The organism is Roseibium salinum (genome assembly GCF_026240905.1).
In the GTDB taxonomy this organism is placed as follows: domain Bacteria; phylum Pseudomonadota; class Alphaproteobacteria; order Rhizobiales; family Stappiaceae; genus Roseibium; species Roseibium salinum.
The window spans coordinates 3,205,566-3,263,082 of record NZ_JAPEVI010000003.1 but is presented as its reverse complement, the minus strand read 5'-3'; the positions used below and the strand labels follow the sequence as shown (position 1 = coordinate 3,263,082).

General features: G+C 58.6%; 54 protein-coding genes (2 of these 54 only partly in view). 31 read left to right on the top strand and 23 right to left on the bottom strand.

Going from position 1 to position 57,517, the window contains the following annotated elements; translation table 11 throughout:
- A protein-coding gene (pap, locus tag ON753_RS19645) for a polyphosphate:AMP phosphotransferase (RefSeq protein ID WP_265964659.1) crosses the window boundary here: on the top strand, positions 1–226 show its final stretch. It extends 1,241 nt beyond the left edge of the window; 226 of the gene's 1,467 nt are visible here — the last part of the coding sequence; the start codon falls outside the window, past its left edge; the stop codon is at positions 224–226.
- A gap of 18 nt (positions 227–244) precedes the next feature.
- Here pap and ON753_RS19640 read toward each other — a convergent pair whose 3' ends face one another.
- Positions 245–1,423, bottom strand: coding sequence for a pyridoxal-phosphate-dependent aminotransferase family protein (locus ON753_RS19640; RefSeq protein ID WP_265964656.1), 1,179 nt, complete (start codon positions 1,421–1,423; stop codon positions 245–247).
- Between the two features lie 440 nt (positions 1,424–1,863).
- Here ON753_RS19640 and ON753_RS19635 point away from each other — a divergent pair, with 440 nt between their 5' ends.
- The gene (locus ON753_RS19635; protein ID WP_265964654.1) at positions 1,864–2,895 is read left to right on the top strand and encodes an N-formylglutamate amidohydrolase; all 1,032 of its coding nucleotides are present in this window, start codon (positions 1,864–1,866) and stop codon (positions 2,893–2,895) included.
- A gap of 109 nt (positions 2,896–3,004) precedes the next feature.
- On the opposite strand, the gene ON753_RS19630 is transcribed toward ON753_RS19635, so the two are convergent.
- Both ON753_RS19630 and ON753_RS19625 read right to left on the bottom strand, forming a co-directional pair.
- The gene (locus ON753_RS19630) at positions 3,005–4,186 is read right to left on the bottom strand and encodes an NAD(P)/FAD-dependent oxidoreductase (RefSeq protein WP_265964651.1); all 1,182 of its coding nucleotides are present in this window, start codon (positions 4,184–4,186) and stop codon (positions 3,005–3,007) included.
- Between the two features lie 74 nt (positions 4,187–4,260).
- Positions 4,261–5,478, bottom strand: coding sequence for an acyl-CoA dehydrogenase (locus ON753_RS19625; protein WP_265964649.1), 1,218 nt, complete (start codon positions 5,476–5,478; stop codon positions 4,261–4,263).
- 151 nt (positions 5,479–5,629) lie between these two features.
- On the opposite strand from ON753_RS19625, the gene gcvA reads away from it, so the two are divergent.
- From gcvA to ON753_RS19610, 3 genes are all read left to right on the top strand, one after another.
- Positions 5,630–6,553: a transcriptional regulator GcvA gene (gene gcvA, locus ON753_RS19620; RefSeq protein WP_265964648.1), complete on the top strand. Its 924-nt coding sequence runs from the start codon at positions 5,630–5,632 to the stop codon at positions 6,551–6,553.
- A gap of 28 nt (positions 6,554–6,581) precedes the next feature.
- On the top strand, positions 6,582–7,490 hold the full coding sequence (gene yegS / locus ON753_RS19615; RefSeq protein WP_418068001.1) for a lipid kinase YegS: 909 nt from the start codon (positions 6,582–6,584) through the stop codon (positions 7,488–7,490).
- A 75-nt stretch (positions 7,491–7,565) separates the two neighbouring features.
- Positions 7,566–8,300, top strand: coding sequence for a hypothetical protein (locus tag ON753_RS19610; RefSeq protein ID WP_265964643.1), 735 nt, complete (start codon positions 7,566–7,568; stop codon positions 8,298–8,300).
- 43 nt (positions 8,301–8,343) lie between these two features.
- On the opposite strand, the gene ON753_RS19605 is transcribed toward ON753_RS19610, so the two are convergent.
- On the bottom strand, positions 8,344–9,090 hold the full coding sequence (locus ON753_RS19605; protein WP_265964642.1) for a hypothetical protein: 747 nt from the start codon (positions 9,088–9,090) through the stop codon (positions 8,344–8,346).
- 258 nt (positions 9,091–9,348) lie between these two features.
- Here ON753_RS19605 and gmd point away from each other — a divergent pair, with 258 nt between their 5' ends.
- From gmd to ON753_RS19575, 6 genes are read left to right on the top strand one after another with little or no spacing between them, the layout of a single operon-like run.
- Entirely contained in the window at positions 9,349–10,404 is a 1,056-nt protein-coding gene (gene gmd, locus ON753_RS19600; RefSeq protein WP_265964640.1) for a GDP-mannose 4,6-dehydratase, read from the top strand.
- Positions 10,405–10,445: 41 nt separating this feature from the next.
- On the top strand, positions 10,446–11,366 hold the full coding sequence (locus ON753_RS19595) for a GDP-L-fucose synthase family protein (RefSeq protein WP_265964639.1): 921 nt from the start codon (positions 10,446–10,448) through the stop codon (positions 11,364–11,366).
- A gap of 1 nt (position 11,367) precedes the next feature.
- The gene (locus ON753_RS19590) at positions 11,368–12,543 is read left to right on the top strand and encodes a DegT/DnrJ/EryC1/StrS family aminotransferase (protein WP_265964637.1); all 1,176 of its coding nucleotides are present in this window, start codon (positions 11,368–11,370) and stop codon (positions 12,541–12,543) included.
- 56 nt (positions 12,544–12,599) lie between these two features.
- Positions 12,600–13,469: an alpha-1,2-fucosyltransferase gene (locus ON753_RS19585; RefSeq protein ID WP_265964635.1), complete on the top strand. Its 870-nt coding sequence runs from the start codon at positions 12,600–12,602 to the stop codon at positions 13,467–13,469.
- On the top strand, positions 13,466–14,470 hold the full coding sequence (locus tag ON753_RS19580) for a glycosyltransferase family 2 protein (protein ID WP_265964633.1): 1,005 nt from the start codon (positions 13,466–13,468) through the stop codon (positions 14,468–14,470). The genes ON753_RS19585 and ON753_RS19580 overlap by 4 nt, the downstream gene beginning before the upstream one ends.
- A gap of 31 nt (positions 14,471–14,501) precedes the next feature.
- A complete protein-coding gene (locus tag ON753_RS19575) occupies positions 14,502–15,776 on the top strand; it encodes a glycosyltransferase family 4 protein (protein WP_265964632.1) in 1,275 nt (424 codons plus the stop codon).
- Between the two features lie 242 nt (positions 15,777–16,018).
- On the opposite strand, the gene ON753_RS26855 is transcribed toward ON753_RS19575, so the two are convergent.
- Both ON753_RS26855 and ON753_RS26850 read right to left on the bottom strand, forming a co-directional pair.
- Entirely contained in the window at positions 16,019–16,381 is a 363-nt protein-coding gene (locus ON753_RS26855) for an FkbM family methyltransferase (RefSeq protein ID WP_377047125.1), read from the bottom strand.
- Positions 16,382–16,405: 24 nt separating this feature from the next.
- Entirely contained in the window at positions 16,406–16,606 is a 201-nt protein-coding gene (locus ON753_RS26850; RefSeq protein ID WP_418068010.1) for a class I SAM-dependent methyltransferase, read from the bottom strand.
- 497 nt (positions 16,607–17,103) lie between these two features.
- On the opposite strand from ON753_RS26850, the gene ON753_RS19570 reads away from it, so the two are divergent.
- From ON753_RS19570 to ON753_RS19560, 3 genes are all read left to right on the top strand, one after another.
- Complete coding sequence (locus ON753_RS19570) at positions 17,104–17,865, top strand: glycosyltransferase family 25 protein (protein ID WP_265964631.1); 762 nt, start codon at positions 17,104–17,106, stop codon at positions 17,863–17,865.
- A 261-nt stretch (positions 17,866–18,126) separates the two neighbouring features.
- Positions 18,127–19,209 (top strand): glycosyltransferase family 2 protein, encoded by a 1,083-nt coding sequence (locus ON753_RS19565; protein ID WP_265964630.1) that lies wholly within the window; start codon positions 18,127–18,129, stop codon positions 19,207–19,209.
- A gap of 38 nt (positions 19,210–19,247) precedes the next feature.
- On the top strand, positions 19,248–19,958 hold the full coding sequence (locus ON753_RS19560) for an FkbM family methyltransferase (protein WP_265964628.1): 711 nt from the start codon (positions 19,248–19,250) through the stop codon (positions 19,956–19,958).
- A gap of 158 nt (positions 19,959–20,116) precedes the next feature.
- On the opposite strand, the gene ON753_RS19555 is transcribed toward ON753_RS19560, so the two are convergent.
- Both ON753_RS19555 and ON753_RS19550 read right to left on the bottom strand, forming a co-directional pair.
- Positions 20,117–21,166: a glycosyltransferase gene (locus ON753_RS19555; protein WP_265964627.1), complete on the bottom strand. Its 1,050-nt coding sequence runs from the start codon at positions 21,164–21,166 to the stop codon at positions 20,117–20,119.
- Entirely contained in the window at positions 21,156–22,103 is a 948-nt protein-coding gene (locus ON753_RS19550) for a glycosyltransferase family 2 protein (RefSeq protein ID WP_265964626.1), read from the bottom strand. The genes ON753_RS19555 and ON753_RS19550 overlap by 11 nt, the downstream gene beginning before the upstream one ends.
- A gap of 178 nt (positions 22,104–22,281) precedes the next feature.
- On the opposite strand from ON753_RS19550, the gene ON753_RS19545 reads away from it, so the two are divergent.
- The 6 genes from ON753_RS19545 to ON753_RS19520 are packed head-to-tail and all read left to right on the top strand — an operon-like array spanning position 22,282 to position 28,484.
- Positions 22,282–23,904, top strand: coding sequence for a long-chain fatty acid--CoA ligase (locus tag ON753_RS19545; RefSeq protein WP_265964624.1), 1,623 nt, complete (start codon positions 22,282–22,284; stop codon positions 23,902–23,904).
- Complete coding sequence (locus ON753_RS19540; RefSeq protein ID WP_265964622.1) at positions 23,901–24,722, top strand: SDR family oxidoreductase; 822 nt, start codon at positions 23,901–23,903, stop codon at positions 24,720–24,722. Before ON753_RS19545 ends, ON753_RS19540 begins: the two co-directional genes overlap by 4 nt.
- Positions 24,723–24,760: 38 nt before the next feature.
- Positions 24,761–25,201, top strand: coding sequence for a MaoC family dehydratase (locus ON753_RS19535; protein ID WP_323054811.1), 441 nt, complete (start codon positions 24,761–24,763; stop codon positions 25,199–25,201).
- Positions 25,202–25,205: 4 nt separating this feature from the next.
- Positions 25,206–26,192 carry an NAD(P)H-dependent flavin oxidoreductase gene (locus tag ON753_RS19530; RefSeq protein WP_265964620.1) on the top strand — a complete coding sequence of 329 codons (987 nt, stop codon included), beginning with the start codon at positions 25,206–25,208 and terminating at the stop codon, positions 26,190–26,192.
- A gap of 25 nt (positions 26,193–26,217) precedes the next feature.
- Positions 26,218–27,453 carry an acyl-CoA dehydrogenase family protein gene (locus tag ON753_RS19525; RefSeq protein ID WP_265967211.1) on the top strand — a complete coding sequence of 412 codons (1,236 nt, stop codon included), beginning with the start codon at positions 26,218–26,220 and terminating at the stop codon, positions 27,451–27,453.
- Positions 27,454–27,455: 2 nt separating this feature from the next.
- On the top strand, positions 27,456–28,484 hold the full coding sequence (locus ON753_RS19520) for a phosphotransferase family protein (protein ID WP_265964617.1): 1,029 nt from the start codon (positions 27,456–27,458) through the stop codon (positions 28,482–28,484).
- A 27-nt stretch (positions 28,485–28,511) separates the two neighbouring features.
- Here the strand turns inward: ON753_RS19520 and tsaA are convergent, their stop codons facing one another.
- Positions 28,512–28,976 carry a tRNA (N6-threonylcarbamoyladenosine(37)-N6)-methyltransferase TrmO gene (gene tsaA, locus ON753_RS19515; RefSeq protein WP_265964615.1) on the bottom strand — a complete coding sequence of 155 codons (465 nt, stop codon included), beginning with the start codon at positions 28,974–28,976 and terminating at the stop codon, positions 28,512–28,514.
- A gap of 35 nt (positions 28,977–29,011) precedes the next feature.
- The gene (locus ON753_RS19510; RefSeq protein WP_265964613.1) at positions 29,012–29,893 is read right to left on the bottom strand and encodes a helix-turn-helix transcriptional regulator; all 882 of its coding nucleotides are present in this window, start codon (positions 29,891–29,893) and stop codon (positions 29,012–29,014) included.
- On the opposite strand from ON753_RS19510, the gene ON753_RS19505 reads away from it, so the two are divergent.
- The 7 genes from ON753_RS19505 to ON753_RS19475 all read left to right on the top strand — a co-directional run bounded on the left by ON753_RS19505 (position 29,872) and on the right by ON753_RS19475 (position 36,301).
- Positions 29,872–30,276, top strand: a complete 405-nt coding sequence (locus ON753_RS19505) for a hypothetical protein (RefSeq protein ID WP_265964611.1) — start codon at positions 29,872–29,874, stop codon at positions 30,274–30,276. The two genes, ON753_RS19510 and ON753_RS19505, sit on opposite strands and share 22 nt — an antisense overlap.
- Positions 30,277–30,311: 35 nt before the next feature.
- Positions 30,312–31,406, top strand: coding sequence for an ABC transporter ATP-binding protein (locus ON753_RS19500; protein ID WP_265964609.1), 1,095 nt, complete (start codon positions 30,312–30,314; stop codon positions 31,404–31,406).
- Positions 31,407–31,490: 84 nt separating this feature from the next.
- The gene (locus ON753_RS26885) at positions 31,491–31,739 is read left to right on the top strand and encodes a type 2 periplasmic-binding domain-containing protein (RefSeq protein ID WP_265964607.1); all 249 of its coding nucleotides are present in this window, start codon (positions 31,491–31,493) and stop codon (positions 31,737–31,739) included.
- Positions 31,702–32,592, top strand: coding sequence for an extracellular solute-binding protein (locus tag ON753_RS19490; protein WP_265964605.1), 891 nt, complete (start codon positions 31,702–31,704; stop codon positions 32,590–32,592). The genes ON753_RS26885 and ON753_RS19490 overlap by 38 nt, the downstream gene beginning before the upstream one ends.
- 128 nt (positions 32,593–32,720) lie before the next feature.
- On the top strand, positions 32,721–33,989 hold the full coding sequence (locus ON753_RS19485; RefSeq protein WP_265964603.1) for an ABC transporter permease: 1,269 nt from the start codon (positions 32,721–32,723) through the stop codon (positions 33,987–33,989).
- Positions 33,990–33,999: 10 nt separating this feature from the next.
- Complete coding sequence (locus ON753_RS19480; protein ID WP_265964601.1) at positions 34,000–34,854, top strand: ABC transporter permease; 855 nt, start codon at positions 34,000–34,002, stop codon at positions 34,852–34,854.
- Between the two features lie 217 nt (positions 34,855–35,071).
- Positions 35,072–36,301, top strand: coding sequence for a M24 family metallopeptidase (locus ON753_RS19475; protein ID WP_265964599.1), 1,230 nt, complete (start codon positions 35,072–35,074; stop codon positions 36,299–36,301).
- A gap of 91 nt (positions 36,302–36,392) precedes the next feature.
- On the opposite strand, the gene ON753_RS19470 is transcribed toward ON753_RS19475, so the two are convergent.
- From ON753_RS19470 to ON753_RS19440, 7 genes are all read right to left on the bottom strand, one after another.
- Positions 36,393–36,953, bottom strand: coding sequence for a type 1 glutamine amidotransferase domain-containing protein (locus ON753_RS19470; RefSeq protein WP_265964597.1), 561 nt, complete (start codon positions 36,951–36,953; stop codon positions 36,393–36,395).
- Between the two features lie 177 nt (positions 36,954–37,130).
- Positions 37,131–38,744: an FGGY-family carbohydrate kinase gene (locus tag ON753_RS19465; RefSeq protein ID WP_265964595.1), complete on the bottom strand. Its 1,614-nt coding sequence runs from the start codon at positions 38,742–38,744 to the stop codon at positions 37,131–37,133.
- A gap of 3 nt (positions 38,745–38,747) precedes the next feature.
- The gene (locus ON753_RS19460) at positions 38,748–39,476 is read right to left on the bottom strand and encodes an SDR family oxidoreductase (RefSeq protein ID WP_265964593.1); all 729 of its coding nucleotides are present in this window, start codon (positions 39,474–39,476) and stop codon (positions 38,748–38,750) included.
- Between the two features lie 28 nt (positions 39,477–39,504).
- Positions 39,505–40,752 carry a sugar ABC transporter permease gene (locus tag ON753_RS19455; protein WP_265964592.1) on the bottom strand — a complete coding sequence of 416 codons (1,248 nt, stop codon included), beginning with the start codon at positions 40,750–40,752 and terminating at the stop codon, positions 39,505–39,507.
- A gap of 22 nt (positions 40,753–40,774) precedes the next feature.
- The gene (locus tag ON753_RS19450) at positions 40,775–41,584 is read right to left on the bottom strand and encodes an ATP-binding cassette domain-containing protein (RefSeq protein WP_265964591.1); all 810 of its coding nucleotides are present in this window, start codon (positions 41,582–41,584) and stop codon (positions 40,775–40,777) included.
- Between the two features lie 110 nt (positions 41,585–41,694).
- Positions 41,695–42,741, bottom strand: a complete 1,047-nt coding sequence (locus tag ON753_RS19445) for an ABC transporter substrate-binding protein (RefSeq protein WP_377047174.1) — start codon at positions 42,739–42,741, stop codon at positions 41,695–41,697.
- 457 nt (positions 42,742–43,198) lie between these two features.
- Positions 43,199–44,296, bottom strand: coding sequence for a LacI family DNA-binding transcriptional regulator (locus ON753_RS19440; RefSeq protein ID WP_265964587.1), 1,098 nt, complete (start codon positions 44,294–44,296; stop codon positions 43,199–43,201).
- A 192-nt stretch (positions 44,297–44,488) separates the two neighbouring features.
- Here ON753_RS19440 and ON753_RS19435 point away from each other — a divergent pair, with 192 nt between their 5' ends.
- The 3 genes from ON753_RS19435 (at position 44,489) to ON753_RS19425 (ending at position 48,179) form a co-directional block, all read left to right on the top strand.
- Complete coding sequence (locus ON753_RS19435; protein ID WP_265964586.1) at positions 44,489–45,487, top strand: glycerophosphodiester phosphodiesterase family protein; 999 nt, start codon at positions 44,489–44,491, stop codon at positions 45,485–45,487.
- Positions 45,488–45,779: 292 nt separating this feature from the next.
- Entirely contained in the window at positions 45,780–46,379 is a 600-nt protein-coding gene (locus tag ON753_RS19430; protein ID WP_265964585.1) for a hypothetical protein, read from the top strand.
- Positions 46,380–46,493: 114 nt separating this feature from the next.
- Positions 46,494–48,179, top strand: coding sequence for a methyl-accepting chemotaxis protein (locus ON753_RS19425; RefSeq protein ID WP_265964583.1), 1,686 nt, complete (start codon positions 46,494–46,496; stop codon positions 48,177–48,179).
- Between the two features lie 123 nt (positions 48,180–48,302).
- On the opposite strand, the gene ON753_RS19420 is transcribed toward ON753_RS19425, so the two are convergent.
- Positions 48,303–48,674, bottom strand: a complete 372-nt coding sequence (locus tag ON753_RS19420; protein ID WP_265964582.1) for a hypothetical protein — start codon at positions 48,672–48,674, stop codon at positions 48,303–48,305.
- Between the two features lie 176 nt (positions 48,675–48,850).
- Between ON753_RS19420 and ON753_RS19415 the strand changes: the two genes are divergently transcribed.
- Positions 48,851–49,183 (top strand): ArsR/SmtB family transcription factor, encoded by a 333-nt coding sequence (locus ON753_RS19415; RefSeq protein ID WP_265964580.1) that lies wholly within the window; start codon positions 48,851–48,853, stop codon positions 49,181–49,183.
- A gap of 519 nt (positions 49,184–49,702) precedes the next feature.
- On the opposite strand, the gene ON753_RS19410 is transcribed toward ON753_RS19415, so the two are convergent.
- The 5 genes from ON753_RS19410 to ON753_RS19390 all read right to left on the bottom strand — a co-directional run.
- Positions 49,703–50,614, bottom strand: coding sequence for a phospholipase D family protein (locus ON753_RS19410; RefSeq protein ID WP_265964578.1), 912 nt, complete (start codon positions 50,612–50,614; stop codon positions 49,703–49,705).
- Entirely contained in the window at positions 50,611–52,446 is a 1,836-nt protein-coding gene (locus ON753_RS19405; protein ID WP_265964576.1) for an ATP-binding protein, read from the bottom strand. Before ON753_RS19405 ends, ON753_RS19410 begins: the two co-directional genes overlap by 4 nt.
- Positions 52,427–54,061, bottom strand: a complete 1,635-nt coding sequence (locus ON753_RS19400; RefSeq protein WP_265964574.1) for a DEAD/DEAH box helicase — start codon at positions 54,059–54,061, stop codon at positions 52,427–52,429. Before ON753_RS19400 ends, ON753_RS19405 begins: the two co-directional genes overlap by 20 nt.
- A gap of 87 nt (positions 54,062–54,148) precedes the next feature.
- Positions 54,149–56,065: a hypothetical protein gene (locus ON753_RS19395; protein WP_265964572.1), complete on the bottom strand. Its 1,917-nt coding sequence runs from the start codon at positions 56,063–56,065 to the stop codon at positions 54,149–54,151.
- Positions 56,066–56,076: 11 nt separating this feature from the next.
- Positions 56,077–57,517, bottom strand: the 3' portion of a protein-coding gene (locus tag ON753_RS19390; protein ID WP_265964570.1) for a sensor histidine kinase. Its footprint extends 902 nt past the window's final position; only the last 1,441 of its 2,343 coding nucleotides appear in the window; its start codon lies beyond the right edge, outside the window — the gene reads right to left on this strand; the stop codon is at positions 56,077–56,079.

The following is a 57,517-nucleotide window of genomic DNA, read 5'->3' as shown; positions in this document are numbered from 1 at the left end:
CCGCTTCAAGGCGCGTGAGGACACCAGCTACAAGCAGCACAAGATCACCGACGATGACTGGCGCAATCGCCTGAAATGGGACCAGTACGCGGTTGCGGCCGGCGACATGATCGACCGCACGTCCACCCCTCATGCGCCCTGGACGCCGGTTTCCTCCGAAAACAAGCGCCATGCGCGCATCGAGGTGCTGAAGACGATCTGCGCGCGCCTGGAGGAGAAGCTTTGACGGCCGGTCGGCCGTCCCTCAAAGGGCTTCGGCGAGATAGTCCATGGCTGCCTGGACGCCGCCTTTGCCATGGCGAATGTTCAACCTGGCAAGCCCGAGCTCTATGGCCGAGAGCGTTCCCAGCAGCATGACCGCATTGACGTGGCCCATATGGGCGATGCGGATGCCCTTACCGGAAAGCGCACCGATCGTTCCGCCGACGGTTACGCCGCAGACCTCCCTGGTGAACGCCCGCAAGGCGGCGGCATCTCCCTCGCTGAACCGCATCACGCTTACGCTGTCGGCACGGGCCGCCGGGTCGGTGATGTTGAATTGAACCGCACCGCCCTTGGACCATTCGGCAATGGCGCGCCGCGTTGCCTCACCGAGCAGCGCATGCCGGCGCCAGACATTCTCAAGGCCTTCCTCGAACAGCAGTTCCAGCGCCTTGCGAAAGGCGAACAGGAGATGCTCCGGCGGCGTGCCGCAATACTTCTGGTAATGCTCCGCGCCCTGCCGGAATGTCCAGTCGGTGTAGTTGGTCCTGAGATCAGCCGTTTCGTGGGCCTTGTCGGCTTTCGGGCCCGCGGCCACAAAGGAAAGGCCGGGCGGACACATCAGGCCCTTTTGCGATCCCGTCAGGGCGACGTCGACGCCCCAGGCGTCCATTTCAAACGGCACGCAGCCGAGAGATGCAATCGTGTCGACCATGAACAGGGCCGGGTGATTGGCCGCATCGATGGCCTTTCTCAACGCGGCGACGTCGTTCCAGACGCCGGAAGCCGTGTCGACCTGGACGACCAGGATCGCGGCGATCTCATGTGCCGCGTCCTGCCGGAGCCGCTCTTCCAGCCGATCAGGTTCGACGCCCTTCTCCCAGTTCCCGGGCAGGACTTCGACGTCCAGCCCGGTGACGCTGGCCGCTTCCCCCCAGCCGATCGCGAAGCGGCCGGACTCCAGGACAAGGATCCGGTCGCCGCGTTTCAGCGTGTTGCACAGCGCCGCATCCCAGGCGCCGTGGCCATTGGCGGCATAGATGTAGGTCTTGCCTTCCGTCCGGAACAGGCGCTTGAGGCCATCCATGCAGAATTCGGTGGTTTCTACGAGCGGGCCTTCGTAGATGTCCACCGCCGGCCGGTGCATGGCCCTGAGTACCTCGTCGGGAACGTTTGTCGGTCCCGGAATCATCAAAAACTCTTTGCCGTTGCGAAGCGACATGGCGATTTCCCTGTGATGCAGATCCAAGACTGGAAGCGGCGCGGCAATGACTGCCATGAGGAGGGTTTGTCCGGAGCATCGCCCGCACCGCAGTTTCCGTCAAGAGAGACAGGCGGGGCGGCCGCTGTTGTGAGGCTCAAGTGATGACGTGCATCCGGACCGGCGGCCGAGCGGCATTGCAGCCCGGCAGCTCGTTCGCCATCCTTGATTGTGCGGCGCGGAGGCGGTAGCCTAAGAATGTGAATCGGGGTCCGGATTTCTTGCGAGGGTCTCGAAACGAACACCGGCCGGTAACGCATTGAATTGTCGAGGGGAACTGGTTCACACCGGCCCTGCGATCGCGGTTGGTGTCTCGAGACTGTCAAGAAAAATTCTTGTTTCCGTTACGTGAATTCTTCAAGCTGGGAATCCGGACGGCCGTATCGTTTAGGCATTGCAGCATGATCCTGATTGACGAAGGACAAAGCCCGCTTGTTCTGTGCCTGCCTCACAGCGGCACCGATGTGCCGAAGGCTGTCTACAATCGGCTCAACGCGACGGGCAAGCTGCAGGCCGATCTGGCTTGGCGCCTGGAGCGCGTCTTCGACTTTCACAAGGAGCTGGACGCGACGGTTCTGCGCTCCAACGTTTCCCGCTTCGTCATCGACCTGGACCGGGACCCGAAAACCCCGGTGAGTGCGGCCATGGATCCCGCGCGTGCTCTGTGCCCGGCGACGACCCTGGACGGCAAGCGTGTCTACCAGGAGGGCGAGGAGCCGGGTCCGACCGAGGCGGAGCAGCGTTTCCTGTTGTTTTACGCACCCTTTCACAAGGCGCTGCACCAGCAGATCGACCGGCTGCTCCGCAAGCACCGCAAGGTGATCCTCGTCAACTGCCAGTCCATGCGCTCGCATATCAAGGGCGTGACGGATGAGGATCTGCCGCTGGTCAATATCGGCAGCGAGGAGGGCAGGTCCTGCGATCCGGATCTGCGCAACGTGCTCGTCGGTTCCTTCAGGGGACAGGAAGGCTATACGGTCAGTGTGGACCGATACACCAAGGGCGGCTTCATCACCCACAGCTTCGCGCGCCCGGCCCTCGGCGTCCACGCCGTAACGCTGCTGCTGGCGCAGCGCGCCTATCTGAGGCACGAATCGCCGCCCTTCGAACCCGACAAGAGCCGGATGGCCGCGCTGAAGGCGGTGCTGCTGGACTCCCTGTCGAGGCTCGTCGACTGGACCGGCGTTTCGGAATCGGCCAATGGCCGGGGCGAGGCCGCCGCGCCGGACGGCCAGCCCGGGACCGGTGAGGACACCGAAACGGCAGAGGCAGCCCTGACGGCAACAGGCGGGGAAGACGAAGAGGCCTCGACGCCCGCTGAAGAAGAGGTGGAACCGGCCGAAACCGGTGCCCCGCATTTGCCGAAAGACCCCGACTCTGCGTCCGATGACACAGACGAGGAGCCGGCCAGGCCGCTTCTCGTCGCCGAATAGGCCGGCGGGCAAACGGCTTCCGCGATTTTCAGAACATCAGCCTGGCGCCGGTTCCGACCGGAGCCGATGACACCGGAGATCGCCGCGCATCAGTCCTGTCGACGCGCGCTCACACCACGTTTCTTTCGACGATCGGCTTGTTCGCCGCCAGCCTTTCGATCGACAGGGGCGACAGGTCAAGCGACTGATAGGCTCCGGTTGCAATGAGTTCCGCCAGTCCCCGGCCGACGGCCGGCGCCTGCTGCAGCCCGTGGCCGGAAAAGCCCAGGGCCAGGAAGAACCCGTCAAGACCGGGAACGGCCCCGATGAAGGCGTTGTGGTCGAAGAGGTTCATGTCGTAAGTGCCGGCCCAGGCGGCTCCGGGTTTGATGGCCTCAAAGGCCGGAACCCTGGCGGCCAGCACCGGCCAGATATACTCTTCGAAGAGCGCGTGGTCGACGTCGAAATCCGAGCAGTCCGGATCCCGGTCGGCCGGCGGGGCAGACCCGCAGATATAGCCGGTGCCTTCCGGGCGCACATAGGTTCCGCTCGGGTCGATCAGGAGCGGAAATTTTTCCAGCTTCTCGCGGCATTCGAAGGTGAACACGCAGCGTTTGCGGGGAACGATCGGAACGTCCAGTCCCGCCTGGCGGCAGATTTCCGTTCCGCCGGCCGCCCCCGCGCAATTGACCACCACCGGCGCCGACAGTGTCTCGCCGCTGGAGAGGCTTATGCGCCATGCGCCCGTCCCGTCCGGCTCCACTTCCGCCCTCGCCGCCAGATAATCGACACCCAAGGCGCGTGCCTTCCTGCGGAACGCCTGCATCAGGCCGTAACCGTCGAACCAGCCTTCCCCGCTGAGCCCGTGGCAGCCGGCGGCAAGATCGGACACCTCCAGCCACGGGAATTTCGCCTTGAGGCCCGCCGGGTCATAAAAGCCGATATCGGCGCCGAGCTGCTGTTGAAGCGTGTGGTTCTCTTCGAGAATGCCGACCTTGTCCGGCGTCGCCAGAAACAGATAGCCGCCTTCATGCAAATCGATCGTCGGCCGCTCGCCGTTGACCTCGAGCGCGATGCCGATCTCTCTCAGAAACCGGATGCCGTAGAGCGAAATCTCGATATTGATGGCACTGGAGAATTGCTGGCGCACGGAAGCCGCCGAGCGGGCCGAGGCGCAGGTCTCGTAGGCCGGGTCGGCCTCGACGACGACGATGCGCCCGGAAAAATCCCCGCGCTGGGCGAGATGACAGGCGGTGGAAGAGCCCATGACGGCCCCGCCAATGATGACGACATCCGCAGTCCGGTCCACCATGAAGTCTCCTCCGATCAACCTGCATTCAGGTTTGTTCGCCGCAATGCAGGAAGGCTGATCGCCTCCAATGGGCTCTAGAAGAACGCCTGCAGGCCGGTCTGCGCACGGCCGAGGATCAGCGCATGAACGTCATGCGTGCCCTCGTATGTGTTGACGGTTTCCAGGTTCTGGGCGTGACGCATGACGTGGTATTCCTCCTGAATGCCGTTGCCGCCATGCATGTCGCGGGCCTGGCGGGCGATGTCCAGCGCCTTGCCGCAATTGTTGCGCTTGATCAGCGAGATCATTTCCGGGGAGACCTGGCCGGCGTCGAAGAGCCGGCCGACCCGGAGCGCGGCCTGCAGGCCCAGCGTGATTTCGGTCTGCATATCGGCCAGCTTCTTCTGGAAAAGCTGCGTCTGCGCCAGCGGCCGGCCGAACTGCTCGCGGTCGAGCCCGTATTGGCGCGCCCGGGTCCAGCAGTCTTCCGCCGCGCCCATGGACCCCCAGGAAATGCCGTACCGGGCCCGGTTGAGGCAGCCGAACGGGCCCTTGAGGCCGGAAACATTCGGCAGGAGCGCGTCTTCGCCGACTTCGACCCCGTCCATGACGACTTCGCCGGTGATGGAGGCGCGCAGGGACAGCTTGCCGCCGATCTTCGGTGCGCTGAGCCCCTTCATGCCCTTTTCGAGTACGAAGCCGCGTATGGCACCGTCATGGGCTTCCGACTTCGCCCAGATCACGAAGACATCGGCGATCGGCGAATTGGATATCCAGGTCTTGGTGCCGGTAAGTCTGTAGCCGCCGTCGACCTTGTCGGCGCGGGTGCGCATGCCGGCGGGATCGGATCCCGCATCCGGCTCCGTCAGGCCGAAGCAGCCGACGAATTCCCCGCTGGCGAGCTTGGGAAGATATTTCTGCCGCTGCTCTTCTGAGCCGTAGGCATGGATCGGATACATGACCAGGGACGATTGCACGCTCATCATGGACCGGTAGCCGGAATCGATCCGCTCGATCTCCCTTGCGACGACGCCGTAGGCCACATAGGACGCGCCGGCGCAGCCATAGTCTTCCGGCAGGGTGATGCCCAGCAGGCCGAGTTCGCCCATCTCGTTGAAGATGGAGCGGTCGGTCTTTTCCTCCCGGTAGGCTTCGATCACTCGCGGCAGGAGCTTTTCCCTGGCGTAGGCGCGGGCCGTGTCCTGGATGAGCTGCTCGTCCTCGTTGAGCTGTTCGCGCAGGCGGAACGGATCCTGCCAGTCGAAGGTACCGCCGCCCGACGGCGAGGACTTGGTCTGTGCCGGTGCATCCATGGTGTCTCTCCCGGGCCATCCGGCCCTTGATTTGCAGCCGCTTGCGGCCAGGGTCATTCTGTTTTCTCTAGTCTTGTCCCAATTTCGTTTGCGCAAAAGCGAAAGCTTCTCCATCATTCATGCCAAATTGGAATGAAGTGGAGCAATTCTCATGCGGCGCGCCTTCGTCCCGCCGGCGGATACCCTGATCGCTTTCGAATGTGCCGCCCGCCATTTGAGCTTCACCCGCGCCGCCGAGGAACTGCATCTGACCCAAGGGGCGATTTCCAAGCAGGTCCGCCAGCTGGAGGACCGGCTCGGGGTGGAACTGTTCCGGCGGGTGCGCCAGCGGATCGTGCTGACCGACGCCGGCCGCATCTATCTGCACGACATCCGCGGCGCGCTGGAGCAGATGACGGCCGCCACCCGTCAGGTGATGTCCTATGCGGGCAGCGCCGACGTCCTGAACCTGGCCGTCCTGCCGACCTTCGGCACCCGCTGGCTGGCGCCGCGGATCGCCGACTTCAGCCGCCGCTATCCCGACGCCGGGCTGAACCTGAGCGTGCGCCTGCAGCCGTTCGATTTCGAGGAAGAACCGTTTGACGGCGCGATCCATCACGGCGATCCGGTCTGGGCCGGGGCGATCGCCGAAAGACTGTTTGACGAAGAGGTCGTCCCCGTCGCCTCACGTGCCTTTCGCGACAGGCATCAGATCCGCAAACCGGCCGATCTTGCCCGCGTGCCGCGCCTGCAACTGGCGACCCGTCCGCTCGCCTGGCGGCAATGGTTCGACCTTGCCGGCGTGGAAACCGACACGGCGTTTCAGGGGGCACGATTCGAACAATTTGTGATGATATCGGAAGCGGCGATCCACCACGCGGGCGCAGCGCTCATCCCAAGGTTTTTTGTGGAAGCGGAGCTTGCCTCCGGCCGCCTGGTGCGACTGTTCGATCTGTCCCTGGATCAGCAGACAGCGTATTATTTCGTCTATCCGGAAGGCCGGACCATGCGCCCCGTCGTGGCGGCGTTCCGCCAATGGCTGATGGAAGAGGCCAGGGCCGCCCGGACAAAGCGCGAATCCATGTTGCCGGGCTGACGGTCCGGCTGCCTTTTGGGAGATGCATTTGGACACACAGCATCTGCGCCTGATCCTGAATGGCAAATCCGCCGACCGCATCGATGTGCGTGCCGCCGTCGATGCCGTCCGCTCCATGGGGCACAAGGTGTCCGTCCGGGTCACCTATGAGGCGGACGATACCGCCCGCCTTGTCAGGGAAGCCTTGCATGATCATGAAAGCGACCGGATCGACACGCTGGTCAGCGGCGGCGGCGACGGCACCTTGCAGGAAATCGTCGATGCGGCGCTGCACGAAATTCCCAGCGGCGAGAAACCGCCCTTTGCCTTTGCGGTGCTGCCGCTCGGCACCGCAAACGACTTCGCCTCTCATATCCAGCTGGACCCCGCAGACATTCCCTCCTGCCTGCGCTTTGCCGCCCGCGCCCAACCCAAGCCGACAGACCTGGGGGACGTCAATGGCCGTATTTTCGTCAACATGGCGACCGGCGGCTTCGGAGCGCAGGTGACCGCGCAGACCGACCCCAACCTCAAGCGTATCCTCGGTGGAGCAGCCTATCTTTTTACCGGCCTGCAGCACTTCTCGGAACTGGTGGCGTGCGAGGGCCGGATCGAGTCGGAGGGCTTCGCCTGGGAAGGGGCGTTCCTGGCGCTGGCCATCGGCAACGGCCGCCGCGCCGGCGGCGGTATCAATCTCTGTCCCCGCGCCAAACTGGATGACGGTTTCCTCGACCTGACAATCCTGCCCTTTCCGAGCTCGGGAAGGGCGATCGATCTTCTGGCAACCCTGCTCGACAGCGGCGTCGACGGCGTCAACAACGGCCTTATCCAGACAAAGGCCCGGAACATCTCCATCGAGACCCGCGAACCCGTCCAGTTCAATCTGGACGGCGAGCCGATGAATGGACAGTCCTGGCGGATTGGGATAAGGCACCACCAGATTCAATTCAGGCGGTGACGTGCAGCATAACACACCTTTGCCGGTGGCCGCCGAAGAGTGCGCCCGACGCGTGCGCCGGACGAGTGCGAGAGAATGGACGAATACCAGATCAAGAACTTTCTGAAATTCGCACCGGCCCGTCTGGGTCTTGGCCCGAAGAAGCACTTGTTCGTTCACATCCCCAAGAACGGCGGCATGGCCCTGCGCGACGCACCGGGGCTTCAGGGGAAACTGGTGCTTGCCAACCGGCGCAGGCTGAAGAGCAGGGCCTATGCCGACGGATTGATGAATTACATGCGCTCAAGAGGCCTGCATCCGGGTTACGAACATGCCCGCCTGCGCGACATTGACCGCTCGGTACGTGCCGGCACCGTGCCTTTCGCGGTGGTCCGCAATCCCTGGGCAAGAACCTTTTCCAGGTTCAAGTTCTACCTGCAGACCAGCGGTGATCACGAGGCGGCGTTCGATCTCACCCTGAAGGGCTTCGAAGAGTTTCTCGAAACCCGCCATGAATGGGGCCGCAAGGACTATTTCTGGCACCGCGCCTCCCTGGGCTGGTACCCGCAGGTCGATTATGTGATCGACGAGGCGGGCAAGGTCGCGGTCAACATCCTGCGGCAGGAGCGGCTCGGGCAGGAACTCGCTGCCTACCTTGGGGCGGAAGATACCCTTGAAAGAAAGAATATCTCTCGGCATTCCGGCGTAGGGTTCAAGGAGTTTTACAGCGACCGCAATATCGAGATCGTGGCCGACTGGTACAAATCCGACGTGGAAGCTTTCGGCTTCGACTTTGATACCGAAGCAACGAGAAACGTCTATTTCAGCTGATCAGCCGGATGGTTGCGCCATGGCGCATCGGCCCGGACGGCGGCTACGGCTCTGACCGGCTCCAGACGCTGTTGCCATCGACCACCGCCTTGACGATGCCGAGATCGTCCCTGTGCTGGCGGCCGATATCGACGGCGACATGTTCGCGGCGGGCGCCGATGAAGTGGTTCCTGAAACCGGCGGTGAAGTCGTTCAGTGCCGGATTGAGATAGTTGAGCTGTTTCTCCGGATCGAGCTTGTCGTCCATCAGCTCTGAACAGCGCGCCGCGAAATCGCTGCGGATGAAACTCGGGCTTGTCGTGAAGATCGGCCGCTTCCTGTTGAGGCTTTTTCCGAAGTCCCTGCCGAGAATCTTAAGGCGGCTGGGTTCATAATGATAGGGGGATCTGTATCCCCAGTTCTTCTCTTTCGTCATCAGGCTCACCTGCCTGACGTTTGTCTTCATCGACTGACGGAACTCTTCCGCACGGACCTCGCGGTTCAAGATCCAGTCGTCCTCGAGATGAAAGCACCATTCCGCCCTCGGCTGGCGCCAAAGCCACCGGACGGCCTTGGTGAAATGAGGCGTTTCCGGTTTCCGCGCCACGACATTGGGAAAGTGATCCCTGCAGATCGTCTCGCAGGCGGAAACCTCCTCCGGTCCGCCTTCGAAGGGATCGATGTTGACATAGAGCGTCCCGACTTCGAAATTCCTGAAAAGACCGGCCGAAAAACTCTCGAGAGTTTTGCCGAGCAGGGCCGGCCGGGCCCCGGAAACAAGCAGGACGTCTATTGTCGGGGAGGTCGTCATAAAGGCTTTCGCGGGCGGTTAGTGGGATTATCGTTCCGGCAAGGCGAGACCCGCCGTTTATGCCAAGACAATGGCGATAAATCCAGTGTGGTATCGGAGTGGCCGGGCCGGCGGATGCGTTCAGAGGTTTATTTTGCCGCAGACTTCGGATATCGCAGGGCAAGCCTGATTTTTGCGGGCGGGGAAGCCTGTCGGGTGGTTGGCGCAGGACCGCCCGGTATAATGGCGCGATACAAGACAAAGCGGAAACTGGATTGAATGTCGGACAGAGCCAAAGTTGCACTCATCACAGGCGTTACCGGACAGGACGGCGCCTATCTGGCACAGCTTCTCCTTGACAAGGGCTATATCGTCCATGGCATCAAGCGGCGTTCCTCCTCGTTCAATACCGGACGTATCGAAAACATCTACCAGGACCCGCACGAGGAGAACGCCCGTTTCTTCCTTCACTACGGTGACATGACCGATGCGACCAATCTGATCCGGATCGTCCAGGAAACCCAGCCGGACGAGATCTACAACCTTGCCGCCCAAAGCCATGTCCAGGTATCGTTCGAGACGCCGGAATATACCGCCAATGCCGATGGTGTCGGCACCTTGCGGCTGCTCGAGGCGATCCGCATCCTTGGCATGGAAAAGAAGACCCGCTTCTACCAGGCCTCCACGTCCGAGCTTTACGGCCTCGTGCAGGAGGTGCCGCAGCGCGAGACGACGCCGTTCTATCCGCGCAGCCCTTACGCCGCCGCAAAGCTCTATGCATTCTGGATCGTGGTCAACTACCGCGAGGCCTATGGCATGCATGCCTCGAACGGCATCCTGTTCAACCACGAAAGCCCGCTGAGGGGCGAGACCTTCGTCACCCGCAAGATCACCCGCGCGGCAGCGGCCATCAAGCTCGGCAAACAGAAGAACCTCTATCTCGGAAATCTCGATGCCAAGCGCGACTGGGGCCACGCCCGCGAATATGTGCGCGGCATGTGGATGATGCTCCAGCAGGACGAGCCGGACGACTATGTGCTGGCGACCGGAGAGACGACGCCCGTGCGCACTTTCGTCGAATGGGCCTTCGCCGATGCGGGTTTTACGCTGGAATGGCAAGGCGAGGGCGTTGACGAGAAGGGCATCGACACGGCAACCGGCAAGGTTCTCGTCGAGGTCGACCCGCGCTATTTCCGCCCGACGGAAGTCGACCTACTGATCGGCGATCCGAGCAAGGCACACCAGAAGCTCGGCTGGCGGCACGAGACCGCAGTCCGGGACCTGGCGAGGGAAATGGTTGAGAGTGATCTCCTTGTCATGAGCAGGGGGAACTGAGGTGCGCCGCGATCAGAAACGCCAGCTTGGATGACCGTCAGATGAAAATTTTTCTCACCGGTGGCAGCGGCATGGTAGGCCGGAATATTGTGTCTCTTGCAAAGAAGTTTGAGATGGATGTGGTCGCTCCAAGAAGTAAAGAGGTCGATCTTCTGGACTTCGAACAAATATGTCATTTTATTGAGCGGTCAAAGCCCGATATCATCATCCATGCGGCCGGTCGAGTCGGGGGGATACAAGCCAATATAAGCTCCCCAGTACAGTTCCTGTCGGACAACTGGACAATGGGGCAAAACGTCGTTCTGGCCGGTCGGAAGGCCGGCGTGCAGCGCCTGCTCAATCTCGGCAGTTCCTGCATGTATCCGCGGGGTCAGGAAGAGCCGCTGCGCGAGGAGCAGGTACTTAGCGGAGCCTTGGAGCCGACAAATGAAGGCTATGCGATAGCTAAATGCGCTGTAGCTCGGCTCTGCGAGTACGTCACGCGGGAAGACCCGCAACTTCAATACAAAACGGTGATTCCCTGCAATCTCTATGGCCGTTTCGACAAATTTGAGCCGTCTGTTTCACATATGGTTCCAGCAATCATCCGCAAATTGTACCTCGCTCGCAAAGACGGTGAACGCATTGTAGAAATTTGGGGAGACGGTACAGCGCGGCGCGAGTTCATGCTGGCAGAAGATCTTGCCGATGCGATATTTTTTGCAATCGAACGTTTCGACGATATGCCTTCACTCCTGAACATGGGAGTCGGCACCGATTATACTGTCGATGAATACTATAGTATAGCGGCTGAGGTGATTGGATATAATGGTGAATTTCGCCATGACCTTTCCAAGCCGGTTGGAATGAAGCGGAAGTTGCTCGACGTTACACGTCAAAAGGCGTTCGGTTGGGGCCCTCGTACCAGCTTGCGCGACGGCATCCGCGCTACTTACGAATACTACTTATCAATGGAAGCATGAGATGTCTTATCCGCTAGCCAATTCTGCGTGGAATGAAGAAGAGTACGAGGCAATCCAGTCCGTAGTCCAGTCAGGCGAGTTCACCATGGGCCAGAAAGTCTCGGAGTTCGAACGAGCTTTTGCAGACTATATGGGAAGCAAATATTGCGTAATGGTGAATTCGGGTTCATCAGCCAACTTGCTCATGATCGCGGCGTTGAGATATCGTTCGGAGTCGCCGTTGATGCCCGGTGCGGAAGTAATTGTGCCTGCCGTGTCCTGGAGCACGACATATTACCCACTCTATCAGTATGGCCTTAAGCTTCGCTTTGTGGACGTTGATAAAGACACTCTCAACTACGATCTGGAGAGACTTGGAGCCGCAATTACTTCGGACACGCGGGCCATCATGGCTGTAAATCTTTTGGGAAATCCCAACGATTTTGGCCGCATAGCGGAGATCATTGGCGATCGGGACATTCTTCTTCTTGAGGACAACTGCGAGTCCATGGGAGCCGTATACGAGGGCAGGCAAACGGGGACATTTGGCTTAATGGGGACTTTTTCGTCTTTCTTCAGTCACCACATCTCAACGATGGAAGGCGGTATGGTGGTAACAGATGACGAAGAGCTTTGGCATGTTCTTCTTGCACTCCGTGCGCACGGCTGGACTAGAAATCTCCCTAAAGTAAATCGCGTGACCACCGAGAAGAGCGATGATGCATTCGCAGAGTCATTTCGCTTCATATTGCCGGGATACAATGTAAGGCCGCTTGAAATGAGCGGCGCATTGGGGCTCGCTCAAATTCGTAAGCTGCCCACAATTGTTAGCGAACGCCGGCAGAATGCCGACCGGTTTCTGCAGCTTATTAGGAAATATCCCTACCTCCGGGTTCAGAAAGAGATTGGCGAGAGTAGTTGGTTCGGTTTCAGTTTGATTGTCGAACCTGATGCCGGCGTGAGGCGTGAGCAACTGGTTGCGGCGTTTGGTGACGCACAGATTGACACACGCCCGATAGTCGCTGGCAACTTTACTAAGAATGAGGTGCTGAAGTGGTTCGATTATTCGATTCACGGAAATTTGGCCAACGCGGAGGTTGTAGACCAGGCCGGCCTTTTCATCGGCAATCACCACTACCCCCTCGTGCAGGAATTCGAACTCTTGGCCTCGGTGTTGGAACGAATTCGAATTACGTGATGCAATCCCCGAGTAAATAACGATTTATGTCAACTTGCTAAATAGCGGATTAGCGCGTGATCATTACACATATCATTGGCGGTCTCGGGAATCAGATGTTCCAGTATGCCGTGGGAAGAAGTCTGGCACTTGCCTCAGGGCAAACTTTGAGGCTCGATCTATATTCCATGGAGGAATACTCTACGCATGCATATTGTCTCGACCAATTGCGTATTTCGGCCGAGGTTGCGTCCAAGCGCGATATACCGACCAAACGGCGCAAGGGTGGATTTTTTGCCAAAGTGCAGCGGGTTCTGAGGACAAGCGGGAATCCCGTTGCGACGGTCAAGGAAAAGGGTTTTGCGTTCGATCCTTCTATTCTGAGCTTAAGGGGATCTGTATATCTGTTTGGATACTGGCAGAGCGAGAAATACTTCTCAGATATCGCCGACGCCATACGAAATGATTTTGCTCTGGCAACGCCTCTAACGGAGTCGCGTGAACAGATTCTAACAAGCATTCGGGGAAGCGAACGAGCGATTTCCGTTCATGTACGCCGTGGAGACTACCTTACCAATCCGACAGCCAATGCCTATCATGGAATCTGCGAAACAGACTGGTACCGGACTGCGATGAGGAAGATGGAGGATCGTTTCGGACGTGTGACCTTCTTTCTTTTTTCCGATGATCCCAAATGGGCACGAGAAAACATAAAGTCATCCAGTCCGATAGTTTTTGTCGAACCTAGATCCGACGGAAAAGACGCTCAGGATATGCATCTTATGGCAGCCTGCCATTCACACATCATAGCAAACAGCACATTCAGTTGGTGGGGCGCCTGGTTGAATCCTCGCAAAGAGAAACACGTCATTGCACCAATGCGTTGGTTCAAGACAGATAAGCATGATACCAAAGATTTGATACCATTGACTTGGGAACTCTTGTGATTGTTCCGCTGATCAGCGTGGTTGTTCCCGTCTACAATGGCGCCGAGACAATACGAGCGGGAATCGAGTCCCTTCTTTCTCAGTCGTTCCAAGACTTTGAAATAGTAGTAGTCGATGATGGTTCGACAGATGGAACCGCAGAAGTCGTAGGGGGCATTAATGATTCGCGAATCAAGCTTTTGCGGCAACAAAACAGGGGTGCAGCAGCAGCTCGCAACACGGCAATAAAGCAAAGCAGGGGAGAGTTCATCGCCTTTCAAGATCATGACGATTCATCTACGTCTCATCGGCTTGAAAAGCAGCTGTCCTTTCTCAGAACTCATACCGAGGTTGGAATTCTTGGCAGCAGATCGGTCATCATCGATCGGAATGGCCTGAGCCGTGGTGGTCACAATCATCCTTTAGCAGATGAACATTTACGATTCGAATTGATGTTCGATAATCCCTTTGTGACCAGTTCGGTCATGCTGCCTAGCAGGGTGCTCAAGGAAGTTGGCCTGTTTACTCTCGATTCCAAGCGTTTTCCCGAAGACTATGAACTTTGGTCAAGAATCTCTCGTCGCTTTAAGCTCGCCAATCTGCCCGACCGGATGATTTTGTATCGGAAATCTGAGGGAAGCTTGTCCAGTACTCATGTTGCGAAGCAAATCGCTCAAATCGCAAGTGAGAACATCGCATTTGCTTTGGGCCAATCCTCCCCTTCAACGGAAATAACTGATTTGGCGCTCTGGTATCATAAGCAATACCAATTATTATCACCGCGTCCGAATTTTTCCAAGATGTTTGAAATTATTCGGGACGTAGCTGCATTGCTGAGCGACGGTGGTTCAAGCAACCAAGACCTAAGCGCAATATCTGAGGACTTGATAAGAAAATTCATCGTGGAACGGCCTGCGCAATACATGCCGTTTGCACTTCGGTTGAGACGGCACTTGATGCGCCGCCACAAAAAGATCGTAGAATTGACCAAGAAACATCGTTCTCCCACAGAACGAAAATAGAAAACACCCTGTTTAGACTTTAGGATGCATCATGAAATGCCTCTTTTGTTGTGAGTTCTATTACCCCAGTGTCGGTGGTGTTCAGATGGTGATGCAACAGATTGCCGAACGTCTTGTCGAAAAGGGACACGAGGTGACTGTGGCGACAACCAAACTCGCAGAGCGTGAGGAAAGGTCGATAAATGGAGTGGAGATTGTCGAGTTCAATGTCACCGGCAATCTTGCCAAGGGTTTGGATGGCGAAGTTCAAGAATATCAATCTTTCCTAAAGAATTTTGACGCGGATGTACTCTTGATAAAGGCCGCCCAGCAGTGGACCTTTGATGCTGCCTGTGGGGTTCTCGATGAAATAAGAATGAAAACCGTATTCATTCCTTGTGGTTTTTCTGGGTTGCGCCGAGGGCTTTATCAGAAATATTACGAGGAAATGCCAAATATACTCAAAAAGATTGACCACCTTATCTTCTACTCAAGCGATTACCAGGACATCGATTTTGCGCGAAAGGAAGGCTTGGAAAACTATTCCGTTGTGCCGAACGGAGCCAGTGAAAGTGAGTTCGGCAGATATCCGGCGGATAATGATATCCGCGAGAAACTAGACATTTCTCCCGAGGCATTTGTATTTCTGACCGTGGGTGCGAGAAACGGTCAAAAAGGGCATGCTGAGGTCGCAGAAGCCTTTAGCAGAATGCAGAACACAACTGAGGCCCAGATAACACTAATTCTGAACGGTAATATTGTCACAAAGAAGAAGAATGAAAGAAAAAAGGGTTTAATGCGAAAGCTTAGAAGGAGTGTAAAGATCCTCTTGAACTTGCTTCTGCCTAATAAAATTGTTTTGAGAAACCAGGAGGACCGGATTTTTGTAAGCAAAATCAGGTGTAAGCTGAGGCGAAAGTTTCAATTGATAGAAACTGATCTCAAGAGACGCGATCTCGTAAAATTACTTTTTACATCCAATCTCTTTGTATTTGCATCGAAGACAGAATACTCACCATTGGTGCTCTTTGAAAGCGCAGCAGCAGGAACACCGATTTTGACGGTTCCAGTCGGAAATGCCGAGGAAATTTTGAGTTGGACCAAAGGGGGATATCTGTGTCCATGTGAAAAAGATGAAGTAGGCAACACGAATGTTGATTCCGCAATACTGGCGGAACATATGACATACGCACTTTCACATCAGCACGAAATGTGCCAAATGGGGGTGATGGGGCGGGAAGCGTGGGCAAAAGAATTTACCTGGGAAACCATAACCGAACGATATGAAGCAATTTTGCAGGCGACCTTGAACTCTGAAGCGGCATAGAAGAGATGCACTGCATACCGATCATGTCAATCTTGATCCGTGAATTCGAACGGCTGTGCTGCCAGAATTATAGTAAGTAATATGGTGAAACCAAGTAGCCCAACTCACCAACTACCACATAGTTTTCTCAGATAGCAGATTATGCGTTTGCATTTTTTGCCGTGGATTGGACATGTAAAGAAATCGCGGAGGCAGTTGATACTTACTGTTCCACTGCAACACTAGGCGATATTTCATTATTATTAGATCTTCTTCGCTATGAAATTGGTTGTATTAAAAAACTCGAGCTCTTCTGTGTATTTCTTGATCTTTGTAGGCCCAAACGGGGTTATTCGATAAATTTCGAAGTCGTACTCCTTAAAGAAGTACCAGAAATCTTGAAAAAAGGTTCGAGTATCAATGTTACAGCCACCAAATTCAAATTGTATTACATCTATGTGATGTATTGCTTCTCCAAATCCAGACAGAACGTCCAGTTCGTGTCCTTCCACGTCCATTTTGCAAATATCAATATGGGCCTTTTGAAGTTTTTCTATCCAATAATTTTCAAATCTTAATGTCCTCACTTGCTCGCTTACGTTAAATTCCAGTTTGTGATGTTTCACTCTGCGTTTTGTAAGGCTTGCTAATCAAGATCCAGGTTTATCCGAAAATAAAACTGCCGATCCTGTAGATGAAGATAGAGCAAATGGCTCGATTCGCACGTTAGATGCTTCTAGTTTCTTTCTAAGTATATCAATATTCGTGGATGAGGGTTCAAATAGAAATACTGTTAATTCCGGATAAGTCTTGAGTAATTCTAGTGTGTACGTTCCTTTGTTGGCGCCTATATCGATGGCTATGTTGGGCTCTTTCGTTGGGCAAATATCTCGTATTTGTTGGACCTCATAATTTACAGTGCTGCCGCCCCATCCTTTTCCGCGATAATGTGCGCAAGCGTTTTCAATTCTAGACAGATATTTTTCTGCAAGTTTATTTTTTTTCTACTCACGAATGACATGGCACTCTCATAGCTGGGTTCGCGGTGATCACATCGCGTTTAATTTTTACGGCCTTTCCGCATTGATTACACGGTCACTGGTTGTTTTTCTATAGTCGGCTGAAAACGCCGCTAACATTCTTCGGAGTAGCATATTCTCGCTCTCTTTTTCAAAAGCTATCCATTGGGCCCACAACTGACACTTGATCGAGCTATCAGCCTGGCAATTGCTCGATCATGCAAGTGCAAATTTGGTTGGATGAATTTGCTTTCTTCTTAAAGGCTCCGCAATATCGACTCCGCATCGCCCGATAACCTAAGACGAACACTGAGACAGGCAACTAGCGAATGAATGAACCTCAAATTCTAAAAACAGTTGTAGTAAATCTGGAGCGGTCCACCGAGCGCCGGTCCGATATGACAATGAAGCTTGAGGCGCTAAAGATCCCGTTCGAATTTTTTTCTGCGGTGGATGGACGGGCGGAAAGACACCCGCTGTTTGACCGATATGATCGACAGCTGGCATTAACGCGCTACGGTTTTGAATTGGCGCCGGGAGAGCTCGGTTGTTATGCGAGCCATTTTCTTTTGTGGCAGCGATGCATTGAAGAAGATCAGCCGATCCTGATCCTGGAAGATGATATCGACTTCGCATCGAACTTCAAATCTGCTGTCGACCTTGTCACTCAAAAAATAGACATGTTCGGGTTGCTTCGGCTTTCTGCTCACAAACCGAGAAAATTTGCAGTGTGCGAACAAGCGGCAAATGGCTTGAAGATCGTCCGATTTAAACGAGGCCCGCACGGCACTTCATCATACGCGATCTCGCCATCTGCCGCCAGGAAACTCGTCCAAGCTGCGCAGGTTTGGTTCGAACCCGTCGATGTTCATCTCGATCGCTTCTGGAAGCATGGCGTAGGCAGTTTCGGGATCATGCCGTTTCCCGTGCAGCACCTGGCCCTGTCGGCGACCCACTCCGAAATTTGGCAAGGTGCGCAACGCGGGAGTCGTTCGGCCGAATTTCGGCGGCAATCAAGATTCATTCGCATGCGAGAGAACCTTTCGAGATTTATCTCGAATATTCCGTATTTCGGCCGTTGGCAAAGCTGAGGAGAGTCAAGATCGAAATTCAGTTCGATAAGCTGAGCATCAGCTCCGGCGAGATCCGTTTCGGGAAGTAGACGAGAAGGAAGATGGATTTTGTGAGTAAATGGGATTAGAGCTTTGCGATTAATCCAAAACGTTGTGCTCATGTATGTGCTGACGAGCGGATTTTACTCGAACAAGGGTCTGTGAGTTGTGACAGGCGTATTCCGAATGGTGGAAAGTATTATTCTTGGCTAAAGTAAAAGAGTTCTGTGAAGCATTCGAGTGTTCGAATCCTCCCCCTACCAAGTGGAAGAGGGCTCGGTCACCGCGGTTGTTCTGGCGTATAATGAAGCACTTCGATTTCCCTATTTTCTGGATCACTACAGATCTTTGGGAATTTCGAATTTTATCGTGGTCGATAACAACTCCGATGATGGAACGGATGCGCTTCTGGAGGCGGCGAGCGATGTATTGGTGTTAAGAACCGGTAAGCCATATCGTGAGCATAAATCGAATTGGCGTCAGCTTATTTGTGATCGGTATCTCAATGGAAAGTGGGTCATATTTCCGGATGTTGACGAGTTGTTCGTCTACCCCCGCTGGCCTGAGGTCAAGATTCACGAGCTTACCGCGTATCTGGACCATTATGGTTACGAATGTATGTTTTCGACTATGGTAGACATGTACCCAAACGGCCCTATTCAGGACCTCAAATACCAAGCTGGTGATTCTTTTCTTGAGACATGTCCATACTTTGACGGTTCAGGATACCGGCATGTGCCGCTAAAAGGGGCTGGCGGGCGAGAATTCAACACACCAAAGCGGCATGTTTTCGGTGGCGCCCGTGAACGGCTCTTTCATCATAGATCCAAGCGCAAGCCGCACATATTAGATGCGATCCTATTGAGCACGGTCTTTCGTTTGCAGAGCAAAGCGCCAAACTCGCCTTTGGGCAGATATTTCGACCGACGCTTGTTTAAGCTGATCAAAGACGGATTACCCGGCGTCGATCCCCTCATGAGTAAAGTGCCCCTGATCAAGTGGCGATCGGGTCTTACCTTTTCAGGAGGTGTTCACAATATTGCTCAAGAAATTAAGATGGCACCTGACTGGGGCGCTTTGCTTCATTTCAAATACCTTGATGACTTTAGTATAAAGGTAACCGAGGCGCTTGAGCGGGGGCAGCATGCAGTAGGGAGTCGTTTTTACAAGGATTATGAATCTCATCTGGCCACGGTAATGAACGTGGGCGCGATGTCAAAGAGTAGTATTAAGTTCACAGGTCCGCAGGTCCTCTTGGAATGTGGTCTGATGAGAGAAACATCAGAATGTCGTCGGTATTTTGACAAGGCAACTGCCGATTAGCACTAGCGTGATGTGGAAAACTGTACAATATAAAGCAGGTGCTGATCGATATGTTGGGCGATTTCATGCGAAAAATTGCATATAAACTCAGACGAAAATTGAAACCAAGCACGATTGTAATCGATGGCATCAGAGTCACGGCCGAGCTCGACTATATCCCGGAACGAATTCGTAAAGAACTCTACCGGAAAAACTACGAAAAAGGTGAGCTTATACTCGCTAGAAAGACATTGAGGCCGGACGACCGCGTTCTGGAAGTCGGTGCGGGGACAGGGTTCATCAGCCTCGCCTGCGCAAAAATCTGTGGCCCCGAGCGCGTTCTCTCCTATGAACCCAATCCGGCAATGAAACGGGTAATCGAGAAAAATTACGCCCTAAACGGTCTGCGCCCCAACCTGAGGAATAAGGTCCTGGCTGTCGATACGGGCGAAGTCGAATTCTTTTTTTCCGATAACGTCTTGTCATCATCATTGATCGACCGCAAGCATGGCGGCGCGACGAGAGTTCAAGCGGACGCCATAGCTGACGTTGTTCAAGAACACGATCCAACGGCTATTGTAATGGATGTGGAAGGCGCGGAAATCGAGTTGCTACGGAATTGCCGTCTGACGAATGTTGCCAAAATAGTGGTTGAAATGCATCCACACATTGTTGGTCAGGACAAAATCGATTCACTGTCGAGTTACCTTGTCGATGCTGGTTTCACACTCGAAGAAAGTCTTGGAAAACGCTACCTGTTCGTCCGCTAACGCAGTCTCATCAGTTCCGCAGTAAGCGAATGAGAACTGACGATCGGTGGTGATTCTGCTTAACAAGCAATGCACCCTAAGAAATGAATTACAAGACCAATGCTTTGTTTGCGAAGCTGGCTCCCCGTAGCAAGCTGGATAATGTATTGTAAAAAATGTTAGGCAACTATCCCTAGATAGCTGATAAGCGTGTGATCTTCAGAATATCGGTCATCGAGACATTTGGCTGCACCTAATATAAGCTGATTCTCTAACGACTCAGAGCCCATAACCCCCCTCAACGCCCCCACCAGCCCCTCCACATCCCCACAATCCACCAACAACCCCGTCTTGCCATGCTCGATCAGCCAGCTCGGGCCTTGTGAGGCCGTGGCGATGACGGGGAGGCCGGCGTTCCAGCCTTCCAGGACGACGTTGCCGAGCGGTTCGTCGTCGGAGGGGCAGACGAGGATGTCGGCGGCTTTCAGGAATGGCGAGGGGTCGCGTTGCCAGCCGAGGAAGTGGGTGCGCTCAGTGACGCCGAGGGTGGCGGCGAGGGTTTTCAGCTCATCCATCAGCTCGCCGTCGCCGATCAGCCAGGCGTGAACAGTGTCCGGCAGCTTTTCCAAGGCCTTGATGATCAGGTCGAAGCGCTTGCGCTGGACGAACCGGCCGAGCGCGATCAGCACCGTTGCCTCCTGCGGCGTGCCGAAGTCCGCGCGGTTTACGGGTTCCAGGTCCTCCGGCAGCGGGTCGACGAAATTGCTGATCATGTGCGCCCTGTCGGCGGGCCAGCCCATCTCGACCGCCTGGCGGATAATCTCCGGCGTGTTGCCGATCAGCTGCTCGACATTGCCGTAGGTGCGGAACCCGTCCGGAAAGTCGCCGAGGCGCAGGAAGGTTCGCATGTTCGGGCCGGGTTTCGGCATCCACTTGCTGGCCGGGCTCATCCAGCCGAGCGTTGCCGTTGCGCCGAATTTGCGGATCTGGCGCGAAATGTTCCAGCGGATGACATGGCGCTTGAAATGCGAGCGGCTGAAGCGGACTTCGCGGACGTCGCAATGTTGCGCCAGTTCGTCCCGCCAGGGCCGCCCCGGGCGGATGAAGGCGATCTGGCGGACGCCTCTGCGGGCCAGCGCGCCTGACAGGCGCAGGAAGAAGCGCTCCGCGCCGCCGTCGACGCCGAGATGGATATGCGCGAGCTTTTGGGAAGACGAATCAGTTGCCATCGATGACATCATAATAATTATGCGCCCGCCCGAGGAGACCGCGCAGGTTGCCCGAGCCCTTCATCAGCCGGATCAGGCCGTAGTAATAGAGCTTTTCGCCGCGCTTCCTGGCGACCGGCTTCAAGACGAAGCCTATAATCGTCGCCAGCAGGCCGAAGAACATCCGCCGCGAGCATTTCGGGATGAAATGCAGCGCCGCCTTTGCCCGGCCCTCGCGCAGCACGATGTTGAAGGCGCCCGAGGTGGCCGCCATGTGCATGCGGCTGAGCAGCCGGCCGGTGGTGACGCGCGAGGCCGGAATGTCCTCTTCCACGAAGGCATCGTCCACCCAGATCATCTTCGCACCGGCGGCATGGGCGCGGCGGAAGAAGTCGATATCCTCGCTGCCGAAGGTCAGCCGTTCGTCGAAGCGCATCCCAAGCCCGTCCCTGGAAACGATCCGGGCACTTAGGAGCACGTTGTTGGTGGGCGCCTCGGTGATGACGGTGCCGGTCGGGCGCGATTTGAGAAGCTGGGATTTCCACCAGTGCGGCGCGGGCTGTTCGTAGATCCGCCGGACGGGCCCGTTGGCCACTTCGGCCCGGTGTTCGCGGCAGGCGGCCAGGAGCTTTTCGATCCAGTCCGGTTCGGAGCGCTCGTCGTCGTCGATCAGCGCGATCCAGTCCGGGCCGTGCTCAAGCGCCGCCTCCAGCGCCGTGTTGCGGGCAAAGGGTATGCCCTTGCGCTTCTCATGGTAGAAAAACACCGGCAGGGAAAGCCGGGTTTTCATGTCCTCCGCCGCCTGGCCTGCGAAATGCGGCACGGGATCGTTTTCCACGACCACGATCGCCAGTTCGGTTCCGTCCGGCTGAATCAGCTTGTCGAGGCTGTCGAGGCAGGCCTGCAGCATTTTCGGCCGCTGCGCTGTGCAAACGGCTATGACCAGCTTCTGGTTCATCGATGAACGTCTCGACTTTCATTGGGCGGCGGATCGGTTCCGGCAGGGTTTGGCCCAAGAGCTGCGCGCTGTCAAAGGGTTTTGCCGAAATGGACCTTCCCACTCCGCCTGCGCCGCGCTACGGTTCCCCTTCACCCTTTAAAGGTCTGCACTGGCAGACGTGTTTTGGGAGGAACACATGAAGGGATTGATGATGCACCGTCCGCTGAAAATCGCGGACATCATCACCTTTGCGGCGGACAGCCATTCGTCGGGCGAGATCGTCTCCGTGCGCACGGAAGGCGATATTCACAGGACAACCTACAAGGAAACGGCGGGCCGCATCGCGCAGCTGGCGCACGCGCTGCAAGGGCTGGGCGTGGGGGAAGGCGACAGGATCGCGACACTGGCCTGGAACGGCTACCGGCATTTCGAGCTCTACTACGCCATCTCCGGCATCGGCGCGGTCTGCCATACGATCAATCCGCGCCTGTCGGCGGAGCAGATGATCTATATCGTCAACCACGCAAGGGACGGGCTGCTGTTCACGGACGTCACTTTCGTGCCGATGCTCGAGAAATTACGGCCGCATCTGCCGGAAGAGCTGCGCATCGTCATCATGGCCGACCGGGGGCACATGCCGGAGACGACGCTCGAGGGCACTCTTTGCTACGAGGACCTCCTCGAGGGCCAGCCCGGCCAGATGGACTGGCCGGATTTTCCGGAGGACCAGGCCGCCGGCCTTTGCTATACCTCCGGCACGACCGGCAATCCCAAGGGCACGCTCTATTCGCATCGCTCGACCGTCCTGCACGCCTTGAGCATGTGCATCAGCATTCCCAAGGCCCTGCACGAAGGGACGAGGATCCTGCCCGTTGTGCCGCTTTTTCACGTCAACGCCTGGGGGCTACCCTATGGGGCGCCTTTGTCCGGCGCCAGCCTGATCTTTCCGGGCTGTGCCCTCGACGGCAAGAGCCTGTTCGACCTGATGGACCAGGAGAAGGTCTATTCCGCCTGGGGCGTGCCGACGGTCTGGCTCGGTCTGATGAACGAGATCAAGGAACGCGGCCGGCTGCCGGAAGGCTTCGGCGATGTCGTCGTCGGCGGCTCGGCCGCTCCGCGGTCGCTGATCGAGGCCTTCGAGAAACGGGGCGTCAATGTCTGCCACGCCTGGGGCATGACCGAGATGAGCCCGATCGGCACCCAGTGCAATCTGCCCCCGGACATGGATGATTTTCCCCTCGAGGAACGCATCGACCGCAAACAGTCGCAGGGCCGCCGCGTCTTCGGGGTCGATGTCAAGATCGTCGACGATGCCGGCATGCGCCTTCCCCATGACGGCCGGACGCCGGGCCATCTCTACGTGCGCGGCAATGCCGTCACGGCGGGCTATTACGAGGACCGGGAAGCTTCGTATCAGGCGTTCGACGAAGAGGGCTGGTTCTGCACCGGGGACATCGCCGCCATCGATCCGGACGGCTTCCTGCTGGTCACCGACCGCTCGAAGGACCTGATCAAGTCGGGCGGCGAGTGGATCAGCTCGCTCGATCTGGAAAACATCGTCATGTCCCATCCCGGCGTTGCCAGCTGCGCGGTTATCGCGGTGCCGGATCCGAAATGGGACGAGCGCCCGCTCTTGATCGTGCAGCCGCGCGGGGATGCGCAGCCGCAGAAGGAGGAACTCCTTGCTCTTCTTGCGGAACGGGTTGCCAAATGGCAACTGCCGGATGACGTGGTCTTTGTCGATTCCCTGCCGCTCACGGCGACGGGCAAGGTCTCCAAACTCACCCTCAGAAAGCAGTTTGCAAAGGAACGGGCATGACGCCGGACACATTGTTCAGCCTCTCCGGCAAGACCGCCCTGGTGACCGGCGGCGCAACGGGCATCGGCCGCATGGCCGCCGAAGGCTTTCTTGCCGCGGGCGCGCGGGTTCTCATCGCCAGCCGTAAGGCGGACGCCTGCGTGGCCGCGGCCGAAGACCTGAACGCGATGGGGTATTCCGGCAAGGCGGAAGGCTTTGGCGGCGATGTGGCAACGGAGGAGGGCATTTCCGCGCTCGCCGGGGAAATCGGCCGGCGGACGGAGCGCCTCGACATCCTGATGAACAATGCCGGAACCAGTTGGGGCGAGACGCTCGGCGCGTTTCCCTACGCGGCCTGGGACCGGGTGATGCGGCTGAATGTGGCCGGGCTGTTCCATCTTACCCAAAGCCTGCTGCCGTTGCTGGAAGCTGCGGCAAGCGACGATGATCCGGCGCGGGTGGTCAACTTGGGCTCCGTCATGGGCGAAACGGCCCACGGCGACCGGGCCTACAGCTACGCCGCCTCCAAGGCGGCGGTCCACCACCTGACGCGGATCCTTGCCAAGGAGCTTGCGCAAAGGCGCATCACCGTCAACGCGCTCGCCCCCGGGCCCTTCGTCAGCAAGATGACCGCCTTCGCCACGGCGGATGAGGATGTGCGCGCCCGCGTCGGGGGGCAGGTGCCGCTCGGCCGGGTGGGACGGCCGGAGGACATTGCCGCCGCGGTGCAGTTTCTGTGCGGGCACGGCGGATCCTACGTGACCGGGGCCATCCTGCCCGTCAGCGGCGGCATCAATGTCGAAACCGGGCCGGACCTGTTCCAGGAGGCCTACGAGTGACGGCAGTGCGCGTGCTTTCGGTCGACGCCTTGCAGGAGATGACAGGCAGGGAGGCAGGCGTGTCTTCCTGGTATCTGATCGACCAGGCCCGGATCGATGCCTTCGCGGAGGTCACCGGAGATCATCAGTTCATCCATGTCGATCCGGACCGGGCCGCCGCAACCCTCTTCGGCGGAACGATCGCCCACGGCTTTCTGACCCTGTCGCTGCTCTCCGTCATGGGACTGGAAGCGCAGCCGAAGATCGACGGCGCCGCCATGGGCATCAACTACGGTTTCGACCGGGTCCGCTTCCTGACGCCGGTCCGGGCCGGATCGCGCGTCCGTGGACGGTTCGTGCTGGCGGCGCTGAAACGGCCGAGGCCGGGCGAGATCGACATCACCTGGCAGGCAACGGTGGAGATCGAAGGCGGCAGGCGGCCGGCGCTGGTCGCCGACTGGATGAACCGGTTCCACCTCGATGACCGTGTGGAGGAATGACAAGATGTTGAAAGCCAGGGCACTGCCGAAAGTGCTGCAGAACCTGAGGCTACCCGCCGCGGCGGCGCCGCTTTTCATCGTTTCCTGTCCGGACCTGGTCATCGCCCAGTGCAAGGCCGGCATAATCGGCAGCTTTCCGGCGCTCAACGCCCGGGATGAACCGGGCGGTCCCGTCATGCTGGAGGTCTGGCTGAAGCGGATCACCGAGGAGCTCGACCGCTACAATCAGCACAATCCCGACCGGCCGGCGGCACCTTTCGCGGTTAACCAGATCGTCCACCGGTCCAACGAGCGGCTGGAGCGGGACATCGATATCTGCACCCGCTGGAAAGTGCCCGTCTGGATCACCTCCATGGGCGCGCGGGTCGAGGTGAACGAGGCCGCCCATTCCTGCGGTGGTATCGCGCTCCACGATGTCATCAACAACACCTATGCGAAAAAGGCGATCGCAAAGGGTGCCGACGGGCTGATTGCGGTCGCCGCGGGTGCCGGAGGGCATGGCGGTCCGCAGTCGCCCTTTGCGCTGGTCCGGGAAATCCGCGAGTGGTTCGATGGGCCGCTGCTGCTGGCCGGGGCCGTTTCCACGGGAGAAGCGCTTCTGGCCGCACGGGTCCTGGGCGCGGATCTCGGCTATATCGGCTCGCCTTTCGTGGCGATGGACGAGGCCGATGCGGACCCGGCCTATAAGGAGATGATGGTCAAGGGCGGCGCGGAGGAGGTCATGACATCTGCGCTCTTCACCGGCCATCCCGGCAATTATCTGAGGGACTCGGTCCGCAGGGCCGGGCTCGATCCGGACAATCTGCCCAAGGACTGGGACGCCAGCGTCATGCCGGACGACAGTCCGCTTCCGAAGGCCTGGCGGGAAATCTGGGGCGCCGGCCACGGCATCGGTGCCGTAAAATCGGTCGGCCCCGCCGCTGAGGTGGTCGACCGCATCGAGAGCGAATACCGTGCCGCCATCGAGCGGATGCGCGCAGAGATCTGTTAAGGGAGATATTCCGTTGCAAGCAAACATGGATCTGGGCGTCTCCGAGCGGGTGCGCCCGCTGATCGAGAAGGTCCGTCACATGGTCGAGACCGAAATCGCCCCGCTCGATGCCGAGTATCACCGCGAGGTTGGCCGCCATCCCACCGGCGACCGCTTCCAGCTCACCGACCGGCAGCTGGAAATCCTGGCCGAGCTGAAGGGCAAGGCCAGAGAACGCGGCCTCTGGAACTTCTGGCTCACGGACAGCGACAGCGGCTACGGCCTGACGACAGTGGAATACGCCTATCTGGCCGAGGAAATGGGCAAGGTCGGCATCGCGGCGGAAGTGTTCAACTGCAACGCGCCCGACACCGGCAACATGGAGGTGCTGGAGCGCTACGGCACCGAAGCTCACAAGGAGCGCTGGCTGAAGCCGCTGCTTGAGGGCGGGATCCGCTCCGCCTATCTGATGAGCGAACCGGACGTCGCGTCGTCCGATGCCGCCAACATTTCCCTCGAGGCGGTCCGGGAAGGCGCGGGCTGGGTCCTCAATGGCGAGAAATGGTGGGCCACCGGCGCGGGAGATCCGCGCTGCAAGCTCTATATCGTCATGGCCCGCACGGCTCCGGAGGCCCACAAGCACAGCCGTCATTCCATGTTCCTGGTCCCGGCGGATGCGCAGGGGATCGAGGTCCTGCGGCCGATGCAGGTGTTCGGTGCCGACGATGCGCCCCACGGCCACATGCATATCCGCTTCACCAATGTCCGCGTGCCGGACGAGGGTCTGGTCCTGGGAGAGGGGCGGGGATTCGAGGTCGCTCAAGGCCGTCTGGGGCCGGGCCGCATCCACCACTGCATGCGGGCGATCGGCCAGGCGGAAAAGGCGCTGGAGTTCCTGTGCAGGCGGGCGCTGAGCCGCGAGGCCTTCGGCAGGAAGCTGGTGGAGCTCGGCGCCAATTACGACATCATCGCCAATGCGCGCATGGAAATCGAAATGGCCCGGCTCCTGTGCCTGAAGGCCGCCTGGGTCATGGACACGCAAGGCACCAGGGCCGCCCAGCCGTGGATCAGCCAGATCAAGGTGGTGGCACCCCTGATGGCGCTGAAGGTGGTCGACGAAGCCATGCAGGTTCACGGCGCCGGCGGCATCAGCCAGGACTATCCGCTTGCCGCCATGTGGACGCACCTGAGAACCCTTCGTTTCGCCGACGGGCCGGATGCCGTGCACCGGCGCCAGGTCGCGCGGGCGGAGCTGCGCAAATACGCGAACGGCAAGGTCTGAGCATGTCCGGGCGGCAGGGCGACGTCGACATCAGGGCGCTGACCGGCTGGCTGGAGCAGAACATGCCCGGCTTTTCCGGCCCGGTCCGCCTTGAAAAGTTCGAACGGGGTCAGTCAAACCCGACATACAGGCTGCTGGCCGGCTCCGGCGACTATGTGCTGCGCCGCAAGCCTCCCGGTGCGCTGCTCAAGTCGGCCCACGCGGTCGATCGGGAATTCCGGGTGCAGAAAGCCCTTGCCGGGTCGGATGTCCCGGTCGCGGGCATGCATGTCCTGTGCGAGGACGAAACCGTCATTGGTTCCGCGTTTTACGTGATGGAGCGGATCGCCGGCCGCAATTTCGACGACCCGCGACTGCCGGACATCGATCCGGCAACGCGCGCCGGGATTTATGCGGAGATGAACCGGGTGCTGGCGGCCATTCACCTGATCGACCTCAAGGCGCGCGGCCTCTCCGACTTCGGTCCGGCCGGCAACTACTACCGGCGCCAGATCGACCGCTGGAGCAAGCAGTACCGGGCCAGCGAAACCGAGGTCATTCCGGCCATGGACGAACTGATCGCCTGGCTGGATGCCAACGTGCCGGAGGACGACGGCAGGCGGACGCTGGTCCACGGCGACTACCGCATAGACAATCTCCTGTTCGCCGAAGACGGCGCGCGCTGCGTCGCCGTCCTCGACTGGGAACTGTCCACCCTCGGCCACCCCTTTGCGGATCTCGCAGCCCTGATCATGCAATGGCAGCGCCCGCCCGGTCCGGAAGGCAGGGGCCTTGCCGGGGTTGACCGCAAGGCATTCGGCATTCCGGACGACCAGGCGTTTATCGATAGCTATTGCGAACGCACGGGGATCGGTGGCATTTCGGATTTCGGCTTTTATCTGGCCTTCTGCTTCTTCCGCATGGGCGCAATCCTGCAAGGCGTCAAGAGGCGCGCCCTGGACGGCAATGCTTCAAATCCGGAGCTCGGACTGCGGCTCGGCGCCACCGTGCCGGACTATGCCGCGGGTGGTCTCGAGGCCGCCCGGTCTTGAGAGCAGACGGAAGCCGTGTGAAAGGCGTCAGGGCTTTGGCGGGGCCTTGGGCGAAAAGGCGCAGCGGTCGGGCTTGAGGTCGATGAGCGGTGTTCCGTTCAGGCAATCGAGCCCGCGTACGATGAGATTCGGCCCGTCGACCGATATCAGCTTCGCCAGCACCGTGCCGATCGGGTTGGGGCGCACCGGAGAGCGCAGGGCAAAGGTGCCGTAGGTTCGCTCGCTGTGGGAGGGGTTCTGGACGATCAGGTCCCGACGTGCCTTGTTGAGCCAGTAAAGAACCTCAACGCTCTCGTAATCCTCTATACCCTGCAGCGCCGGCACCCAGGGCTCGAATATCTCGATGCGGCATTCAGGACCATCCGTCCTGCCCTGCCGCGGGCAGTCCTTCCGGTCGTTCCAGGGTGTATGAATGCGGCCGATGAAATACAGCCGGGCATCATCGGGTGCCGGGATAGGAACCGCGATTTCATGCGGGCGGATATCGTACATGCGCGTTGTCCTGTGGGGAGCAAGAGGAGCCGGGATCAGGGCGACAGCCAGCGCACCGACCCTAATACCTCCAGACGGTACCCGCCAAGGGCTTCCGCCTTTTCTACGAAGTCCTGCGTATGCGCGAAGGCGAGGAGCTGTTGGCAAGGCTCGGTGAAATAGGATCTTCGGTCGATCAGCAGGTCGAAGCTCTCCTCCACCAGCGGCAGGAAGCCGAGCTTGTATTGTCTTGCCATGGCTTCGATGCCGAGGGCGGCATCCGCATCGCCGGCGGCGACGGCGGCTGCGGCCTCGCCCTCGGTATGGGCATGGCCCTTTGGGCCGGCCAGCTTGTCTTCATCGACGCCGGCCTCTGCAAGCAGGCTGGAAAACAGAAGCGCCGCGCCCGCGCCGGGCTGGCGCAGCGCAACGCGTTTGCCCTCCAGATCGCCGACCGAGCGGATGCTCCGGGCCGATTCGGGCGAGATCAGCAGACCCCTTTGGCGAATGGCCCAGGCGACCAGGACCGCGTTGGTAACGCCCAGACCGGCCGCCGAGGCAACGTTCCAGCCGGTGTCTTCGGGAATGTGGATGCCGGCAAGGGCCGCCTTGCCCTCTTCGAACCGGGTCAGCCCGTCCCGGCTGCCGTTGCAAAGGGTTGCAAGGCCGCATCCCGATGCGCGTACGGCCCAGTCCAGCAGCGGATCGTGCGAGCCGGCCAGGACATCCGGCCGTTCTCTGGTCGCCTTCGATCCGGTACCGTCGATCCAGGCGTGAATCTCCTCGGCCGGAAAGAGCAGCTTGCCGGTAATCCGGCGGTGCGGGATTTCGTCGGCCGCGGCGAGGTCGTAGACTTTGCGTTCCTTCACCCGCAACAGATCGGCCACTTCCCTTGTGGTCAGAAATTGAGGGCGCCGTGGTTCGTCTTGCTGTAGCATCGTTCCTGTCATCCGGCCGGAACTTAGCTGACAGATTGCAGGCAGCACAAGGTCATGCCGCCGTTCCGGGATCATTTCATGACGTTCCTGGACAACCGGATAGGCGCGCGACAGAAGACACTTTTGGGTGGGAGGAGAGATCTCTCTCCGGCGCAGACATTTGGCACTCGGTGAATATTCCTTTCACCGAGTGCTTCACGTTGAGTAAAAAATTCCCGGCCGTGGCACTTTGCAAAATATTAAATCGGCCGCTGGCTAAAAAATATCCAATTTTTTTCAATAACCCCTTTCCATACGGCGTCTTTTTTGTTTTTCTATGCGCGATCGCAGGTGGCGGTAGCTCTTGGACGGCAGTCGTCATTCAAGTGGCGTTGCTTGCGTGACCAATAATAACGAACATACCAGACTTGGGGAAAAGATGGCGAACACACGGGGCGCTGCTGTTAAGTATGACGGCGTTCAAAAGAGCTATGACGGGGAAACCCTTGTCGTAAAAAACCTCAATCTCGATATCCCACCTGGCGAATTTCTGACCATGCTTGGACCTTCCGGGTCCGGAAAAACCACCTGCCTGATGATGCTTGCAGGCTTCGAGCCGGCAACGCACGGTGAGATCTATCTCAACGACCGGCCGATCAACAATGTCCCGCCCCACAAGCGCGGCATTGGCATGGTGTTCCAGAACTACGCGCTTTTCCCGCATATGACGGTTTCGGAAAACCTGGCTTTTCCGCTTCAGGTCCGCGGCGTCGGCAAGGCGGAGCAGCAGGAGAAGGTCAAGCGCGCGCTCGAGATGGTCGAGCTCGGCAATTTCGGCAATCGCCGTCCGGCGCAGCTGTCCGGCGGGCAGCAGCAGCGCGTGGCAGTGGCCCGCGCCCTTGTTTTCGACCCGGAACTGGTGCTGATGGATGAGCCGCTCGGCGCGCTCGACAAGCAGCTGCGCGAGCAGATGCAGTATGAAATCAAGCACATTCACGAGAATCTCGGTGTCACGGTGGTCTATGTGACCCATGACCAGACCGAGGCGCTGACGATGTCGGACCGGGTGGCCGTGTTCAACGACGGCGTGATCCAGCAGCTGTCGACGCCGGATGATCTTTATGAAGATCCGCAGAACTCGTTCGTCGCCCAGTTCATCGGCGAAAACAACAAGCTCAACGGCAAGGTCGTCGAAGTCAACGGCAGCCAGTGCCTTGTCGAGCTTGGCGACGGCTCCAGGCTGAAGGCGGACAAGGTCAACGTATCGTCAATCGGCGACATGACCACCCTGTCGCTGCGGCCCGAACGGGTCGAGTTCGACACCAACGACGAAATGGACAACCTGGTCAACGGCCGGATTGAAGAGCTGATCTATCTCGGCGACCATATCCGCGTCCGCATGAATGTGGCCGGCAATGATGAGTTCATCGTCAAAGTTCGCAACCGCGGAGAGAAGCGCAAACTGAATGTCGGGGAGACGGTCCGTGTGGGCTGGGCTCTCAACGACTGCAAAGCGCTCGACGTGGTTGTCTAAATGCGCCCGGCGGCCGGTCAACGGCCGCCAGCGACTGCAACGGACATGTATCCGTTATAATCCTAACAAGAGGGAGCTAGCTCAATGAAGCTCAAGACTGTAATTCTTGCAGGCACCGCACTGGCATTTGCCAGCAGCGCGGCGCTCGCAAAAGACATGACCATCGTCTCCTGGGGCGGGGCCTATCAGGCTTCCCAGAAGAATGCCTATGCCGATCCCTACATGGAAAAGAACCCGGACATCAACGTGATCTGGGACGAGATCTTCCAACGAAGCGGTTGCCAAGCTGCGTGCGATGAACGAAGCCGGCAACATCACGTGGGATCTGGTTGACGTCGTTGCCTCCGACGCGATCCGTCTGTGCGACGAAGGTCTCGCCATGGAAATCGATCCCGATACCATGCTTGCAGACGCTCCGGACGGCACACCGGCTTCCGAGGATTTCGGCGAACTTCTCGTCTCCGAGTGCTTCATTCCGCAGATCGTCTACTCCACCACCTTCGGCTACCGCAGCGACGTTGCGGAGTGGGACGGCAAGGAGCCGGACGACATCTGTGACGTGTTCGACCTGGAAACCTTCCCGGGCAAGCGCTCGCTGGAAAAGCGCCCGATCAACAACATGGAATGGGCGCTGCTCTGCGACGGCGTGCCGAAGGAAGACGTCTACAGCGTTCTGGAAACCGAAGAAGGCCAGCAGCGCGCGTTCAAGAAGCTCGACACCATCAAGGACAGCGTTATCTGGTGGTCGGCCGGTGCGGAAACCCCGCAGCTGCTGGCCGACAAGGAAGTCGTGATCGGCTCCACCTATAACGGCCGTCTGTTCTCGGTGATCGAAGAGCAGGACCAGCCGGTCAAGATGCTGTGGGACGCCCAGGTGTTCGACATCGACGGCTGGATCATTCCGGCAGGTCTTCCGGAAGACCGCCTAGCGATGGTGAAGGACTTCGTGATGTTCGCCACCGACACCCAGCGTCTTGCGGACCAGGCGAAATACATCTCCTACGGCCCGGCCCGCAAGTCGTCGGCGCCGCTGGTCGGCCAGCACGCCGACCTCGGCATCGAGATGGCGCCGCACATGCCGACCGATCCGGAAAACGCCAAGAACACCTTCCTCTATAACTACGAGTGGTGGGCGGATTACCGCGACGACATCGACGCCAAGTTCCAGGCCTGGCTGGCCCAGTAATCCTGGAAAGCGTCTCCTGCTTCTTCAAAGCGGGAAAAGTGATCCTGGAGCATGAATTGCTCCAGGTCCGGTCCGGGTGGGGAAATACCTCACCCGGAACCTTCAATCTGATTTCCGGATGATTGTTCATGAGCGACATTCCTGCTGGCCAGGTTCTTCTGACAACGCAAGACGGCAGACCGCTGAAGGCGGCCCTTGCCACGGCGCTGCGCCGCGAAAAGCTGCGCGCCCTCGCCCTCATCGCGCCCTTGCTGATCTTCGTGTTGATCACCTTCATCGCACCCATTGGGGACATGCTGTTCCGTTCGGTCGAAAACAACATTGTCCCGGAGACGCTGCCCAGGACGGTTGTGGCGCTTGAGGAATGGGACCCGGCAACAGGGCAGGCCCCCGGTGAAGCGGTCTATGCGGCCTTCTATGAGGATATGCTGATCGCGGTGGAGCAAAAGACCCACACCCGCCTCGGCTCCCGCCTGAACTACGAGGAAGGCGGAATCTCCAGCCTGTTCCGCAAGTCCGGCCGTCGGGTGGACGATATGGATCCGGCCGTTCCCTTCAAGGAACAGTTCATCGAGGTGGACGACGACTGGGGGACAGTCGAGACCTGGCGGGTGATCAAGCAGTTCTCATCCGACTACACTGCCGGATATTTCCTCAATGCCTTTGACGCGGAGCGAACCGCCGAAGGCGTCGAGCTGAAACCTGAAAACGAGCGGATCTACCTGTATCTGTTCGGCCGAACCCTCTACCTGTCGAGCGTGATCACCGTGTCGTGCCTGCTGCTCGGCTATCCGGTTGCCTACCTGCTTTCGGCCCTGCCGCTGCGCTCGTCCAACCTCTTGATGATCCTGGTGCTGCTGCCGTTCTGGACCAGCCTGCTTGTGCGCACATCCGCCTGGAAAGTGCTGCTGCAGCAGCAGGGGGTGATCAACGACTTCCTGGTCTGGATAGGAGTGGTCGACAATCTCAACCGTCTGGTGATGATCAACAACCAGACCGGCACCATCATTGCGATGACGCACATCCTGCTGCCATTCATGATCCTGCCGCTCTATTCGGTCATGAAGACCATCTCACCGTCCTATGTGCGGGCGGCCAAGAGCCTGGGCGCCAACGACTGGACGGCGTTCTGGCGGGTCTATTTCCCGCAGTCGGTACCGGGTATCGGGGCGGGCGCCGTGCTCGTGTTCATTCTGTCCATCGGCTACTACATCACGCCGGAACTGGTCGGCGGCACGTCGGGCATCTTCATCTCCAACCGGATCGCCTATCACATTTCGTCCTCGCTGAACTGGGGCCTGGCGGCTGCCCTCGGCACGCTGCTCCTGGTGGCAGTCATGGTTCTGTTCATTGTCTACGACCGGATCGTGGGCATCGACAACGTCAAACTCGGATAGGACGGCGAACATGAGTGCACTTCCTCCTTATGCGTCCCCTCTCCAGCGGACATGGCACTACACCTTCCGCTTGATCTGCGGGCTGATCTTCTTCTTTCTGATCTTTCCGATCATGGTGATCCTGCCGCTCAGCTTCAACGCGGAGAATTTCTTCACCTTCACCAAGGCAATGCTGGCGCTGGATCCTGCCGGCTACTCGTTCAAGCATTACTACGACTTCTTCACCAATCCGGACTGGCAGCAGGCGCTGACCAACTCGGTGATGATCGCCCCCGTCGCGACGTTGCTGGCAACATCGTTCGGCACCCTGGCGGCCATCGGCCTGTCGCAGTCCCATGTTCCCTACAAGCCGGCCATCATGGCTGTGCTGATCTCACCGATGATCGTGCCGCTGATCATTTCGGCCGCCGGCATGTATTTCTTCTATTCGCGCATCGGTCTGCAGGGCACCTACTGGGGGGTCGTGCTCGCGCACGCCGCGCTCGGCACGCCCTTCGTGATCATCACCGTCACCGCCACGCTTGTCGGGTTCGACCGGTCTCTGGTGAGGGCATCCGCAAGCCTGGGGGCCAACTCGGTGACCACCTTCTTCAAGGTGCAGATGCCGCTGATCATTCCCGGCGTCGTGTCGGGCGCCCTGTTCGCCTTCATCACCTCTTTCGATGAAGTGGTGGTTGTGCTGTTCCTCGGCTCCGCCAGCCAGAAAACCCTGCCATGGCAGATGTTTACCGGCCTGCGCGAGCAGATTTCGCCCACCATCCTGGCGGTCGCCTCGCTGATGGTCGCCATCTCGATCGTCCTCCTGACCGTCCTGGAGATGCTGCGCCGCCGCTCCGAACGCCTGAGGGGGTTGTCACCAGGCTGACCGACCAAGGGGCCGGTGCCGGTCCCGCTGTGCTCCAGACGAGCCGGTGGCGGAACGCCAGTCACCGGGCGGAAAGATCAAGAGACTTTCCCGACGGCAAAACATTTCGAATACGGGCCTGGCGGGCCGGCTTCCCACGAAGCCGGCCCGCTTTTTTTGTTTCAAGGCCTGAGGACTGGAAACGCAACAAGACAGGACTGGGAAAGGAGACCTTCCAATGAGTGACGACATGATCCGCATCTATGAAATGAACAATGGCGAGAAAGCCTTCTCGCCGTTCCCGCCCGAGGAGATGGAGGGCCGCCAGGCGAAGCTGAGGACGATCATGGCAAACCGGCAGATCGACGCCTGCCTGTTCACGTCCTATCACAACATCTGCTACTACTCCGGCTTTCTCTATTGCTCCTTCGGTCGCCGCTACGGCTTCCTGGTCACACAGGACAAGGCGGTGACCATTGCCGCCGGCATCGACGGCGGCCAGCCCTGGCGGCGGAGCCATGGCGACACGCTGATCTATACCGACTGGCGCCGCGACAACTACTTTTTCGCCCTCCGCACTCTGCTCGCCATGCCGAATCCGGCCGTCAGGCGCATCGGCCTGGAATTCGACCACGTCCCGCTCGATTTCCTGAAGCAACTTGAGGCGGCCCTGCCCGGTGTCGAATTCGTCGACATCGCCGCCGACGCGATGGCGCAACGCTCGATCAAGAGCCCTGCCGAGCATGCCCTGATCCGCGAGGGCGCGCGCATCTGCGACATCGGTGGAGCCGCGGTATTCGACGCGGTCCAGGCCGGTGTGCGCGAACACGAGGTGGCGATGGCTTCCACCAACGCCATGATCCGCGAGATCGCCGGATCCTTTCCTTTCGTCGAACTGATGGACACCTGGACCTGGTTCCAGTCCGGCATCAACACCGACGGCGCACACAACCCGGTCACCAACAAGGCGGTCGAGGCCGGAGACATCCTGAGCCTCAACTGCTTTCCGATGATCTTCGGCTATTACACCGCGCTCGAGCGCACGCTGTTCTGTGAACATGCTTCGGACGAGCACCTGCGCCTGTGGGAGATCAACTGCCGCGTCCACCGGGAAGGCTTGACGCTGATCAGGCCCGGTGCCCGCTGCTGTGACATCGCCGCCGAACTCAACGACATCTACCGCAACCACGATCTCCTGAAATACCGCAGCTTCGGCTACGGCCATTCCTTCGGGGTGCTCAGCCACTATTACGGCCGGGAGGCTTCGGTGGAGCTGCGTGAGGATGTCGAAACGGTGCTCCAGCCGGGCATGGTGGTGTCGATGGAGCCGATGATCATGATCCCGGAAGGCGAGGCTGGCGCCGGCGGGTACCGGGAGCACGACATCCTGATCCTGACTGAAACGGGTGCTGAAAACATCACCGGGTTTCCCTTCGGTCCCGAGCACAACATCGTGCCGAAACGCTAGTCACCGCCGGCCGGGCGGGCGCTCTGCGACACATTCGCAGCGCCCTGTCGGCCGGGTACTGCTGACGTGGCTAGCCGTGATCCGGCAGCCGTCAAGCAGCGTTACGCCGGTGCTCGCCCTCCTGCACTTCCTCGACGATCTTTGCGACGAAGGCATCCAGGTCATCCGGGTTCCGGCTGGTGATGATGCCGTTGGAATTGACCACTTCCTTGTCGAGCACCTTGGCGCCGGCATTGGCGAGGTCGGTCCGGATCGAGTGATAGGAGGTCATCTCCCGGCCCTTGGCGACCCCGGCTTCGATCAGCAGCCAGGGCGCATGGCAGATGGCGGCGACGATCTTGCCCTTGTCGGCAAACTCCCGGATCTTGTCGACCGTCGTTTTGTCAACCCGCAACAGATCGGGATTGATCTGCCCGCCGGGAAGCACCACCGCGATGTAATCATTGACCGCAATGTCCTCGATCTTCAGATCTGCCTTGACCGAATCGCCCCAGTCCTTGTTGTTCCAGCCTATGATCGGGCTGCCGTCGGGACTGGCCACATGAACCTCCGCGCCTTGTGCGCGCAGTTTCTCCAGCGGCACCTCCAGCTCGGACTGCTCGAATCCGTGGGTGGCAATGATGACTATCTTGGCGTCCGTGATCTTGGTCATGAAACTTCTCCAGATTTCGTGCCCCGTCTCCGAACTGCCGAGCCTGCGGAGAGTTCCATCGCACCAGAGAGCGTCGCTCATCGACCCGATCGATGCGGCCGAAATGGCCCGATCAGGACGTCCGCCGATGCGGGCGATGCATTGGTGGATTACGCCTGACGGCCGGAGTGCCGGGGCTCACCTCAGCCTGCGGCCAACGGACTGCAGCAGTTCGAAGCCTTCGAAGCGTTTGGCGTGATAGGCCTCCATCGCGCCGCCGCCGGGCCGGTAGGTCTCGCCGACGGCGGACATGGCGGCCATGGCTGCCTCGAGGTTCGGTTGGAGACCGGCTGCGACCGCGCCGAGCATTGCCGAGCCCAGAAGAACCGGCTCAGCGGTTGCGGGAGCGGCCACGGTCAGGCCGGTCGTGTCGGCAAGAAGCCGGCGGACGAGCGGGCTTTGTCCCGCCCCGCCGCTGACGACCACCGTGCCGGTTTCGATGCCTTTTGCCTGCTGCGCCGCGATGATTTGCCTGAGGCCATAGCCCAGCCCGCAAATGCCCGCCACGTAGAGCCGGACAAGCGCATCGACCGAGCCGTCCAGGTCGAGACCGGCGATAAGGGCTTTGGCCTCGGGGTCGGCAAAAGGCGCGCGGTTGCCCAGGAATTCCGGCACGACATGCAGGCCGTCCGCCAACAGCGCGACATCCGTGCCCTCCGGTGTCAGTGTTGCCGCCTGCTCGGAGAGCCACTGCGTCAGGCTGACCCCCGCTGCCTCGGCCAATTCGCCTGCTTCGCCGGAGGCGGGATGAAACCGCACCAGATGGTCGATGGCCGCGCCGGCGGCCGACTGGCCGGCCTCGTTGAGCCACAGGCCCGGAACCATGGCGGAGTAGTAAGGGCCCCAGACGCCGGGCACGAAGGCCGGCGCGTCGGTCGACGTCATGGTGCAGGCGGAGGTTCCGAAGACATAGGCCATGCGGCTGGTCGCGGACCCAGAGGTTTTTTCATCCTGCCAGCCGACTGTGCCGATCCCGCCCGCATGGGCATCGATCAGGCCGGCGCCAACCGGGGTTTCCGCCATCAGGCCGAGCTCCGCCGCAGCTTCCCGGGTCAGGCCGGTGCCGAGCGCCGTTCCGGCATCCACGACATCGGCGCCTATCCGGGCGAAATCGTCGCTTGCAAGTTCAGCAAGGCCGATGGCGCGGAAATAGCTTTCGTCCCACCGCTTCTCGTGGCCGAGATAGGTCCATTTGCAGGTCACAGTGCAGATCGAGCGAGCGAGGCTGCCGGTTGCCCGCCAGGTCAGGAAATCGGTGAGATCGAAGAAATGCTCTGCGCGGGCGAATATCTCCGGCCGGTTTTCCTTCAGCCAGAGCAGTTTCGGCGTTTCCATTTCCGGCGAAATCTGGCTGCCGACATAGCGCAGCACGTCATGGCCGGTGGCGTTGATGCGGTTCGCCTGGTCGATGGCGCGATGGTCCATCCAGACGATGATGTTTCGCTCCGGATGCTCCGGCTCGCCGACCGGCAGCGGCCGGCCTTCCGGGCCGATGACCACGAGCGAGCAGGTTGCGTCCATGCCGAGACCGGCAACGGCCGCCGGATTGATGCCTGCGTCCGCAATGACGGCACGCACCGAGGCGCAGACCGCCTGCCAGATATCGTCGGAGGCTTGTTCGTAGAGGTTGGGGCCGCGATTGAACAAGGCGATGTCGCGCTTGGCCGACGCCACCAGCTGGCCATTCGTGCTGAAGAGGCCCGCACGGGCGCTGCCGGTGCCGACGTCGATGCCGATCAGGTAGTCTTTCATTCGCTAAAGATCCACACTCTGCGGCAGGATGACAAGGTCTCTGATGGTGACGGTTCTCGGGCGGCTTAGCATGAAGAGGACGGCATCGGCCACTTCGCGCGGCTGCATCAGGCTGCCATTGGCCAGGGCCTCTTCCATCTTGGCCGTCGGCCAGTCGTCCAGAAGGGCGGTCACCACCGGTCCCGGCGCGACGGCGCCGACGCGAATGCCGTGCTCGGCCACCTGCCGACGCACCGTATGAACGAAGGCCTGCACCGCGAATTTCGACGCGGTGTAGATCGGCTCCCAGACCACGGGAACGATCCCGGCGATGGAACTGGTGACGATGATATCGCCACTCTTGCGCTCCACCATATGCGGCAGCACCGCGCGAATGGAGCGGAAGGCGGCGTTGATGTTGAGGTTCAGCACGCGGTCCCACTGGTCGGGATCGCCGGTCACGACACTGCCGCCGACATAGGCGCCGGCATTGGCATGGAAGATGTCGAGATGCCCCGTCCTTTCGAGGATCCCGTCGATCATTGCGTCGACACTCGGGCCATCCGTCAGATCGACGACCAGCGGTATGGCGTTCTCCCCCAGGTCGGCGCAGATCGTCATCAGGCGGTCTTCGGCCCTGTCGATCAGCACGACGGTCGCCCCGGCCGCGATCAGGCTCCTGGCGCATTCGAGCCCGATCCCCGACGCGGCGCCGGTAATGGCCGCGACCTTTCCCTTGAATGCATCGGTCATTTCTCAAATTCCTTGGCTGAAACGGGGGTCAGGCACGCCCGTGCGAGGCACGGCTTTGCCGGGCGAGACTGTCGACGATGACGGCGATCGCCAGGACGCAGCCGGTGATCATGTAGCGAAGCGACGAAGACATGTTCAAAAGGGTCAGACCGTTGGAAATCGACTGGATGACGATGATGCCGAGCAGAGCCGACCAGGCCGACCCGCGGCCGCCGAACAGGCTGGTTCCGCCGATCACGGCCGCGGCGATCGCGTTGAGGTTCACGTCGCCGGTGCCGGCCTGCTGGCTGGCGGAGGCGAGACGCGCCGAGGACAGCACGCCGCCGAGTGCCGCCAGCAGCGAGCAGAGCGCGAAGGACGTCAGATAGATGAAGGTGACGCTGATCCCGGCCCGGCGGGCCGCTTCCGCATTGCCGCCGACCGCCTTGACCGAACGCCCCCATTTGGTGCGCGTGAACACGTAGTTCATGACGACGACCAGGAGCGCGAACAGGCCGAACATCCACGGCACGCCGCGTCCGAGGTTGAGATAGAAGACCGCGGCTTCAAAGGCGAGCGTGATGACGATCGCCCGGAAGGCGAGACCGCTGATGGAAGCGGCCGAGAGGTTGGCCGCCTGGCGCTGTGCCCGCGTGCGCAGGCCCATGACCAGGATGGCAACGCCCGGCAGCAGCGCGACCGTGTGCGAGAGCCAGGCCGGCATCATCAGGAGCTGGCCGAAATTCACCATGGTCGAGCCGTAGGGCAGGTTGATGGAGCCGGTCGAGCCGAGCATGTAGAGCTGGAGGCCGAGAAGCGCCAGCAGCCCCGCGAGCGTGGAGACGAAGCTCGGCATGCCGAGCTTGGTGCGCAGCAGCGCATAGAGTGCGCCGACCATGGCGCCGGTGCTGAGCGCAAGGAAGATCGCAATCGGCAGCGGCAGGCCCTGGTTGACCCAGAGAACGCCGATCAGGGCGGAGCCGACGCCGCTCATCGAACCGACGGAGAGATCGATTTCGCCAAGCATCAGGACGCAGACGATCCCCAGGGAAATCACCCCGACGGTCGAACAGTCGAACAGCAGGTTCACCAGGTTGTTGGGCGTCACGAAGAGCGGGTTGAGCGCGGTGAAGACCGACCAGATGACGATCAGGCCGACGATCACCGGCAGCGAGCCGAGGTCGCCGGCCTTCACGCGGTCGAAAAAGGCGCTGACGGTATCGCCGATGCCGCTGGAATGTTTGACGCGCGTATCGCTGCGGTCGAGAAGCCGGGGTTCCATAGCCGGACCGTTCATGTTCGTTTCCTTGTTCATGTCCTCAGCCCTGGTTCGCGGCACCCGCGGTGCGCTTGCTCGCGCGGCGCGAAACCGCATTGTCGGTGGCGCCGGTAATTGCGCCGACCAGATCCTCGTTGGAGGCATCGGGCGTGAAGACGCCGTTGTTGCGTCCGAGCCGCAGCACCACGATCCGGTCGGCGACGGCGCGGACATCTTCCATGTTGTGGGAAATCATGATGACGCCGAGACCCTTCTCACGGACACGCTCGACCAGATTGAGCACTTCCGCCGTCTGGGCGACGCCGAGGGCGGCCGTCGGCTCGTCCAGCATGATGATCTTCGGATTGAGCAGCAGCGAGCGCGCGATGGCGACGGTCTGCCGCTGGCCGCCGGAGAGCGAGGCGATCGGTTCGCGCACGCTCGGGATGCGGGCGGCGAGTTCCTCAAGAAGTTCCCAGGCCCGCACCTCCATGGCCACCTCGTCGAGATGCCAAGGGCTGCGTTCCTGGCCCAGGAAGATGTTGGCGACGACATCGAGGTTTTCGCACAGGGCGAGATCCTGGAAGACCGTGGCGATGCCGAGATTGAGGGCGTCGCTGGGGCGATACATCGTCACCGACCGGCCCTCGAAATGGATGCTGCCGGATGTCGGCTGGTGAACGCCGGAGAGCACCTTGATCAGCGTCGACTTGCCTGCGCCGTTGTCGCCGACAAGGGCGACGACCTCGCCCGGGTGAACGTCCAGTTCAATATCCGTCAGCGCCGACACCGCGCCGAAGTTCTTGGAAATGCCGTTGAGGCTCAATATCGGCCGGCTCTGTGCGGCAGCTTGCAACTGTGTGTCGGTCATGTCGTCCGGCTCGTGCTTTCTGGATTGCGGCTCGAGTGGCCGACCGGCCCCTTCAATCAGCTTTTGAAGCTTGCTGACCGAAGGGGTCGGACGGCCGTCTCGGGAGGGAGTTATTGAATGCCGAGCTCTTTACAGCCCTCGGCATAGCGGCCGGTGCACAGTTCCTCGGCGGTCTGTATGCCCTTGTCGATGATCTCCGCCTTTAGGTTCTCGCGCGTGACCACGGCCGGCACGAAGAGTTCCGAAGGGGTGTCGTAGAGTGTCGTCTTGGCTTCCGGTGTTTCGCCGTTCAGGAACTGAACGGCGACGTTGGCCGCCGCCGCGGCGACGATTTCCGACGGTTTGGAGATCGTGTTGTACTGATCGCCCGCGATGATCAGCTGCAGCGCCGCGATGGTCGCGTCGTTGCCGGTGACCGGCGGGAGCGGATCGACGCCGGCCGCCTTGAGTGCGGCAATCGCGCCGCCGCCGGTGCCGTCATTGGCGGCGACGATCCCGACGATCTGGTCGCCGAAGCGGGTGATCTGGCCGCTCGCCCATTCCTGCGCCTTGGGCGGGGCCCAGTCCGGCGTGTCGAATTCGGCCAGGGTCTTGTAGTTGCTCGTGGCGATCCCGGCGTGAATGCCGTCCTTGATGAGGCCGGCGGCCGCATCGGTCGGCGAGCCGTTGATCTGCAGCAGGCCGCCCGCCTCCGGCGAAACGCCGAGTTCCTCCAGGTGCCGGACCAGCGATTCCGCAACGGCCTTGCCGATGCCTTCATTGTCGAAGGAGACGTAGTAATCGGCGGTCTTGTCCGGGATCGGCCGGTCATAGGCGATCACTTTGACGTCCTGGCTCTGGGCGAGCGCGACAAGCGAGGCGGCGGCGCTGGAGTCCACCGGGTCCAGAACGATCACCTTGGCCCCCTGGGTCAGCACCGAGTTGAATTGCTGCTGCTGACGGGCCACGTCCGCATCGGCATTCTGGTAGATGACCGTGCAGTCGGGGCAGAGCTTTTCCATCTCGGCCTTGAAGCCGGGGAAGTCATGCTCCTCGTAACGGGTGGACGCTTGGTCCGGCATCAGGAAGGCGACGGTGCCGGAGGCCGCCATCGCGGCCGTTCCGTGCATCAATGCGGCTGCCAGCACGGCGCCGCCGGCCAGTTTCTTGCTCAACATAGTCATTTCAGTTCCTCCGTTGAAACGAAGTCCTGACCGGCCGCGATGCGGTCGAACGGCATCCGGAAGGCTACGCCCGGAATGCGGAAAACCGACCGCTTTCGAAGCGCCCTCGGTCTGCGGGCCTGATGCTTCGGGTGCCGGATCAAGACAGGTTGGTTTCCTGAAAGACCGCTGGTAATGTGAAGCGAGCATGATCGGTTTCGCCAGACGACCCAGACGCTTGAGCCGGTGCATCGGCTCTTGCGTCTATCGGGTTCCGGCGTAGGACGGGATCAGCCTGCCGCTTCGTTCAGCAGGTTTTTCAGGACGGTCGTGCTTCGCGCGGGGTTGTGACGAGCATCCCCGCGTGTTTGTTTCTGACGTCCGGTAATTTCCTCCTCTTTCCTCCCTTGACTGTCCATGCTGCGGTCTCAGCCGCCTGTCTGCCCGATGGCCGCGTTCCCGCGGCCGGGCATCAGTGGATCTTTTCTGTTTCCTCGCCCCCGGCTTCCCGTGCCGCAGGCGGCCGGCGTTCCGGGCTTTCGCTGCTGCTGCCTGACGCGTTCAGGTCGCGCACAGAGGCGCGCACGATCAGGCCGGCGTTCAGAACGGTCGGCGTGATCGGAATGTCGCTGCCGCTATCGATCCGCAATTGCAGCCGGCGCCAGGCTGTCGACGCGATCTCGTCCACGGGCTGGCGAATGGCCGTCAATCCGGTGTTGCGGGCGGACATCCAGGCGTAATCGTCAAAGGCAACGACCGACGCCCGGCTCGGAATGTCGATATGGTGTTCGGCCAGCGCCGACAGCACACTGAGCGTCGTGACGTTGGTGAGCGCGATCACCGCTTCCGGCACCGGATGGCGCTCCATCCATTTGAGCAGCGTATCCGTGCCCACCGTGATGTCGGAGCCAAGGTTCAGGATGATCGGGCGCCGGCCGGTCCGCTTTTCGATGATCGCGGCGGCGCCCTCGGTCCGCTCCAGGATCGGCGGATGATCGAGATCGGAGACGCCGATCGCGATATTGCGGTGGCCGTTTTCCAGGAGATGCAGCGCGGCGATCTCTCCGGCCTCGCGGTTGTCGATGGTGACCGTGTCGGCGATGGCATCCTGCGTCGCCACACGGTCGACCAGCACCATGGGTACGGTACCCTTGGCTTCGCGCAGTTCCCGCGGAATGACGCTTGAGCAGGGCACCGCGATCAGTCCCTCCGGTCGCCAGGACAGGAGCGCCTTGAGACGGGACGACTCCACCGACCGGTCGTTGTGGGAGCTTGCGACGACGACGTCATAGCCCTCGGCGATCGCCGCGGTTTCGAGGCGCGAGACGATGGTGGCGAAGAACGTGTCGGTCAGGTCCGGGACGAGCACGGCGATGATGCGGGTGCGGCCGGACCGCAATTGCGAGGCTGCGCGGTCGACCTGGTATCCCAGGCGCCTGGCGGCCTTGTGGACGCTTTCCTTGAGCTCGTCATTGACCGGCTTGCGGCCGCTGAAGACGTTGGAAACCGTCGCGGTGGACACACCCGCGAGCGCGGCGACGTCCCGGATTGACGGTTTCCTCTTGCTCATGGACCAGCGCCTCCCGTCGCTGTTAAACGATTAACAGTAAAACGATTAACACAGGAGTATGCCTGTCCGCAAGAGGGATTCTCACCCACGTTGGACCCGCATCAACCACGCCGACCGCTTTGGCCCCAATTCGGTCATGTCCCGGCGCTATGTCAAAACCGATTGCCCCAAGCAGATTCGGAGGGTCGCAGATTGCGCAGGATCTGGCGCTATTTGGCCTTTGCCTTGATCGGGCTTGCCGCGTTCGTCTTCCTCAACAACACCAGCTTTCTCGGTCCCGATCTGTCGGGCGAACCCGTTCTCCTTGCCCATCGTGGCATCGCGCAACGGTTCGAGACCGCGGGCCTGACGAATGACAGCTGCACTGCAGAGCGGATGTTGCCACCGACCCATGCCTATCTGGAAAACACGATCGCCTCCATGCGCGCGAGCTTCGAAGCCGGGGCCGACATCGTGGAGCTGGATGTCCATCCGACCACGGACGGTGAATTCGCGGTGTTCCACGACTGGACGCTCGATTGCCGCACCAACGGCCAAGGCGTCACCCGTGAACAGTCGATGGTCTATCTCAAGACGCTCGATATCGGCCATGGCTACACCGCCGACGGCGGTAAAACGTTCCCGTTCCGCGGCGAGGCGGTCGGATTGATGCCGACCCTGGAGGAAGTTCTTGCAAGCTTTCCCGACCGGTCCTTCCTGATCAACGTGAAGAGCAATGATCCCTCGGAAGGAAAAGCCCTTGCGAAGTTTCTCGCCGGACTCCCGCCGCAGAGAAGAACACAACTGATGGTCTATGGCGGTGACCGGCCGATTGCCGCCCTGAGGGACAGCCTGCCGGAGGTCAAAACCCTGTCGCGAAGCTCGCTGAAGTCGTGCCTGCTGCGCTATATCGGCTATGGCTGGACCGGTGCGGTGCCGCCCGCTTGCCGGTCCTCGGTAATCTTCGTGCCCATCAACATCGCTCCTTGGCTCTGGGGCTGGCCCGGTCGCTTCCTTGAGCGGATGAACTCGGCCGGGAGCCATGTCTTTGTCATCGGTCCTTATGAAGGCGGCGATTTTTCAACCGGGATCGACAACCGTGAAGATCTCTCACGCCTGCCGGAGGGATATGGCGGTGGAGTTTTCACCAACGAAATAGAAAAGATTGCACCGCTTCTGGACGTGTCAATCCGGGGGCGTTCCGGGCAATAGCACCCCGGGCGTGCGATCAATCTCAGTTCTGCCTCTCGCCGGGTCTGGCCGAAGCACCCGAACGCAGCCGGCCGGGCCGCGACCTGCTTAGAGTGATTGACAGCAGATACGCCAATCTGCAGTTGTGTAAAGGTGTTTGTACAAATTAGCTGGTCATTGCCGCACAGATAAATACAACCCTCAATAGAAAATATGGGTATTATTTGCGATGGCATTTTCGAGGCGGCTGCTCGATTTCTTTTGGGTTTATTAACTTCGGATAACTAATCTTGCGATTAACTTGGAGGGCAATATGCATCGCTTGATTCTACTAACCGTCGCTCTGTTGGCGAACTCTGCGGCATACGCCGAAACCGCGCCGGATCCGAAGGCTCTCATCACGGCTGAAATCATCGACAATGTCGGAACGTGGCTGTCAAATCCGATTGTCGCCCTGTCGATCAATGCCCAGAACGATCTGCGCGGGTCTCTGTCCCAGGCCGATATCGATGCCCTCGACCAGCAGTGGGTTGGCGAACGCAGTGCGGACGACAAGCCTTTGATCTCCGCAACCCTGTCGGCGCCGCTGTCGATCTATCTCCTGCGCGTGCAGGCCGGTTCTCTCGGCCTTTATCCGGAAATCTTCGTCATGGACGCAAACGGCCTCAATGTCGGCCAGAGTTCCATCACCGGCGACTATTGGCAGGGCGATGAAGGCAAGTTCAAGAACACCTTTCCAAAGGGGTCGGACGCTGTCTTCATCGACGAGGCGGAATGGGACGAGGATCTCGGGATCTGGCGGGCCCAGCTGAACATGACCGTGAGCGACCCGGAGACCGGCAAGCCGATCGGAGCTGCGACCGTTGAATTCAATCTCAACGAACTTCAGCGCCGTCAGTCGCCGAACTCCTAGAGCATCCCGCGTCCGGAACGACGGACAAGATGCTCGGCACCTTTCACTGCGATCAACTTTTCTGCATTCAGGCGAGGCCGCCGGGCCGCAGGTTGATCTAACCGGAATATCCAGATGTTCAAAAATCTCTCCGTGAGCAAGAAAATCGCCGCCGGCTTCCTGGCCCTGGCCCTGATCGGAGCCGTCGCGGGTGGCACGAGTGCGTTCAATACCCTGGCGGCCCTGAATGAGGTTCAGACGGTCAACCGCCTGTCGGATCTCAACACCGAAACAGGTGAACTGAGCGAAAAGATCGCCGAAGAGGCTCTCGCGGTAAAATCCTTCCTTTTGACGGGCAACCGCGACTGGTTGACCAGGGCCGAGACCCTGCATGGCGGGATCGCGCAGCAGTTCGACGCGGTCGAGGCACTCATAGGAGATAGCAACCCGGTGTTTCATGATCTGCTCGGCGAACTCGAAACGAGCTGGAACACCTGGTACACGAAAATTGCCGCAAGGCAGATCAACCTGATGCGCACGCCTGAGACCGTCGACATGGCCCGGGCCATCGACCTGACGCCGGAAAGCGCCGGCCTGCTTGCCGCCGTGCAGCAGGAACGCGACCGCTTCGCGGAGGCCGTCGTGACGGAACGCCAGGCGTCGGTCGTCATTCAGAATGCTGCGTTGGAGACAGTGGAAATCGTTGCAGTGGCCAGCGCCGTCGTTCTGACGGTTCTGGCCATGATCCTCGGGTTCGTCAGCCACCGCGTCGTTTCCGCCCCGCTGTCGCGGCTTTCCGCGATCACCGAGAAACTCGCCACGGGAGACACGTCCCAATCCATCGATGTGGGGGATCGGCGCGACGAGATCGGGCTCCTCGGCCGCGCGCTCGGCGTCTTTCGCGACAACCTCATTCACACGCGCGAACTGGAGGAGGCGGCTGTCGAGGAACGGGAGAATGCGGAGCGGATCAAGCGTGAGGAAATGGACCGCGTTGCCAGCGAATTCGAATCCACGATCCTCAATATCTGCAATGGCATGATCGCGAAGCTGGACGAACTGAACGGCTCGGCGGGCTCCCTGTCCGATATCGCCCACACCACGACCGAACAGGCATTGTCGGTTTCGGCGGCCGCGGGACAAGCCACGAACAACGTCAACACGGTCGCAAGCGCGACGGAAGAACTGTCGGCCTCCATCCGCGCGATCACGGAGCAGATCCGTTCGTCCTCCGACATTGCGCAGGCGGCGGAAACAGAGGTTAGCCGGTCCAATGACGCGGTCGCGACGGTGCAGCAGGTGGTTGCCCGCATCGGCGACGTCACCAAGCTGATCACCGATATCGCCGAACAGACCAACCTTTTGGCGCTCAACGCGACGATCGAGGCGGCGCGTGCGGGCGATGCGGGAAAAGGCTTTGCGGTGGTCGCCTCGGAAGTCAAGGCTCTGGCGGAGCAGACCTCCAAGGCGACGGAGGAAATCGACAGACAGATCTCCGAGATGCGCCAGGCCGCGGATGCCTCGACAGATGCCACCGTCAGTGTCGCGGAAATGGTTCAGAAGATTTCCGAAAACACGTCGGCCATGTCCGGCGCTGCCGAGGAGCAGAACCAGGCAACGGCCGAGATTGCCAGCAGTGTCAGCGAAGCGGCCCAGGGGACGGAAGGCGTTTCCCGTTCGATCTCGGAAGTCAGCGCGGCGGCCGGCGAAACCGCCAAACTGAGTTCGGAAATGAACATGGCTGTCGGCGAATTGCACGACCAGTCCAACAACCTGCGCCGCGCAATGCAGGACTTCCTCTCGAAGATCTGCGCAGCCTGACGGATCTGCCGATCGTACCTTCAATTCAGCGGCCTGGACGGGATCACTTCAACCGTCCTGGCCGAACATGGTTTTAGGTATGCATAGAACGGACTGCCGGTGGCGGCAGGAGCAGCGCCAACTCTACTCCCATGATCCCTCCTTGGCGTCGACGAGATGGATGATCGATGCCGGGCTGGAAATCCAGTAGCCGTCAAAGTCGGTCCCCAGGTTTTCGATCTCGTCGCAGCGAACGACCCCCGCATCCGCAAGTGTCGCGGCGGCCTCCGCCGTGTCGTTGGTGACAATCTCAAGCCACAGCTCCGCCTGGCTCGTGCCCGCCACCTTGTCGATCCATAAATTGTTGACCCCGAACTTGAATCCAACGGCATCGCCTGCCGGACCGCCAATCTGCTCAAGCCCGAGCAGATCCCGGTAGAACCGAACCGTGGCCTCGTGCTGATGTGGCGGGACTTTCATTGCGATGTTCTTGCCACCGCTGAATCTCGTAGCCATCGTTATCTCCTTTGATCGGCCGCTCGAAACTGAGCATGGTCCGGGTTTGTAGCGGTCGACGGCGTCCGACGTTCGGCGGCGGTTCGAATACGGCACGATGCGCTTGTAACCCGGAATTCGGGTCTCATCTGCCGTCTCCCATTGCCTGGATGAAGCATATGTTATAAAAATATAACATGTCAACACACACCGACGACGACGCCGTCTACAAGGCTCTCGCCCATCCCCGTCGCAGGGCCATGCTGGACCGCCTGAGGGACAGGCCGCACACTACCGGGATGCTTTGTGAAGCCCTTCCCGAAATGGACCGCTGCACGGTCATGCAGCATCTGAAAGTATTGGAGGCAGCGGACCTGATCATCGTTCGGCGCGAGGGGCGCGAGCGTTGGAACCATCTCAATTCGCTGCCCATCAAGGGGATCCATGACCGTTGGATCAGCGAATACGCTCAACACGCAGTCGGTGTTCTGCAGCAATTGAAGCAAGATTTGGAGGGAGCGCCGGATTGAACGCGTCCAGGCTCTGCGGGTGAGGGCAATGCCGCGAGGCGGGCCCGATCTGCGCCGTAGGCCTGCGCTTCAAAGGTTCGATGGGCGCACAGCCGGGGGCTGCCAAATTGCGCGAAGCCGACTGCTGCCGTGTTGCTTTCGGGCTCGTCGCCCACTGATGCGGGAACCGGCGGCGGTGCAAGTCATTGAAATTATTGAGAAATTTGGCGCACCCGACAGGATTCGAACCTGTGACCTCTGCCTTCGGAGGGCGTTTAAGGCCATTGTGCACCGGATCACCGATCAGTCTGTTCTCTCTTAGAACACTAGCATAATCAGCCAGTTACAAAGGCAAGGGTACCGACCCCCATGCCATGCCGTCAAGCGTGTTCTTGTCACAGTTGGTCGAATGTTGTGACCAGTTTGTGACCAGACCAGCCGAGACGCCGCCCCCCTATGGGGGACATTCGTGCGGCGCAGATGTTAGATACCCGCGCGAAAAATTTTCTGAATTTCTAAGGCGCTCCAGGTTGCCCTAGCTTAAAATTTCTTTCCTTTCAGAAGCACCTCTTGGCTTGTCTCGATCTGAAACTCACTCGGAAAAAGCTCACATAGCCAGCGTTTGAGCACTTGCCAGCGTCTAGGTGCGTCGGCTTCCTCAACATCACATTGTTCTGAGAGAAAACGGTGGGCGATGGTGTCGCTAAGTCCGGCTCTTGATAAAGATTCGATCTCCTGAAATATCAGTGTGCGCCGAAACATGGCCTTGAGAGCTACTTCAAATCCTGAGATATCCATACCCGGAGGCAGGCTGAGCGCTGCAAGGTCCGACTTAGCTGAGGCAATCGCGCTACTTGGCAATTGTTCTTCGTCGCCCGAATAAACCTCCCACAGGCCTGTCCACCTTGGGCAACCAGGTACCCAAATCGCGTCGTGATAAATACTGTTTTGTTCAGCCTCCGGCAACGGGATCGGTTTTCCAGACGCTCGAAGTTCAGCCGCTTTGTGCTCCAAAGCAGAGCGTATTTCTTCCGTTGCCCTAATACTTTCTGATTGCAACTCATTCCACCAAGCGTCTAGCCCGTGGCCGGACGTATCGAGTTGGATTAAAAGCTCAAGATTTGAGGGCGCGCGCCATCCGAGTGCAGTATGTGAAAGATTAGCTGAACCTACCAGGCAGCAAGTATCAGAGGCGAAGAATTTTGCGTGAAGATGGGGGTGGATCAGCAGAACCGATCGACGTCGGCTTCTGATCACATCAAATATCTCAAGATCGCAAACGCCACTTGCAATATCTTCTGGCCGCCAGCGTGTTACGCAAGTGACGTCGACTTCGTCCTTAACTGCCCTCAGCGCGCGCTCCAAAGCGTTTGCCTTTATAAACGGGGCTGCAATACGCACAGTAGCCTCAGCATCACTGAGAACAGAAAGAAGGCGATCGCCGATCTTCACTTTTTGCCCTCGGCATCTTCGCGCAAGAAGACCTTCGCCATCTTCCCCCATTCTTGACGCATTTCCATCAGTTCGTCGTGTCTCTGAGTTTCCTCAAGCTCGTATCTGGCCCAAGCTGCGAAGAGCAATTTCAGTGTGTCTGAGGCTCGGTGGACACGATCTAGCAGATCCGCGTCTGTGTCATCTTCCGTGTTGGGATTCAAGGCTTCGAGAAGCTGATTATGAATTGGGTGATTGGTGTTGAAGGTGATCTTCGTCAAATCTCCGAACTGCTTCGTCGAGAAGAAATGATGTCCATCGAGGTGTCCAGTTGAAAACTGAACCTTGCGTTTGCGACTAACGACAGCATCAACGATATCCTTTGCGTCGGTTGACGTGTAGTGATCGTTCTCTATTAAGTCGTCCTGAAGTTCTTTTTTGTCATCTTCAGAAAACCCAGCCTTGTCTGAAGGCGTCTCATGACCGCTCTCGGCGCGCTCGCGGAATTTATCACTCGCTTGGTCTTCGACGTCTGGGTCATCATGCCGCTTTTGGGTGCTGCGCTTGCCTTTGGTCTGCGCTTTGATCCGTCTGCGGATCTCATCGAGCTGCTGTTGGATGTACTCAGCTATGTCTATCAGCAGTCCGCGGGGGTCGCCATTAGCCAAGAGCCGTTCTCTGAACGCCGAACGCTGTTCACCGGGATATGCTTCTTCCTCCCAATCAAATTGGGCCATGGAGGCAAAGGTGTTGGCATGTTGCTTGTTGTTGGTGACACCAAAAATCTCATCTAGAGCCGACGGAAACTCAACTTCAATTCCCCACCATCTTTCCCTGGGGTCATATCCTATCGTCCATGCTTTATCGAGTTCGAGCTCACGACGCTCACGGACGACAGAGACCCCCACATTTTTTGCAGCATGTTTGCCATATGTCGTCGACCCTCGGTCTGCTGATGAGCCCCGCGTGACGGTATCTTCTTTTGCCCAGCTGATGCGCACGGCAACAGTGTGAGCTTGTCCATCGATTTCAATCGTAAACTCCTGATCGCCTTCTCCCCAGGTCTGGAACATTGGTTCTGTATCGAACGGTGAAGGTGTGCAGGATTGCGGGGTGAGATAAAGCGGGTCATTCACACGTGTAGTCGCGTCAAAGGTAATTTCTTTATCGTAATATGCCGCGAGCCTTATCGTTAGATCTCCGGTATCGATAAACTTGCGATACATGCGTCCAATCAATGTCTCGGTATTTTCCAAAGTAGCTTTAGCACCGCGCCATTGGAGCCTATGGTCATCAAAATTTGACCAAAGAACGAGTGTGCCGGATGTTCCAAAAAGGCTTGATCGCTCCCGCCAGTCAGGCGGAACCGGCTTTGGAATCGGTTGAGGCACAGATTTCAGACGCCCGGCCTCAATGTCGTTAACATCTATGTATGTCCACATCGCGTTATTCGGTCCGGATTGCCAAGACCAAACCTCCAATCGCCGACACTGCGAAATCGAGGAGTTCGGGAGCCCCATACCGAAACGGCCAATACCCTTTCGATCTCTCAAGTGTGTTCCGTTGCCAAACTGCAGTGCGATCCTGAGCGTCTCCGGCGTCATGCCGTCTCCGTTATCGATGACCGCAATCTGTTCAATGCGCCTGCTCTTCCTCTGACTGACCTGTTTCATGACTTCAAGGCAGATAACATCGACTTGGGTCGCGTTGGCCTGTACAGAATTGTCAATCAGCTCAGCCAGAGCATAATCGGTGTTCCGGTACCCGCTATCACGCATGGCACGCACGGCAAGCTCTGGTGGAATGATCTCGGCACCAATGTCGCCCTCTGCTCTATTCGCCATTTGGTTCATTCCAAACGTCCTCCCAATTCGAAAATGCTTCCGTCACGCTCCCGAAACCAGGAAGACTCGGGTCGGTGATTGTAATTATCTCCGCTTCTTCGTTGCCTCCTGCCCGCACGCCGCGAGTCGCCCTTCCAACCATCTGGCTGTAGAGAACGAGTGACCGCGTTGGGCGTGCGATGATCGCGCAACTCGTTCGCGGCGCATCGAAGCCGGTTGTCAGCACGCCAAAATTCACCATGACAATCTTGTTTCGGGCATTGGATTTAAATCGGCGTATCCTCCGCTCTCGCTCGGCGGGTTCAGTTTCGCCAGATACAAACAAGGCTTCGACATTCTTGATCGTGAGCATCGCCTGAAGAAGCTTAGCGTTCTCGACAGAAGGGGCGAAGACGATGATGCGTTCATGCCTAGTGATGGCATCAAGGATGGCGATGAGAATTGCTTCGGTGCGAGCTGTATCCTGCCCAAGCTTTTCGAGAACCTCTTCGGCGAGATCGGGGTCATTCTGAATGGTTCTTTGGTCGGTTCTATCCAATTGCACGTCTGACGGCGCTTCCAATTGTCGAAAAATCGGACGCGCCAGGTACTTCTCTTCCATCAAGAATGACACCGGATCGTCATAGCCCTCAACTTCCAAGAGAACTTTCTGTCCATCGAAGAATTCAGATAGGCGTTTGTCTTCGTCGATCTCAGACCAACTGCGTCCAGGTGTAGCGGTTAGGCCCAGTAGGGCGTTTTCGGGGCGCTTTGAGCTTAGGGCTCGAAGCACATTCGCATATGTGGGAGCTATCGCTTGGTGTGCTTCATCGATCACCGTCAGAGACGCCCGATCCGCAAGCTTTAGCAGTGTAGCCGCATCCCGCGTGTCGATGCTCGCCATCTTTGCCAGGCCCGCTACAACCAAACCATCTTGTAATTCTTCAAGTGGAGCGCCGCGATTGCCCCAAAGGCGCATAAGTTGAACATCACGATCTCCAAGAGGTAACCAAGCCTTTTCGAATTCATCCGACGCTTGATCGAGCAATTCGCGGTTCTGCGCGAGCCAAACCACGACTGTCGGGCCGTATTCGCGAAGATGCCTGGCGACGAGATGCATTGCCGTTCGCGTCTTGCCGGCTCCAGTCGGCATGTGAAGGACAACTTTGCGAGGCGGTCGGCCGAGTGCTGTTGCAACTTTGCGAGCAGCAACACGCTGATGGGGAAACAGCCCATAGGTGACGTTAGCTTCCTGCGTTGTAGGAGCAACGAGTCTTGGGGCCCTCGGATCGTCCACGATGCCGAAGAATTCGAGGAGCGGTTCAATACCGACTTGGTCGATCTCCGTTTCAATCGCGTCATAAGGACTTCGATCAACAGCTAGATCAAGTTTTTCGCAAAGCTCCCGAGCCTTGGGCAGCGGTAGTAATCTGATAATCCGCGACCGCGTCGGTGTGTCCTTGATCGCCTCAATTGGATCAATAGTCGCTACTGCAACGCGGTTAGCTTCGTCTGTCTCCAATAAGCCTGGAGACGTCCTCTCTATAAGATCCACGGTGGATTGCGGCAGCAATCGCCGCACCGACATTGGCTTTGCGGAAAGTAGTAGGTCTTTTACCGAGATGCCTGGCGCGGATGTCGTCACGCAGAGGGCTCCTTTTAAATAAATTGAATATTCAAACAACCTCTAAGATCTTGTGAGCATAGATGGTTCAACGATCAGATTATTCGACTAGCGATTTTCCATGACTTCGAAGATCAGGCCGGCAGATTGCCGTTGGCCGGGGTCCTGTATCTTTGCATCGGCATCCGAGGCGTACACAATGGTACCAATCTGTTGCGTCTCGGATCCTAATCTTGGTTTGCAAGGCACATGCTTGGATGACGCTTTCCCTATGTCACATGCAAATCCTTCGGTGAAGAGCGCATTGATGCATTCAGGTGAGAGACATTGCCGAATCCTGTCTCGGCTTCTTCCGTTTACGTTATTGACTACGCTGCGAAGTGCATCTGCAAAGTCATGACGCTGAATGCTGTCAAATCCGATGCGCACGACTTTCTTGTCTGACGCGCGGCCAATCACACACATACCGTTTAGCTTGATATTCAGTGGAACGAAGTTCCGTTCATTATCTGGATAGTAAACTGTTGCCACGATTGGATAATTTGACGGCATAGGCGCCATATTGCCAACCCTCCCAACGCCGCTCAGCATTGCCTGTTGTAGCTCAAGGGCGTACTCGCTGCGGAGACGACCTGCGACGAATACTCCATCCTTCGCAATTAGATTTTCCATGACAGTCTTCGTCAAAGTCGCAAGCCTTTTAGTTTTCCAAGCAACACCAACTTTTGATTTGCCATGCAGAAGAACTATTGTGCGAGGATCAGCGTCTCCTGGCATGGGGGGAGAGTAGGCGACCGCGTCGACAGGTTTGCATTCTCCTTCTATGAGCAGAACTCGCTTTGCGCTAGGTGGATCTCGAAGCAGGTCACATGCTGGTGTCATGACCGCAAAAACTGACGTTCGCGCACCAGCAAAAATTGAACCAGGCGGTGCTTTTGCACCGTCCCGAAGAGCAATGATGTCTCCAAATGCTACGGGATAACCGTCGGGAGAATCTAGATCTCTGCGACTGGGGTGAATGTATAGTGTCTTTTGAATTAGTTGAAGGTTGTCTTTGGTTTCGGTTATTGTGTTTGGCGGATGCTCGTCGCTATCCATAGTGTTCAATTTCTTGGCAGAGGCGATCGTGGGTTTGTCGGCTTCAATATCGTGCAGGAGGAGCCGATCGACCAAATCGAGCATATAACTGCCACGCAGTGCCTGCTCGTCATCCAAAAGCAGGTTCTGCAGCTGAGCAATATCTTCAAGATCCAATCGTCGGATGTCATGAGACGTTGCATCCATCGCGCGTTGAATGCCCTCTCTCCACGTTTCAAGAAAGCTCGTCAATTTAAGGGAATCCTGGCGGTGTTGGGCCAGCTCGAATAGCATCTGATCGACCCGACCTTCTTTATCTATATCTGCTTTTCTGATTGCCCTAAAGCCGGATGCAAACACTCTAGCCTCATCGCGAAACTTGCCACGTTTTGCGACAACATTCGGATGGCTTGACATGAGTATGATGGCAGGTGGGGATTTGCGCTGCGCCTCAATTGCTGAGCGAAGGCCTTGAATCGACTGTTCCATATCATCAGAGCTATGCTGAGACCCCAAGTATAGATCGATAAGTATCAAATCCGCTCGCTCAGCCGCTCGGGCAAAATCCCGGCCCGCCGTAGTAACTTTCAGACCAAATGATTTCAAACGCTTTTCAGCCTGGCGAAGCACAGAGCCCATCGCCTCTTGGCTGCTTTGGTAATCTGAAAAGATGTGTTCGACAGCTTCTGGACTGAGCTGATCGCGAATGCTCCAAGTAATTCTCAGGAATGTCTCGTCCTTAGAATAATCAGTGTCCGAATCTGGATCGAATGCGCTGTAGGCACGCTGCAGCGTTTCCACATCAACGTCGGTCAGGTCGTCAAAAAAAGTAGCCCAGTCGGCGTTGGTTGCCCCGAGGTCGGTTAGCCGTGGGGAAGTGTCATATCCGTCATCAACAATCAGAGCAGTTCTAATCTTGTTTTTCTTTAAAAGATCGGCGGTCTTCATTGTTGCCCCCACTACTGGCCGACGAAATAGATGAACCTGTTGAACCGACCTTGCGCATTTGGTTCTTCTGTGTCGATTTCCAGTCTTCCCCCGTTAAACACAGCGCAGTGTTGTGCGATGTAAAGACCCAACCCACGTCTTTTCTTGGACTCTTTGAGTGAGAAGAATATCTCGAATACATCTTCGACATTGGCTTTGTGTATCCCCGGCCCGTTGTCGTCGAAAAATATTGTTGTTGTCACAGGATCAAGGCCAATCCGAATGGCAGGTTGAAATCGCGTTCGCTGCGCCTTTTCCAGACCCAACCAATAGACTGAATTTGAAATGAGATTTTCCATCACCTGGACGACCATACCCTTGACCGCGCGGATCTTCACAGGCTTTGTTCCCAGATCGAGCTCAACTGCGATTTCGTGTCGTTCGAACTGATTTTCATGTGCTTCCACGGTCTCCCGTATCAGTTCTACAAGATCGAAGGTTTCGGAGGCTTGTCGCCCAGACACACTCAGTGGATCAAGAATGCGCAGTCTTTTCGAGATGCTATTCATCGAGGCTCTCAAACTTTCGATCCGGGATCTCACGTCATCAGGCACAGACTTAGCTCTGAGGGCGTTCAAGTTATCGAGCGCATCTTCGGAAGTGCGAGCAAGTTCATGTGCAACCATTTCGACCATAAGGCCAATGCCTGCCATATCGATCATTTGCTGGGCGTCTTGTTCGACTTCTTCGATCCGCTTTTGTGCTCGTTGCGCGAATTCTGTGACCTGAAACAAGGTCATCTGCAGCTCGTCTATCGTTTCGCGCTCTTCTTGTGTTGCCGTTTCCCGGAGCAAAGCGAGTGAGTCACGTGCACGCTTCTCAAGAGCCTTAACTTCCGTTTTGGCAGGCTCAAATTTCTCACGCTTCTCTTTGTATTCGGACTCTACTCTGCGCATCTTTTCTCGAAGTTGCGCTTGAATGCTGAACTGTACGACCCCCAGTAAAACTTCGTGTTCCGGTGTCACCCTGAGACCTTCCCTGTTGGTTTGGTCAATGAGTTCCGGATTACTCGCTCGGCCTATGTTGACCTGGCCGATGAACTGAATTTTATTCAGCAAATAGCCCTTCGCCATCAGAGCTTTACGGTCGAGATTCAACCAATCGTCGTCTTCTTCGCCATAAGGATACACTCTGAACCCATCGCGATAGAGGCGGACCCCTGTCCATTGTCTGTGCAAGTCTTTGAGCTCTGTTGCCGTGTACCGTTCTGTGCCTTTGATCCGGCGACGATTGAACCAATGAGCTTCGAAGGTGAAGTCGCCTACGCTTGTCAAGGCAGATCCGTCGACACCAGTATCCTTACCCGCAATTGGTCCGTAGAGGTCGGCTCCCTCGAAGACCTTCGTGTCTGTGATCAGTGGGTGTTCGAAGCCAAGCTTGCGGATTGTCATATTCAAGGTTAGTCGTGGTTCG

Excerpts from the sequence above, each read along its gene's own strand:
- ON753_RS19530 (WP_265964620.1), top strand. The coding sequence starts at position 25,206 with ATGTTGAAAGCCAGGGCACTGCCGAAAGTGCTGCAGAACCTGAGGCTA.
- ON753_RS19520 (WP_265964617.1), top strand. The coding sequence starts at position 27,456 with ATGTCCGGGCGGCAGGGCGACGTCGACATCAGGGCGCTGACCGGCTGG.
- ON753_RS19630 (WP_265964651.1), bottom strand. The coding sequence starts at position 4,186 with ATGGTGGACCGGACTGCGGATGTCGTCATCATTGGCGGGGCCGTCATG.
- ON753_RS19635 (WP_265964654.1), top strand. The coding sequence starts at position 1,864 with ATGATCCTGATTGACGAAGGACAAAGCCCGCTTGTTCTGTGCCTGCCT.
- ON753_RS19640 (WP_265964656.1), bottom strand. The coding sequence starts at position 1,423 with ATGTCGCTTCGCAACGGCAAAGAGTTTTTGATGATTCCGGGACCGACA.
- ON753_RS19550 (WP_265964626.1), bottom strand. The coding sequence starts at position 22,103 with ATGAACCAGAAGCTGGTCATAGCCGTTTGCACAGCGCAGCGGCCGAAA.
- ON753_RS19470 (WP_265964597.1), bottom strand. The coding sequence starts at position 36,953 with ATGACCAAGATCACGGACGCCAAGATAGTCATCATTGCCACCCACGGA.
- ON753_RS19575 (WP_265964632.1), top strand. The coding sequence starts at position 14,502 with ATGAAATGCCTCTTTTGTTGTGAGTTCTATTACCCCAGTGTCGGTGGT.
- ON753_RS19610 (WP_265964643.1), top strand. The coding sequence starts at position 7,566 with ATGGACGAATACCAGATCAAGAACTTTCTGAAATTCGCACCGGCCCGT.
- ON753_RS19555 (WP_265964627.1), bottom strand. The coding sequence starts at position 21,166 with ATGGCAACTGATTCGTCTTCCCAAAAGCTCGCGCATATCCATCTCGGC.
- ON753_RS19525 (WP_265967211.1), top strand. The coding sequence starts at position 26,218 with ATGGATCTGGGCGTCTCCGAGCGGGTGCGCCCGCTGATCGAGAAGGTC.
- tsaA (WP_265964615.1), bottom strand. The coding sequence starts at position 28,976 with ATGTACGATATCCGCCCGCATGAAATCGCGGTTCCTATCCCGGCACCC.
- ON753_RS19545 (WP_265964624.1), top strand. The coding sequence starts at position 22,282 with ATGAAGGGATTGATGATGCACCGTCCGCTGAAAATCGCGGACATCATC.
- ON753_RS19485 (WP_265964603.1), top strand. The coding sequence starts at position 32,721 with ATGAGCGACATTCCTGCTGGCCAGGTTCTTCTGACAACGCAAGACGGC.
- ON753_RS19510 (WP_265964613.1), bottom strand. The coding sequence starts at position 29,893 with ATGCTACAGCAAGACGAACCACGGCGCCCTCAATTTCTGACCACAAGG.
- ON753_RS19595 (WP_265964639.1), top strand. The coding sequence starts at position 10,446 with ATGAAAATTTTTCTCACCGGTGGCAGCGGCATGGTAGGCCGGAATATT.
- ON753_RS19445 (WP_377047174.1), bottom strand. The coding sequence starts at position 42,741 with ATGTTGAGCAAGAAACTGGCCGGCGGCGCCGTGCTGGCAGCCGCATTG.
- ON753_RS19440 (WP_265964587.1), bottom strand. The coding sequence starts at position 44,296 with ATGAGCAAGAGGAAACCGTCAATCCGGGACGTCGCCGCGCTCGCGGGT.
- ON753_RS19405 (WP_265964576.1), bottom strand. The coding sequence starts at position 52,446 with ATGAACCAAATGGCGAATAGAGCAGAGGGCGACATTGGTGCCGAGATC.
- ON753_RS19455 (WP_265964592.1), bottom strand. The coding sequence starts at position 40,752 with ATGAACGGTCCGGCTATGGAACCCCGGCTTCTCGACCGCAGCGATACG.
- gcvA (WP_265964648.1), top strand. The coding sequence starts at position 5,630 with ATGCGGCGCGCCTTCGTCCCGCCGGCGGATACCCTGATCGCTTTCGAA.
- ON753_RS19465 (WP_265964595.1), bottom strand. The coding sequence starts at position 38,744 with ATGAAAGACTACCTGATCGGCATCGACGTCGGCACCGGCAGCGCCCGT.
- ON753_RS19425 (WP_265964583.1), top strand. The coding sequence starts at position 46,494 with ATGTTCAAAAATCTCTCCGTGAGCAAGAAAATCGCCGCCGGCTTCCTG.
- ON753_RS19395 (WP_265964572.1), bottom strand. The coding sequence starts at position 56,065 with ATGAAGACCGCCGATCTTTTAAAGAAAAACAAGATTAGAACTGCTCTG.
- ON753_RS19625 (WP_265964649.1), bottom strand. The coding sequence starts at position 5,478 with ATGGATGCACCGGCACAGACCAAGTCCTCGCCGTCGGGCGGCGGTACC.
- gmd (WP_265964640.1), top strand. The coding sequence starts at position 9,349 with ATGTCGGACAGAGCCAAAGTTGCACTCATCACAGGCGTTACCGGACAG.
- ON753_RS26885 (WP_265964607.1), top strand. The coding sequence starts at position 31,491 with ATGAAGCTCAAGACTGTAATTCTTGCAGGCACCGCACTGGCATTTGCC.
- ON753_RS19475 (WP_265964599.1), top strand. The coding sequence starts at position 35,072 with ATGAGTGACGACATGATCCGCATCTATGAAATGAACAATGGCGAGAAA.
- ON753_RS19535 (WP_323054811.1), top strand. The coding sequence starts at position 24,761 with ATGACAGGCAGGGAGGCAGGCGTGTCTTCCTGGTATCTGATCGACCAG.
- ON753_RS19430 (WP_265964585.1), top strand. The coding sequence starts at position 45,780 with ATGCATCGCTTGATTCTACTAACCGTCGCTCTGTTGGCGAACTCTGCG.
- ON753_RS19490 (WP_265964605.1), top strand. The coding sequence starts at position 31,702 with ATGAACGAAGCCGGCAACATCACGTGGGATCTGGTTGACGTCGTTGCC.
- ON753_RS19500 (WP_265964609.1), top strand. The coding sequence starts at position 30,312 with ATGGCGAACACACGGGGCGCTGCTGTTAAGTATGACGGCGTTCAAAAG.
- ON753_RS19450 (WP_265964591.1), bottom strand. The coding sequence starts at position 41,584 with ATGACCGACACACAGTTGCAAGCTGCCGCACAGAGCCGGCCGATATTG.
- ON753_RS19590 (WP_265964637.1), top strand. The coding sequence starts at position 11,368 with ATGTCTTATCCGCTAGCCAATTCTGCGTGGAATGAAGAAGAGTACGAG.
- ON753_RS19460 (WP_265964593.1), bottom strand. The coding sequence starts at position 39,476 with ATGACCGATGCATTCAAGGGAAAGGTCGCGGCCATTACCGGCGCCGCG.
- ON753_RS19570 (WP_265964631.1), top strand. The coding sequence starts at position 17,104 with ATGAATGAACCTCAAATTCTAAAAACAGTTGTAGTAAATCTGGAGCGG.
- ON753_RS19540 (WP_265964622.1), top strand. The coding sequence starts at position 23,901 with ATGACGCCGGACACATTGTTCAGCCTCTCCGGCAAGACCGCCCTGGTG.
- ON753_RS19480 (WP_265964601.1), top strand. The coding sequence starts at position 34,000 with ATGAGTGCACTTCCTCCTTATGCGTCCCCTCTCCAGCGGACATGGCAC.
- ON753_RS19420 (WP_265964582.1), bottom strand. The coding sequence starts at position 48,674 with ATGGCTACGAGATTCAGCGGTGGCAAGAACATCGCAATGAAAGTCCCG.
- ON753_RS19415 (WP_265964580.1), top strand. The coding sequence starts at position 48,851 with ATGTCAACACACACCGACGACGACGCCGTCTACAAGGCTCTCGCCCAT.
- ON753_RS19605 (WP_265964642.1), bottom strand. The coding sequence starts at position 9,090 with ATGACGACCTCCCCGACAATAGACGTCCTGCTTGTTTCCGGGGCCCGG.